The organism is Massilia sp., assembly GCF_046293535.1.
Taxonomy (GTDB): domain Bacteria; phylum Pseudomonadota; class Gammaproteobacteria; order Burkholderiales; family Burkholderiaceae_D; genus Telluria.
Genome location: NZ_JBKBOV010000006.1, coordinates 1 through 57520 on the forward strand (window position 1 = coordinate 1; position 57520 = coordinate 57520).

48 protein-coding genes and 1 pseudogene (1 of these 49 cut by a window edge) are annotated in these 57520 nt (G+C 65.6%); 40 read left to right on the top strand and 9 right to left on the bottom strand.

Annotated features, from left to right (window positions below):
* The 27 genes from ACK4S9_RS04970 to tatC all read left to right on the top strand — a co-directional run.
* Window positions 1-235: hypothetical protein (locus ACK4S9_RS04970; RefSeq protein WP_409722310.1), on the top strand; the 235-nt coding region annotated here is incomplete at its 5' end.
* A 164-nt stretch (window positions 236-399) separates the two neighbouring features.
* Entirely contained in the window at window positions 400-5121 is a 4722-nt protein-coding gene (locus tag ACK4S9_RS04975; protein WP_409722312.1) for a glutamate synthase-related protein, read from the top strand.
* Window positions 5122-5269: 148 nt separating this feature from the next.
* Complete coding sequence (locus ACK4S9_RS04980) at window positions 5270-6733, top strand: glutamate synthase subunit beta (protein ID WP_409722315.1); 1464 nt, start codon at window positions 5270-5272, stop codon at window positions 6731-6733.
* A 446-nt stretch (window positions 6734-7179) separates the two neighbouring features.
* Window positions 7180-7986, top strand: a complete 807-nt coding sequence (locus tag ACK4S9_RS04985) for an ABC transporter ATP-binding protein (protein WP_409722318.1) — start codon at window positions 7180-7182, stop codon at window positions 7984-7986.
* Complete coding sequence (mlaE, locus tag ACK4S9_RS04990) at window positions 7986-8768, top strand: lipid asymmetry maintenance ABC transporter permease subunit MlaE (protein ID WP_209589913.1); 783 nt, start codon at window positions 7986-7988, stop codon at window positions 8766-8768. The genes ACK4S9_RS04985 and mlaE overlap by 1 nt, the downstream gene beginning before the upstream one ends.
* A 37-nt stretch (window positions 8769-8805) precedes the next feature.
* A complete protein-coding gene (gene mlaD, locus ACK4S9_RS04995) occupies window positions 8806-9279 on the top strand; it encodes an outer membrane lipid asymmetry maintenance protein MlaD (protein ID WP_409722320.1) in 474 nt (157 codons plus the stop codon).
* Entirely contained in the window at window positions 9276-10067 is a 792-nt protein-coding gene (locus ACK4S9_RS05000; RefSeq protein ID WP_409722323.1) for a VacJ family lipoprotein, read from the top strand. The genes mlaD and ACK4S9_RS05000 overlap by 4 nt, the downstream gene beginning before the upstream one ends.
* A 104-nt stretch (window positions 10068-10171) precedes the next feature.
* The gene (locus tag ACK4S9_RS05005) at window positions 10172-10804 is read left to right on the top strand and encodes a phospholipid-binding protein MlaC (protein WP_409722326.1); all 633 of its coding nucleotides are present in this window, start codon (window positions 10172-10174) and stop codon (window positions 10802-10804) included.
* The gene (locus tag ACK4S9_RS05010) at window positions 10804-11073 is read left to right on the top strand and encodes a lipid asymmetry maintenance protein MlaB (protein ID WP_409722329.1); all 270 of its coding nucleotides are present in this window, start codon (window positions 10804-10806) and stop codon (window positions 11071-11073) included. The genes ACK4S9_RS05005 and ACK4S9_RS05010 overlap by 1 nt, the downstream gene beginning before the upstream one ends.
* Window positions 11074-11338: 265 nt before the next feature.
* A complete protein-coding gene (locus ACK4S9_RS05015) occupies window positions 11339-12274 on the top strand; it encodes an ABC transporter ATP-binding protein (RefSeq protein ID WP_409722332.1) in 936 nt (311 codons plus the stop codon).
* The gene (locus ACK4S9_RS05020) at window positions 12271-13038 is read left to right on the top strand and encodes an ABC transporter permease (protein ID WP_409722335.1); all 768 of its coding nucleotides are present in this window, start codon (window positions 12271-12273) and stop codon (window positions 13036-13038) included. The genes ACK4S9_RS05015 and ACK4S9_RS05020 overlap by 4 nt, the downstream gene beginning before the upstream one ends.
* A 22-nt stretch (window positions 13039-13060) precedes the next feature.
* Window positions 13061-13297: a BolA family protein gene (locus ACK4S9_RS05025; RefSeq protein WP_292043318.1), complete on the top strand. Its 237-nt coding sequence runs from the start codon at window positions 13061-13063 to the stop codon at window positions 13295-13297.
* Window positions 13298-13300: 3 nt separating this feature from the next.
* Window positions 13301-14557, top strand: a complete 1257-nt coding sequence (gene murA, locus ACK4S9_RS05030; protein ID WP_409722338.1) for a UDP-N-acetylglucosamine 1-carboxyvinyltransferase — start codon at window positions 13301-13303, stop codon at window positions 14555-14557.
* Window positions 14554-15237 carry an ATP phosphoribosyltransferase gene (hisG, locus tag ACK4S9_RS05035; protein WP_409722341.1) on the top strand — a complete coding sequence of 228 codons (684 nt, stop codon included), beginning with the start codon at window positions 14554-14556 and terminating at the stop codon, window positions 15235-15237. Before murA ends, hisG begins: the two co-directional genes overlap by 4 nt.
* Window positions 15238-15243: 6 nt before the next feature.
* Window positions 15244-16563 (top strand): histidinol dehydrogenase, encoded by a 1320-nt coding sequence (hisD, locus tag ACK4S9_RS05040; RefSeq protein WP_409722344.1) that lies wholly within the window; start codon window positions 15244-15246, stop codon window positions 16561-16563.
* Window positions 16560-17381 carry a DNA-methyltransferase gene (locus tag ACK4S9_RS05045; RefSeq protein ID WP_409722347.1) on the top strand — a complete coding sequence of 274 codons (822 nt, stop codon included), beginning with the start codon at window positions 16560-16562 and terminating at the stop codon, window positions 17379-17381. The genes hisD and ACK4S9_RS05045 overlap by 4 nt, the downstream gene beginning before the upstream one ends.
* Window positions 17378-18466, top strand: coding sequence for a histidinol-phosphate transaminase (hisC, locus tag ACK4S9_RS05050; RefSeq protein ID WP_409722350.1), 1089 nt, complete (start codon window positions 17378-17380; stop codon window positions 18464-18466). Before ACK4S9_RS05045 ends, hisC begins: the two co-directional genes overlap by 4 nt.
* 53 nt (window positions 18467-18519) lie before the next feature.
* A complete protein-coding gene (hisB, locus tag ACK4S9_RS05055) occupies window positions 18520-19110 on the top strand; it encodes an imidazoleglycerol-phosphate dehydratase HisB (protein ID WP_036253395.1) in 591 nt (196 codons plus the stop codon).
* 19 nt (window positions 19111-19129) lie between these two features.
* Window positions 19130-19771 carry an imidazole glycerol phosphate synthase subunit HisH gene (hisH, locus tag ACK4S9_RS05060; RefSeq protein WP_409722354.1) on the top strand — a complete coding sequence of 214 codons (642 nt, stop codon included), beginning with the start codon at window positions 19130-19132 and terminating at the stop codon, window positions 19769-19771.
* 40 nt (window positions 19772-19811) lie between these two features.
* On the top strand, window positions 19812-20588 hold the full coding sequence (gene hisA / locus ACK4S9_RS05065) for a 1-(5-phosphoribosyl)-5-[(5-phosphoribosylamino)methylideneamino]imidazole-4-carboxamide isomerase (protein WP_409722357.1): 777 nt from the start codon (window positions 19812-19814) through the stop codon (window positions 20586-20588).
* A 156-nt stretch (window positions 20589-20744) separates the two neighbouring features.
* Window positions 20745-21506, top strand: coding sequence for an imidazole glycerol phosphate synthase subunit HisF (hisF, locus tag ACK4S9_RS05070; RefSeq protein WP_409722359.1), 762 nt, complete (start codon window positions 20745-20747; stop codon window positions 21504-21506).
* 2 nt (window positions 21507-21508) lie between these two features.
* Window positions 21509-21919: a phosphoribosyl-AMP cyclohydrolase gene (gene hisI, locus ACK4S9_RS05075; RefSeq protein ID WP_409722362.1), complete on the top strand. Its 411-nt coding sequence runs from the start codon at window positions 21509-21511 to the stop codon at window positions 21917-21919.
* On the top strand, window positions 21916-22254 hold the full coding sequence (locus ACK4S9_RS05080; protein WP_409722365.1) for a phosphoribosyl-ATP diphosphatase: 339 nt from the start codon (window positions 21916-21918) through the stop codon (window positions 22252-22254). The genes hisI and ACK4S9_RS05080 overlap by 4 nt, the downstream gene beginning before the upstream one ends.
* 154 nt (window positions 22255-22408) lie before the next feature.
* Window positions 22409-22783 (top strand): histidine triad nucleotide-binding protein, encoded by a 375-nt coding sequence (locus ACK4S9_RS05085; RefSeq protein ID WP_409722368.1) that lies wholly within the window; start codon window positions 22409-22411, stop codon window positions 22781-22783.
* 112 nt (window positions 22784-22895) lie between these two features.
* Complete coding sequence (gene tatA / locus ACK4S9_RS05090; RefSeq protein WP_409722371.1) at window positions 22896-23135, top strand: Sec-independent protein translocase subunit TatA; 240 nt, start codon at window positions 22896-22898, stop codon at window positions 23133-23135.
* Between the two features lie 9 nt (window positions 23136-23144).
* A complete protein-coding gene (gene tatB, locus ACK4S9_RS05095; RefSeq protein ID WP_409722374.1) occupies window positions 23145-23657 on the top strand; it encodes a Sec-independent protein translocase protein TatB in 513 nt (170 codons plus the stop codon).
* Window positions 23658-24410 carry a twin-arginine translocase subunit TatC gene (tatC, locus tag ACK4S9_RS05100; protein WP_409722377.1) on the top strand — a complete coding sequence of 251 codons (753 nt, stop codon included), beginning with the start codon at window positions 23658-23660 and terminating at the stop codon, window positions 24408-24410. It abuts the gene before it with no gap.
* Between the two features lie 21 nt (window positions 24411-24431).
* On the opposite strand, the gene ACK4S9_RS05105 is transcribed toward tatC, so the two are convergent.
* The 6 genes from ACK4S9_RS05105 to ACK4S9_RS05130 all read right to left on the bottom strand — a co-directional run bounded on the left by ACK4S9_RS05105 (window position 24432) and on the right by ACK4S9_RS05130 (window position 35978).
* Entirely contained in the window at window positions 24432-25229 is a 798-nt protein-coding gene (locus ACK4S9_RS05105; RefSeq protein ID WP_409722381.1) for a CsgG/HfaB family protein, read from the bottom strand.
* Between the two features lie 140 nt (window positions 25230-25369).
* Window positions 25370-27106: a PHB depolymerase family esterase gene (locus ACK4S9_RS05110; protein WP_409722385.1), complete on the bottom strand. Its 1737-nt coding sequence runs from the start codon at window positions 27104-27106 to the stop codon at window positions 25370-25372.
* Between the two features lie 296 nt (window positions 27107-27402).
* A complete protein-coding gene (locus ACK4S9_RS05115; protein ID WP_409722388.1) occupies window positions 27403-29304 on the bottom strand; it encodes a DUF885 domain-containing protein in 1902 nt (633 codons plus the stop codon).
* A 116-nt stretch (window positions 29305-29420) separates the two neighbouring features.
* Complete coding sequence (locus ACK4S9_RS05120; protein ID WP_409722391.1) at window positions 29421-29903, bottom strand: hypothetical protein; 483 nt, start codon at window positions 29901-29903, stop codon at window positions 29421-29423.
* Between the two features lie 49 nt (window positions 29904-29952).
* Window positions 29953-34068 carry an SNF2-related protein gene (locus tag ACK4S9_RS05125; RefSeq protein WP_409722394.1) on the bottom strand — a complete coding sequence of 1372 codons (4116 nt, stop codon included), beginning with the start codon at window positions 34066-34068 and terminating at the stop codon, window positions 29953-29955.
* A complete protein-coding gene (locus ACK4S9_RS05130; RefSeq protein WP_409722397.1) occupies window positions 34065-35978 on the bottom strand; it encodes a S9 family peptidase in 1914 nt (637 codons plus the stop codon). Before ACK4S9_RS05130 ends, ACK4S9_RS05125 begins: the two co-directional genes overlap by 4 nt.
* A 100-nt stretch (window positions 35979-36078) precedes the next feature.
* Between ACK4S9_RS05130 and hemE the strand changes: the two genes are divergently transcribed.
* From hemE to ACK4S9_RS05150, 4 genes are all read left to right on the top strand, one after another.
* Window positions 36079-37158, top strand: coding sequence for a uroporphyrinogen decarboxylase (gene hemE, locus ACK4S9_RS05135; RefSeq protein WP_409722400.1), 1080 nt, complete (start codon window positions 36079-36081; stop codon window positions 37156-37158).
* Window positions 37159-37730: 572 nt separating this feature from the next.
* Window positions 37731-39737, top strand: coding sequence for a primosomal protein N' (locus ACK4S9_RS05140; RefSeq protein ID WP_409722404.1), 2007 nt, complete (start codon window positions 37731-37733; stop codon window positions 39735-39737).
* 165 nt (window positions 39738-39902) lie between these two features.
* On the top strand, window positions 39903-40595 hold the full coding sequence (locus ACK4S9_RS05145) for a hypothetical protein (RefSeq protein ID WP_409722407.1): 693 nt from the start codon (window positions 39903-39905) through the stop codon (window positions 40593-40595).
* 36 nt (window positions 40596-40631) lie between these two features.
* On the top strand, window positions 40632-41453 hold the full coding sequence (locus ACK4S9_RS05150) for a hypothetical protein (protein WP_409722410.1): 822 nt from the start codon (window positions 40632-40634) through the stop codon (window positions 41451-41453).
* Here the strand turns inward: ACK4S9_RS05150 and ACK4S9_RS05155 are convergent.
* Window positions 41422-42315 carry an oxygenase MpaB family protein gene (locus ACK4S9_RS05155; protein WP_409722413.1) on the bottom strand — a complete coding sequence of 298 codons (894 nt, stop codon included), beginning with the start codon at window positions 42313-42315 and terminating at the stop codon, window positions 41422-41424. The two genes, ACK4S9_RS05150 and ACK4S9_RS05155, sit on opposite strands and share 32 nt — an antisense overlap.
* Before the next feature lie 85 nt (window positions 42316-42400).
* Here ACK4S9_RS05155 and ACK4S9_RS05160 point away from each other — a divergent pair, with 85 nt between their 5' ends.
* Window positions 42401-43840 (top strand): dihydrolipoyl dehydrogenase, encoded by a 1440-nt coding sequence (locus tag ACK4S9_RS05160; RefSeq protein ID WP_409722416.1) that lies wholly within the window; start codon window positions 42401-42403, stop codon window positions 43838-43840.
* 41 nt (window positions 43841-43881) lie between these two features.
* On the opposite strand, the gene ACK4S9_RS05165 is transcribed toward ACK4S9_RS05160, so the two are convergent.
* Window positions 43882-44367 carry an SRPBCC family protein gene (locus ACK4S9_RS05165; RefSeq protein WP_409722419.1) on the bottom strand — a complete coding sequence of 162 codons (486 nt, stop codon included), beginning with the start codon at window positions 44365-44367 and terminating at the stop codon, window positions 43882-43884.
* Between the two features lie 155 nt (window positions 44368-44522).
* On the opposite strand from ACK4S9_RS05165, the gene modA reads away from it, so the two are divergent.
* The 6 genes from modA to ACK4S9_RS05195 all read left to right on the top strand — a co-directional run bounded on the left by modA (window position 44523) and on the right by ACK4S9_RS05195 (window position 51777).
* Complete coding sequence (gene modA / locus ACK4S9_RS05170) at window positions 44523-45269, top strand: molybdate ABC transporter substrate-binding protein (protein WP_409722422.1); 747 nt, start codon at window positions 44523-44525, stop codon at window positions 45267-45269.
* 6 nt (window positions 45270-45275) lie between these two features.
* Entirely contained in the window at window positions 45276-45956 is a 681-nt protein-coding gene (gene modB, locus ACK4S9_RS05175) for a molybdate ABC transporter permease subunit (RefSeq protein WP_409722425.1), read from the top strand.
* Window positions 45953-47029 carry a molybdenum ABC transporter ATP-binding protein gene (modC, locus tag ACK4S9_RS05180; protein ID WP_409722428.1) on the top strand — a complete coding sequence of 359 codons (1077 nt, stop codon included), beginning with the start codon at window positions 45953-45955 and terminating at the stop codon, window positions 47027-47029. The genes modB and modC overlap by 4 nt, the downstream gene beginning before the upstream one ends.
* A gap of 106 nt (window positions 47030-47135) precedes the next feature.
* On the top strand, window positions 47136-49196 hold the full coding sequence (locus ACK4S9_RS05185; RefSeq protein ID WP_409722431.1) for a UvrD-helicase domain-containing protein: 2061 nt from the start codon (window positions 47136-47138) through the stop codon (window positions 49194-49196).
* Window positions 49197-49351: 155 nt separating this feature from the next.
* Window positions 49352-51520 carry a DUF4214 domain-containing protein gene (locus tag ACK4S9_RS05190; protein ID WP_409722434.1) on the top strand — a complete coding sequence of 723 codons (2169 nt, stop codon included), beginning with the start codon at window positions 49352-49354 and terminating at the stop codon, window positions 51518-51520.
* Between the two features lie 53 nt (window positions 51521-51573).
* The gene (locus ACK4S9_RS05195; protein ID WP_027866480.1) at window positions 51574-51777 is read left to right on the top strand and encodes a SlyX family protein; all 204 of its coding nucleotides are present in this window, start codon (window positions 51574-51576) and stop codon (window positions 51775-51777) included.
* Here ACK4S9_RS05195 and ACK4S9_RS05200 read toward each other — a convergent pair.
* The gene (locus ACK4S9_RS05200; RefSeq protein WP_409722438.1) at window positions 51752-53062 is read right to left on the bottom strand and encodes an FAD-dependent oxidoreductase; all 1311 of its coding nucleotides are present in this window, start codon (window positions 53060-53062) and stop codon (window positions 51752-51754) included. The genes ACK4S9_RS05195 and ACK4S9_RS05200 overlap by 26 nt on opposite strands.
* Window positions 53063-53244: 182 nt before the next feature.
* On the opposite strand from ACK4S9_RS05200, the pseudogene ACK4S9_RS05205 reads away from it, so the two are divergent.
* A pseudogene (locus ACK4S9_RS05205) lies at window positions 53245-55365 on the top strand (M3 family metallopeptidase); the annotation flags it as partial.
* 120 nt (window positions 55366-55485) lie between these two features.
* Window positions 55486-57520: the 5' portion of a M3 family metallopeptidase gene (locus ACK4S9_RS05210; RefSeq protein WP_409722662.1), read on the top strand. Its footprint extends 62 nt past the window's final position; only the first 2035 of its 2097 coding nucleotides appear in the window; the start codon lies at window positions 55486-55488; its stop codon lies beyond the right edge, outside the window.

Consider the following 57520-nt stretch of genomic DNA (forward strand, 5'->3'; position numbering starts at 1 on the left):
GCGCAACAGTCGGGTAAAACCTGTCGAGCGCATCAGTCCTCCTGACAATCGGGGTGCAGGTTGGACATCCGCTCAGCTCAACAGTTCAATTTCTACACTTAGCGAGAACAGCGCCTTTTTTTTGTTTTTCGCAAGCCGGGATGCGCCCGGCATAGCCGATTGTCACCTTCTTCTCGCCCGCCATCTGGCCGCGCAGCTCGGCTTTTTATCCTATAAATCAGGTACTTATCGATGAGCTGGAAAGGTTTTATCAGCACCTTTTTACTCTGTCCCTAATTAATCGATGGTTCAAAAAATTGCCAAACAATTCGACTCTGACCCTAATTGTTTTTGTTTACGTTTGTGTTGCATTGCACTATTCTCGATTTTCAACCTAGATAAAGCTGTGGAGATTGCCTCATGATTGCCCAAGGTTTGTACGATCCCGCCAATGAACACGATGCCTGCGGCGTCGGTTTCATCGCCCATATCAAGGGCAACAAGAGCCACTCGATCATCGAGCAGGGCCTGCAGATCCTGAAGAACCTCGACCACCGCGGCGCGGTCGGCGCCGATCCGCTGATGGGCGACGGCGCCGGCATCCTGATCCAGATCCCGGACCAGTACTTCCGCGACGAAATGGCCAAGCAGGGCGTGGAACTGCCGCCGCCCGGCGAATACGGCGTCGGCATGGTGTTCCTGCCGAAGGAGCACGCCTCGCGCATCGCCTGCGAACAGGAAATCGAACGGGCCGTGCGCATCGAAGGGCAGGTGGTGCTCGGCTGGCGCAACGTGCCGGTCGACGAGACCATGCCGATGTCGCCCTTCGTGAAAGCGAAAGAGCCGGTGATCCGCCAGATCTTCATCGGCCGCGGTCCAGACATCATGGTGACCGATGCGCTCGAGCGCAAGCTCTACGTGATCCGCAAATCGTCCGGCCACGCGATCCAGGCCCTGAAACTCCTGCATGGCAAGGAGTTCTTCGTGCCCTCGATGTCGGCCCGTACCATCGTCTATAAAGGCCTGCTGCTGGCCGATCAGGTCGGCGTCTACTACAAGGACCTGCAGGATCCGCGCTGCATCTCGGCCCTGTCCCTGGTGCACCAGCGCTTCTCCACCAACACCTTCCCGGAATGGCCGTTGGCCCACCCCTACCGCATGATCGCGCACAACGGCGAGATCAACACCGTCAAGGGCAATTTCAACTGGACCCGCGCCCGCGAAGGCATGCTGAAATCCGCCGTGCTGGGCGAGGACCTGGGTAAACTCTTCCCGCTGATCTATGAAGGCCAATCCGACACCGCCTGCTTCGACAACGCGCTCGAACTGCTGGTGATGGCCGGCTACCCGGTGGCCCAGGCGATGATGATGATGATCCCGGAAGCCTGGGAAAACCACACGTCGATGGACGACAACCGCCGCGCCTTCTACGAATACCACGCCGCGATGATGGAACCCTGGGACGGCCCCGCCGCCATGGCCTTCACCGACGGCCGCCACATCGGCGGCACCCTGGACCGCAACGGCCTGCGCCCGGCGCGCTACGTCATCACCGAAGACGACCTGGTCGTCATGGCTTCCGAGTCCGGCGTGCTGCCGATTCCCGAATCGCGCATCGTCAAGAAATGGCGCCTCCAACCGGGCAAGATGTTCCTGATCGACCTGGAAGCCGGCCGCATCATCGACGACAAGGAGCTCAAGGACACCTACTCGAACGCCAAGCCGTATAAAGCCTGGATCAAGTCGGTGCGCATCAAGCTCAACGAAATCAAGCTGTCGGAATCGCAACTGGCCCAGCACCGCGCCAAGGATGCCCAGGGCGAAAAGGCCGCGATTCCGCTGCTGGACCGCCAGCAGGCCTTCGGCTACACCCAGGAAGACCTGAAGTTCCTGATGGCGCCGATGGCGGTGCTGGGCGAGGAAGCCACTGGCTCGATGGGCAACGACTCGCCGCTGGCGGTGATGTCGAACAAGCTCAAACCTTTGTATAACTACTTTAAACAATTGTTTGCGCAAGTGACCAACCCGCCGATCGACCCGATCCGCGAAAGCATGGTCATGTCGCTGGTCTCCTTTATTGGTCCGAAGCCGAACCTGCTGGACACCAACAACGTCAACCCGCCGATGCGCCTGGAAGTGTCGCAGCCGATCCTCGGCTTCGACGACATGGCGCGCCTGCGCGCCATCAGCCTGCACACCGGGGGCAAGTTCAAGTCGTACGAGCTGAACATCTGCTATCCGGTCGCCTGGGGCAAGGAAGGCATCGAAGCCTGCCTGGCCTCGCTGTGCGCGGAAGCCGTGGATGCGGTCAAGTCGGGCCACAACATCCTGATTATCTCGGACCGCGCCATGTCGCTTGAGCAGGTCGCGATTCCCGCGCTGCTGGCCACCTCGACCATCCACCAGCACCTGGTGGGACGCGGCCTGCGCGCCTCCACCGGCCTGGTGGTCGAAACCGGCTCGGCCCGCGAGACCCACCACTTCGCCCTGCTGGCCGGCTACGGCGCGGAAGCCGTGCACCCTTACCTGGCCCTGGAAACGCTCAGCGATCTGGCGCACAACCTGCCGCACGAGATGGACGCCGACAAGGCGATCACCAACTACACCAAGGCGGTGGGCAAAGGCCTGATGAAGGTGATGTCGAAGATGGGCATCTCCACCTACATGTCGTATTGCGGCGCGCAGATCTTCGAAGCCGTGGGCCTGAACAAGTCGCTGGTCGACAAGTACTTCCGCGGCACCTCCTCGACCGTCGAGGGCATCGGCCTGTTCGAAGTGGCGGAAGAGGCGCTGCGCCTGCATGCGCTCGCCTTCGGCAACGATCCGGTGCTGGCCAATGCGCTCGACACCGGCGGCGAATACGCCTTCCGCGTGCGCGGCGAAGACCACCTGTGGACCCCGGACGCGATCGCCAAACTGCAGCATTCGACCCGCGCCAACAATTTCAGCACCTACAAGGAATACGCGCAGATCATCAACGACCAGAGCCGCCGCCACCTGACCCTGCGCGGCCTGTTCGAGTTCAAGATCGATCCGTCGAAAGCGATCCCGCTGGAAGAAGTCGAGCCGGCCAAGGAAATCGTCAAGCGTTTCGCTACCGGCGCGATGTCGCTCGGTTCGATCAGCACCGAAGCCCACGCCACGCTGGCCATCGCCATGAACCGCATCGGCGGCAAATCGAACACCGGCGAAGGCGGCGAAGACCCGCGCCGCTACATGGGCGAGTTCAAGGGCATCCGCATCGCCAAGGGTGAATCCCTGGCCTCGATCCTGGGCGCGGACCGCGTGGTGGCCGATATCCCGCTGGAAGAGGGCGACTCGCTGCGTTCGAAGATCAAGCAGGTGGCCTCGGGCCGCTTCGGCGTCTCCGCCGAATACCTGGCATCGGCCGACCAGATCCAGATCAAGATGGCGCAAGGCGCGAAGCCGGGCGAAGGCGGCCAGCTGCCGGGCCACAAGGTGTCCGAATACATCGCGTCGCTGCGGGTCTCGGTGCCGGGCGTGGGCCTGATCTCGCCGCCGCCGCACCACGACATCTATTCGATCGAAGACCTGGCGCAGCTGATCCACGACCTGAAGAACGTGAATCCGAACGCCTCGATCTCGGTGAAGCTGGTATCGGAAGTCGGCATCGGCACCGTCGCCGCGGGCGTTTCCAAGGCCAAGGCCGACCACGTGGTGGTCGCCGGCCACGACGGCGGCACCGGCGCTTCGCCGCTGTCCTCGGTCAAGCACGCCGGCACCCCGTGGGAGCTGGGCCTGGCCGAAACCCAGCAAACCCTGGTGCTCAACGGCCTGCGCAGCCGCATTCGCGTTCAAGCAGATGGCCAGATGCGTACCGGCCGCGACGTGGTCGTGGCTGCCATGCTGGGCGCCGACGAAATCGGTTTTGCGACCGCACCGCTGGTGGTCGAAGGCTGCATCATGATGCGCAAGTGCCACCTGAATACCTGCCCAGTCGGGGTCGCGACCCAGGACCCGGTCCTGCGCGCCAAGTTCCAGGGTAAACCGGAGCACGTGGTGAACTACTTCTTCTTCGTCGCAGAAGAAGCGCGCCAGATCATGGCGCAGCTGGGCATCCGCAGCTACGACGAACTGATCGGCCGCACCGACCTGCTCGACAAGGCACGCGCCGTCCAGCACTGGAAGGCGCAGGGCCTGGACTTCTCGAACATCTTCTACCAGCCGAAGACCGATTCGCCGCGCGCGCTGTTCCACACCGACGGCCAGGACCATGGCCTGGACAAGGCCCTCGACCACAAGCTGATCGCCCAGGCCAAGGCCGCGCTGGAGAAGGGCGAGCGGGTCTCCTTCATCTCGCCGGTGCGGAACCTGAACCGCACCGTGGGCACCATGCTGTCGGGCGAGGTGGCCAAGCGCTACGGCCACGCCGGCCTGCCGGACGACACCATCCACATCCAGCTGCAGGGCACCGCGGGCCAGTCGGCCGCGGCCTTCCTGGCCGCCGGCATCACGATCGACCTGGTGGGCGAGGGCAACGACTACGTCGGCAAGGGCCTGTCGGGCGGCCGCATCATCGTGCGCCCGAACACCGAGTTCCGCGGCTGGGCGGTGGACAACATCATCGTCGGCAACACCGTGCTGTACGGCGCAATCTCCGGCGAAGCCTTCTTCAACGGCGTGGCCGGCGAGCGCTTCGCGGTGCGTAACTCGGGCGCCACCGCGGTGGTCGAGGGCTGCGGCGACCACGGTTGCGAATACATGACCGGCGGCACCGTCGTGGTGCTGGGCGAGACCGGCCGCAACTTCGCGGCGGGCATGTCGGGCGGCGTCGCCTACGTGTACGACCCGAAGGGCGAGTTCGAAGGCAAGTGCAATACCACCATGGTGAACCTGGAGCCGGTGCTTACCACCAAGCAGCAGGGCCAGGGTGGCCAGGCCGGCTGGCACAGCCAGACCCGGGGCGGCGAGCGCGAATCGGATGAGGTCATCCTGCGCCGCCTGATCGAGCGCCACTTCAAGCACACGGGGTCGACCCGCGCGCGCAACCTGCTGGACGACTGGGCCAACAGCCGCGGCAAGTTCGTGAAGGTCTTCCCGACCGACTACAAGCGCGCGCTCGAGGAGATGCACAACTCGAGCATGGAAGAGGCGAACGACAAGATCGAGCTGGCGGCTTAATCGACACACTCAAACAACGTCGTCCCGGCGAAGGCCGGGACCCAAGTTCTGCGTGCGCTGACGATACGCGAGCAAACTTGGATCCCCGCCTGCGCGGGGATGACGGCGGAGAAGTTAAAGGCGACTCCACCGACAAAAGGAAAACAACGTGGGCAAAATTACCGGCTTCATGGAATTCGAACGGCAGGAAGAGGGCCACCTCGAGCCTACCGAGCGCGTCAAGAACTACAAGGAATTCGTGCTGACCCTGACCGACGGCCAGGCCAAGGTGCAGGGCGCACGCTGCATGGATTGCGGCATCCCCTTCTGCAACACGGGCTGCCCGGTCAACAACCAGATTCCGGACTGGAACGACCTGGTCTACCACGGCAACTACCGTGCGGCCGTCGAGAACCTCCATTCGACCAACAACTTCCCCGAGTTCACAGGCCGCATCTGCCCGGCACCCTGCGAGTCGGCCTGCACGCTCGGTATCAACGACGACCCGGTCGGCATCAAGTCGATCGAGCGCAAGATCGCCGACAGCGGCTGGGAGCACGGCTGGATCGTGCCACAGCCCTCAAGCACCAAAACCGGCAGGAAGGTCGCCGTGGTCGGCTCCGGCCCCGCGGGCCTGGCCGCCGCCCAGCAGCTGGCGCGCGTCGGCCACGACGTGACCGTGTTCGAGAAGAGCGACCGCATCGGCGGCCTGCTGCGCTACGGCATCCCCGACTTCAAGATGGAGAAGGACCTGATCGACCGCCGCGTCGAGCAGATGAAGGCGGAAGGCGTGGTCTTCCGCACCAGCGTCCTGATCGGCAAGGACTTCCCGGCCACGGTCAGCAACATGGCGCGCGACACCATCTTCCCGGAAGACCTGGAGAAGGAATTCGACGCGATCGTCCTGGCCGGCGGCGCCGAGCAGCCGCGCGACCTGCCTGTCCCGGGGCGTGAGCTGAAGGGCGTGCATTTCGCGATGGACTTCCTGCCGCAGCAGAACCGGGTGAATGCCGGCGACAAGCTGAAGGACCAGATCAAGGCGACGGGCAAGCACGTGGTCGTGATCGGCGGCGGCGACACCGGTTCCGACTGCGTGGGCACCTCGAACCGTCACGGGGCCGCGTCCGTGACGCAGTTCGAACTGATGCCGATGCCGCCGGAGCAGGAAAACAAGCCGCTGGTCTGGCCCTATTGGCCAACCCGCCTGCGCACCTCGTCCTCGCATGAGGAAGGCTGCCAGCGCGACTGGGCGGTGGCGACCAAGCGCCTGGAAGGCAAGGGCGGCAAGGTCGAAAAGCTGGTGGCCTGCCGCGTCGAATGGAAGGACGGCAAGATGGTCGAGGTGCCGGATTCTGAATTCGAGATGAAGGCCGACCTGGTGTTCCTGGCGATGGGCTTCGTCTCGCCGGTGCAGAACGTGCTGGAAGCCTTCGGCGTGCAGAAGGATGCGCGCGGCAATGCCCGCGCCGCCACCGAGGGCGAGCGTTCCTACCAGACCTCGGTGCCGAAAGTCTTCGCCGCCGGCGACATGCGCCGCGGCCAGTCGCTGGTCGTGTGGGCCATCCGCGAAGGCCGCCAGTGCGCACGCGCCGTCGATGAATTCCTGATGGGCAGTTCGGTGTTGCCGCGCTAAGGGCGCGACACCGGGACAAAGGCGGCTTCGGCCGCCTTTTTTTGTCCTCTCCGGAGTACTGTGGACAAGGTCCAACAGCTATCCGGTATTTACCTCTTACCTACACACTTATGTGCGCGTCCGCACGACAAGGGGGCGGTGAGCGTCCGTACGCTAAGGCTTATTGCAGCGCATCACAGAACGTGAAGATGACATGCATATACAAAAATACATTCGCAAATGTATGCTTGGATGTCCACCCGCATTCATTGCTATAATTTGACAAGTGGTCGCTTGCTAGAGATGCATATCTCTTAAAAAACAGTGCCTTAGACGCAGAAATATCTGACCGACGAGTTATTTTTCTTGCATCGTCACCGCGAACGAGCCTCAGGGACTGGGCCAGCTCAAGCGGGGCTTAAGCTTTCTGCACTACAATAACGGATTACCCAAAAATCAAACACGCTGTGTCCAACCTAGTTGAAATCCGCGATCTGCACTTTGCGTACGGAGAGCGTTCCATCCTGTCGAACCTGCGCATGGACTTTCCGCGCGGCAAGCTCGTGGCCGTCATGGGCGGCTCGGGCTGTGGCAAGACCACGGTCCTGCGCCTGATCGGCGGCCAGATCCGCCCGCAGCGCGGCGAGGTACGCGTGGGCGGCGAAGTCGTGCATCAGCTCAATACCGAGGGCCTGTACCGCCTGCGCCGCCGCATGGGCATGCTGTTCCAGTTCGGCGCGCTGTTCACCGACCTGTCGGTGTTCGACAACGTCGCCTTCCCGCTGCGCGAGCATACCGACCTGCCCGAAGAAGTGATCCGCGACCTGGTCCTGATGAAACTCAACGCCGTGGGCCTGCGCAACGCCCACCGCCTGAAACCGGCCGAGATCTCGGGCGGCATGGCGCGCCGCGTGGCCGTCGCCCGCGCCGTCGCGCTCGACCCCGAACTGATCATGTACGACGAGCCCTTCGCCGGCCTCGACCCGATCTCGATGGGCGTTACCGCCAACCTGATCCGCAACCTGAACGACGCCCTCGGCTCGACCTCGATCCTGGTCTCGCACGACGTGCACGAGTGCTTCGCGATCGCCGACTACGTATACTTCATGTCGGCAGGCAAGATCGTTGCCGAAGGCACGCCGGCCGAGCTGCGCGTCTCGGAAGACCCGTACGTGAAGCAGTTCGTGAATGCCGCGCCGGACGGCCCGGTGCCCTTCCATTATCCGGGCAAGTCGCTGGCCGAGGACCTCGGCCTGGGAGGCGTGCGCAAATGATGATCACGCGTGTCCTGGGAAACATCGGCCGTAGCGTACGCGAAGCCATCGAAAGCGTCGGCTTCGCCACGCGCGCCTTCTTCAACCTGCTCGGCGTCTCGCCCGGCGCCTTCAGGCGCCCGGCCCTGATCTCGGAGCAGATCCACTTCATCGGCAACTATTCGCTGGTGATCATCATCGTGTCCGGCCTGTTCGTCGGCATGGTGCTCGGCCTGCAGGGCTATTACACGCTGAACCAGTACGGCGCCGAGCAGGCGCTGGGGCAGGTGGTGGCGCTGGCCCTGGTGCGCGAGCTTGGCCCGGTCGTGACCGCGCTGCTGTTCGCCGGCCGCGCCGGCACCTCGCTCACCGCGCAGATCGGCCTCATGAAAGCCGGCGAGCAGCTGTCCGCCATGGAAATGATGGCAATTAACCCGGTCCAGCGCGTGCTGGCGCCGCGCTTCTGGGGCGGCGTCATCGCCATGCCGATCCTGGCGGCCATTTTTTCGGCGGTCGGCGTGTTCGGCGGTTACCTGGTCGGCGTGCAACTGATCGGCGTGGACGAGGGCGCGTTCTGGTCGCAGATGCAGGCCGGCGTGGATGTGCGCGCCGACGTACTGAATGGTGTTCTCAAAAGCTTTATCTTTGGTATCGCGGTCACGTTCACGGCGCTGTTCCAGGGTTACCAGACCAAGCCGACCCCGGAAGACGTCTCGCGCGCGACCACGCGTACCGTCGTGATCGCGTCGCTGATGGTCTGGGGCCTGGACTTCATCATGACCGCACTGATGTTCAATAAGTAACAAGTCAACAACAAAACCGAATTACTAGGGTATTCGTATGCATCGCAAAACTATCGACGTCTGGGTTGGCCTGTTTGTCCTGCTGGGCGCGGCCTCGCTGCTGTTCCTGGCCCTGCAGGCAGGCAACATGAGCTCGTTCTCGTTCAGCAAGACCTATACCGTGAGCGCCAAGTTCGACAACATCGGCGGCCTCAAGCCGCAGGCGCCGGTCAAGAGCGCCGGCGTGGTGGTCGGCCGCGTGGGTGAAATTACCTTCGACGACAAGACCTACCAGGCGCTCGTGCGCCTCGATATGGAGCCAGGATATAAATTCCCGAAAGACAGTTCGCTGAAGATCCTGACTGCCGGCCTGCTGGGCGAGCAGTACATCGGCATCGAACCGGGTGGCGACACCCAGAACCTGGTCGAGGGCGACCGCATCAACCGTACCCAGTCGGCGACGGTGCTCGAAGACCTGATCAACCAATTTATCTATAGCAAGGCCGCTGAAGGAAAGGAAGGTAGTGAATGAAACACGCACCACACCGTACCACCGGCCGTATTCATGGGCTTGCGGCAATCGCCGCGGCCCTGCTGCTGACCGGTTGCGCCACCACGCAGAATCCGCAGGACCCGCTGGAAGGCTATAACCGAGCCGTGTTCAGCTTCAACGACGCGGTCGACCGTACCGTCCTGAAGCCGACCGCCACCGCCTACAAGAACGTGACCCCGAGCTTCGTGCAAACGGGCGTCGGCAACTTCTTCGGCAACCTGTCCGACGCCTGGAGCGCGGTGAACAATCTGCTGCAGGGCAAGGTGGAGAACGGCATGGGCGACGTCACCCGTGTCGCCCTCAACTCGACCTTCGGCATCTTCGGCCTGCTCGACATCGCCTCGGAAGCCGGCATCCAGAAGCACAACGAGGATTTCGGCCAGACCCTGGGCGTCTGGGGTGTTCCAAGCGGTCCCTTCTTGATGTTGCCGGTATTGGGCCCATCTACGGTGCGTGACACCGCTGCGCTGCCGGCCGATATCGGCGCCGACATCTGGAAGTACAAGCGCCCTGACAACTGGCGCAACATCGGTTCGGCGATCCGCGTGGTCGACAAGCGCGCCAGCCTGCTCGACGCCGGCAACCTGCTGGAAGACGCCGCCCTGGACCGCTACGAGTTCATCCGCGACGGCTACATGCAGCGCCGCCAGAGCCAGGTCTATGACGGCAACGTGCCGCGCCAGCCCAGCGAGGGCGACGAGGCGACCAGCAACGCCGAACCGGCCGCCGACCCGGCAGGCAAGGCGAGCGCGGAGCCGGCCAAGTAACAAGTCCTTACATACCGATGTCATCCGTAGGACAGCAAGAAGAGTTAACCGGGGATATGCCGCCGCTCGACGCCGGCGCCGTACCCCAACGACAAGGAAACCACATGAAGCCCATCATCCAACTGATCGCAGCAGCAAGCGCCACCATCGCCTTCGCCACCTCGGCCATCGCCGCCGAAGCGCCGGACGTCCTGGTCAAGCGCATCAGCGCCGACGTCATCGAGACCGTCAAGTCGGACAAGGACATCCAGGCCGGCAACCGCAACAAGATCATGGACCTGGTCAACTCCAAGATCCTGCCGCACGTCGACACCCAGAAGATGACCCAGCAGGCGGCCGGCCGCTTCTGGCGCCAGGCCACCCCGGCGCAGCAGCAGCAGTTGACCAAGGAATTCACCACCCTGCTGGTCTACACCTACTCCGGTGCGCTGTCGCAGATCAAGAACGAGACCGTCGAGTTCCAGCCAATGCGTGCCGAAGCGGGCGCCAACGACGTGGAAGTGCGTTCGCAGGTGAAGGTCGCCCGCGGCGAGCCGATCACCCTGAACTACCGCCTGGCCAATGGTCCGCAGGGCTGGAAGATCTATGACATCAACGTGCTGGGCGCCTGGCTGGTCCAGACCTACACCAGCACCTTCGCCAGCGAGATCAACAAGGGCGGCATCGATGGCCTGATCAAGAAGCTGGCCGAGCGTAACCAGCAGTTGGCTGCCAGGCCGCTGAAGGCGCCGAAGTAATGGCCGAAGCCAATCCGATGCTCTCGCTCGACGCCCTGACCTTCCAGAGCGCCCGTGGCGCCCTGGAGCAGGGCTGCGCGGCGATCGCCGCCGGCGAAACCGTGTTCGACCTCGGCGGCGTGGGCGCCGCCGATTCTTCCGGCGTGGCCCTGCTGCTGGCCTGGCAGCGCCGTGCCCAGAGGGCCGGCCAGCGCCTCACCTTCATCAACGTTCCCCAGAACGTGCAGAAGCTGGCTGCGCTGTATGGCGTGGACCAGCTGGTTCAGTAGGGTGGGCGGGGTAATTTCGGGCAATGCCCGGAATTACAAACGCCCACGCGGTGATTGTTGGCGGTTGAAATACCGACGCGGCACCGAAAGCCCTACCTATCACCGCGTGGGGTGTTCTGGTCCAGTGGACCAGAACACAAGCCGCCCACCCTACGAAACCCTCCGCGCAGCAAATTCCCCCACCGGCCTCTTGTATTTGCGATTTCCCCTATAATGGGCCGTTTCCCCGCACGGCCTGGCGCGTTCGCGCCGCCTCCCAACAAGAATGACAGCGATCCAGATTAACAGCGTCGAGAAGAGCTACAAGGGTTTCAAGGCCCTCAAGGGCGTCTCGATGAACATCGAGGAAGGCGAGTTCTTCGGCCTCCTCGGCCCCAACGGCGCCGGCAAGACCACCCTGATCTCCACCGTGGCCGGCCTGATCCGCCCGGACGTGGGCAGCGTCAAGATCCACGGCCACGACGTGGTGAGCGACTTCCGCGAAGCGCGCAAGCGCCTGGGCGTGGTGCCGCAGGAACTGGTGTTCGATCCCTTCTTCACCGTGCGCGAGACCCTGCGCCTGCAGTCGGGTTATTTCGGGATCAAGAACAACGATGCCTGGATCGACGAGGTGATGCACAACCTCGACCTCACCAACAAGGCCGACGTCAACATGCGCGCCCTGTCGGGCGGCATGAAGCGTCGCGTGCTGGTGGCCCAGGCGCTGGTGCACAAGCCGCCGGTCATCGTGCTCGACGAACCGACCGCCGGCGTCGACGTCGAACTGCGCCAGACCCTGTGGAAGTTCATCTCGCGCCTGAATCGCGAAGGCCATACCGTGGTCCTGACCACCCACTACCTGGAAGAAGCGCAGGCCATGTGCCAGCGCGTGGCGATGCTCAAACTGGGCGAAGTGGTGGCGCTGGACACCATGTCGGCGCTGCTGCGCCGCGTGTCGGGCTCGCAACTGGTGGTGCACCTGAAGAGCGGCGCGCTGCCGGACGGCCTGCGCCACCTGGTCTCGCACGACGAGCATGACCAGAACAACGGCAGCGGCAACCGCTACACCCTGCGCGTCAACGACGTCAACGACGTTGAGCCGATCCTGGCCGCCCTGCGCACCAATGGCGCCGTGATCGACGAGATGCAGCTGGAGCAGGCCGACCTGGAAGACATTTTCCTGCAGGTGGTGGGCGACAAGCAAGCGGGAGGCCCGCAATGAACCTGTTCTCCGTCGGTTTCCGCACCCTGTTCTACAAGGAGTCGCTGCGCTTCTGGAAAGTGGCGACCCAGACCATCGCCGCGCCGGTCGTGACGGCCATGCTCTACCTGCTGATCTTCGGCCACGTGCTGGACGGCCGCGTCGAGATGCTGGACGGCGTCAGCTACACCGCCTTCCTGATCCCGGGCCTGGTGATGATGAGCGTGCTGCAGAACGCCTTCGCCAACTCGTCCTCCTCCCTGATCCAGTCCAAGATCACCGGCAACCTGGTGTTCATCCTGCTGCCGCCGCTGTCGCATGCCGAGATCCTGTCGGCCTATGTCGCGGCGGCGGTGCTGCGCGGCGTCGTGGTGGGCTTCGGCGTGTTCGTGATCACCGCCTGGTTCGCCCACCTGTCCTTCGTGGCGCCGCTGTGGATCCTGGTGTTCGCCTTCCTGGGCGCGGCCATCCTCGGCACCATGGGCGTGATCGCCGGCATCTGGGCCGAGAAGTTCGACCAGCTGGCCGCTTTCCAGAACTTCCTGATCATGCCGGCCACCTTCCTGGCCGGGGTGTTCTATTCCATCCAAAAACTGCCGCCGTTCTGGCTCGCAGTCTCGCATTTCAACCCGTTCTTTTATATGATTGACGGGTTCCGCTATGGATTCTTCGGCAAGTCCGACGTCTCGCCCTGGACCAGCCTGGCCATCGTGTCGGTGTTCTTCGTGGTGCTGGCGGCCATTGCGGTCAACCTTCTCAAGCGCGGCTACAGGCTGCGCCACTAAAAGAATTCACTTGGAGTTATCCGTGGCGACCACACCCGAACTGATCCACAGCTACATCAGCGCCGGCCTCGAATGCACCCATTTGCACGTCGAAGGCGACGGCCAGCACTTCACGGCCGTCATCGTGTCCCCAAGCTTTGCCGGCAAGCGCCCGATCCAGCGCCACCAGCTGGTGTACGCCGCGCTCGGCGACCGCATGCGCGAAGAGATCCACGCGCTGTCGATGAAGACCCTCACCCCTGAAGAGTACCAAGGCTAAACCATGGACAAGCTCCAGATCGTTGGCGGCAAGCGCCTGAATGGCGACATCTCCGTTTCGGGCGCCAAGAACGCCGCGCTGCCCATCCTGTGCGCCGGCCTGCTCACCTCGGGCGACCTCGCACTGTCGAACGTGCCGCGCCTGCACGACGTGCGCACCATCCTCAAGCTGCTCGCCCAGACCGGCCTGAAGGTGACCCAGGACGACGAACGCGTCACCCTGAATGGTTCGAACATCACTTCGCTGGAAGCGCCGTACGAGCTGGTGAAGACCATGCGCGCCTCGATCCTGGTGCTGGGGCCCCTGCTGGCGCGCTTCGGCGAAGCCAAGGTCTCGCTGCCGGGCGGCTGCGCGATCGGCTCGCGTCCGGTCGACCAGCACATCAAGGGCCTGCGCCAGATGGGCGCCGAGATCAGCATCGAGGGCGGCTACATCCACGCCAGGACCAACGGCAAGCTCAAGGGCGCGCGCATCCACACCGACATGATCACGGTGACCGGCACCGAGAACCTCCTGATGGCCGCCACCCTGGCCGAAGGCGAAACCGTGCTGGAGAACGCCGCGCGCGAGCCGGAAGTGACCGACCTGGCCAACCTCCTGGCGTCCATGGGCGCGAAGATCGAGGGCATCGGCACCGACCGCCTGGTGATCCAGGGCGTGGAATCGCTGCACGGCGCCAGCCACGCCGTGATCTCGGACCGCATCGAAGCCGCGACTTTCCTGTGCGCGGTGGCGGCCACCGGCGGCGACATCATGCTGCGCAACACCCGCACCGACATCTTCGACGTGGCGCTCGACAAGCTGCGCGAGATCGGCCTGCAGCTCGACGTCGGTAGCGACACCATCCGCGCGCGCATGGACCGCCGTCCGCGCCCGGTTTCGTTCCGCACCACCGAATACCCGGGCTTCCCGACCGACATGCAGGCCCAGTTCATGGCCGTGAACATCCTGGCCGACGGCCCGAGCAAGGTCACCGAGACCATTTTCGAAAACCGCTTCATGCACGTGCAGGAGATGAACCGCCTCGGCGCCCAGATCTCCACCGAAGGCAACACCGCCTTCATCAAGGGTGTGGACCGCCTGGTGGGCGCGCCGGTGATGGCGACCGACCTGCGCGCCTCGGCCTCGCTGGTGATCGCCGGCATGGCGGCGCAGGGCACCACCCTGGTCGACCGCATCTATCACCTCGACCGTGGCTACGACCGCATGGAAGTCAAACTCTCGGCCGTCGGCGCCGACATCGTGCGTATCAAGGAATGACTATCATCACCCAAACCGGCCAATCCGCAGAGCCGGGCCTGATCCTGGCGCTTTCCAAGGGCCGCATTTTCGAAGACACCCTGCCGCTGCTGGCAAACGCGGGCATCACCGTCCTCGAGAATCCGGAAACCTCGCGCAAGCTGATCCTGCCGACCAACGACCCGGGCGTGCGCGTGCTGATCGTGCGCGCCAGCGACGTGCCCACTTACGTCCAGCATGGCGCCGCCGACTTCGGCGTGGCCGGCAAGGACGTGCTGCTCGAGCACGGCGGCGAAGGCCTGTACCAGCCGATCGACCTGCACATCGCCAGCTGCCGCATGTCGGTGGCGGTGAACGCCGGCTTCGACTACGAGAGCGCGGTGCGCCAGGGCGCGCGCCTGCGCGTGGCCACCAAGTTCGTCAACACCGCGCGCGAGCACTTCGCCCGCAAGGGCGTGCACGTCGACCTCATCAAGCTGTACGGCTCGATGGAGCTGGCGCCGCTGGTCGGCCTGTCGGACGCCATCGTCGACGTCGTCTCGACCGGCGGCACCCTGCGCGCCAACAACCTGGTCGAAGTCGAGAAGATCATGGACATCTCCTCGCGCCTGGTGGTCAACCAGGCCGCGCTCAAGCTCAAGCGCGAGCGCCTGCAACCCATCCTCGATGCCTTCCAGCGGGCATCCTCACAACAAGGCTAAAGCATCATGGCAGTACAGATCCGCAAGCTCGACTCCACCTCACCCGACTTCAAGCAGACGCTCGACGCCCTGCTGGCCTTTGAGGCCGACACCGACGACGCCATCGAGTCCAGCGTCGCGAAGATCCTGGCGGACGTGAAGCATCGCGGTGACGCTGCCGTGCTGGAGTACACCAACCGCTTCGACCGCATCCCGGACGGCGGCGCCACTTCGATGGCTGCCTTCGACATTGGGCAGGACGAACTGGATGCGGCCCTTGCCTCGCTGCCGGAAGCGCAACGCGCGGCATTGCGTACCGCAGCGGAGCGCATCCGCGTGTTCCACGAGCGCCAGAAGCAGGAGCTGAACGGTTTTACTTTTACCGAAGCTGACGGCACCGTGCTGGGCCAGCGCGTCACGCCGCTGGACCGCGTCGGCATCTACGTCCCGGGCGGCAAGGCAGCGTACCCGTCCTCGGTCCTGATGAACGCGATCCCGGCCCAGGTGGCGGGCGTGCAGGAAATCGTCATGGTGGTGCCGACCCCGGATGGCGTGAAGAACCAGATGGTGCTGGCGGCCGCGGCGATCGCCGGCGTGACCCGCGTGATCACCATCGGCGGCGCCCAGGCGGTCGGCGCGCTGGCCTACGGCACCGAGACCATTCCCGCCGTGGACAAGATCGTCGGCCCGGGCAACGCCTATGTGGCGGCCGCCAAGCGTCGCGTGTTCGGCACGGTCGGCATCGACATGATCGCAGGTCCCTCGGAAATCCTGGTGCTGTGCGACGGCAGCACCGACCCGGACTGGGTGGCGATGGACCTGTTCTCGCAGGCCGAGCACGACGAGCTGGCCCAGGCCATCCTGCTGTGCCCGGACGCGGACTACATCGCGCGCGTGGAGGCGAGCATCCACAAGCTGCTGCCGACCATGCCGCGCGCGGCAACCATCACCACCTCGCTCACCGACCGCGGCGCCCTGGTGAAGGTGCGCGACATGATGGAAGCCTGCGAGATCGCCAACGCCATCGCCGCCGAGCACCTCGAGATCTCCGCCGAAGAGCCGCTGCAGTGGGCGGATAAAATCCGCCACGCCGGCGCCATGTTCCTTGGCCGCTTCTCGTCCGAGTCGCTGGGCGACTATTGCTGCGGGCCGAACCACGTGCTGCCGACCTCGCGCACCGCGCGCTTCTCCTCGCCCCTGGGCGTGTACGACTTCCAGAAGCGTTCCTCGCTGATCCAGGTGAGCGAGCAGGGCGCCCGGACGCTGGGCAAGGTCGCGGCCGAGCTGGCCTACGGCGAAGGCCTGCAGGCGCACGCCCGCAGCGCCGAGCTTCGTATCGCGTCATGAGCACCTGGGTCGACCAGGTCTTCTGCGAGGATGCGCTGGCCGGCATGGCGCGCATCCCGGACGGGTCCATCGACCTGATCCTGACCGACCCGCCCTACAACCTCGGCAAGGACTACGGCAACGCTTCTGACCAGCAGGGCGCCGAGGAGTATCTTGCCTGGACCGAACGCTGGATCGACGCCGCGCTGCCCAAGCTCAAGCCCAACGGCAGCCTGTACATTTTTCTCACCTGGCGCTTCGCCCCCGAGATCTTCGTCATGCTCAAGAAACGCATGACGATGATGAACGAGATCATCTGGGACCGCCGCGTGCCCTCGATGGGCGGCAGCGTGCGCAGCTTCTCCTCGGTGCACGACACCATCGGTTTCTTCGTAAACCGCAAGGACTATTACTTCGACCTGGACGCCGTGCGCATCCCCTACGACGCCGAGACCAAGAAGGCGCGCTCGCGCTCGATCTTCATCGGCGCCAAGTGGCTGGAAGTCGGCTACAACCCGAAGGACGTGTGGAGCGTGTCGCGCCTGCACCGCGAACATCCGGAGCGCGCCGACCACCCCACCCAGAAGCCGCTCGAGATCATCGAGCGCATGGTGAAAGCATCCTGCCCACCCGGCGGCGTCGTGCTCGACCCCTTCATGGGCAGCGGCACCACGGCGATCGCCGCGCGCCAGACCGGGCGCCACTTCACCGGCTTCGAACTGAACCCCGCCTACTGCGACATCATCCGGGCGCGCCTGGCCGCGCCCGAGGTGCCGGTTGCAGGAGCCAAGAAACGCAAAAGCGCAAAGAACGCGCCCCTGAACGAGGAACCAGCATGAGCGCCATCGACAAGCTGATCGAGAACACCATCCGCCAAGACGTCCGCGACACCGCCACCTACTTCGTGCCGGATGCGAGCGGCTACATCAAGCTCGACGCGATGGAAAACCCCTACGAGCTGCCGCCGCAACTGCGCGCCGAGCTTGGCCAGCGCCTGGCCGACGCCGCGCTGAACCGTTATCCGGTCGCGTCCTACGCCACCCTCAAGCAGAAGATTTGCGCCGGCCTCGGCGTGCCGGGCGGCTACGACGTCCTGCTCGGCAATGGCTCGGACGAGCTGATCGCGATCATGGCCACGGCGATTGCCCGCCAGGATAGGAAAGCGGTCGTGATGGCGCCGACCCCGGCCTTCGTGATGTTCTCGCGCTCGGCCGGGTTCGCGGGCGCGGATTTCGTCGGCGTGCCGGTGAAAGCCGACTTCTCGCTCGACCTGCCGGCCATGCTGGCCGCCATCGAGCAGCACCAGCCGTCGCTGGTCTTCCTGGCCTACCCGAACAACCCGACCGGCAACCTGTTCGATGCCGGCGACATGGAAGCCATCATCCGCGCGCTGGGCGAGAGCGGCATCGTGGTGGTGGACGAGGCCTACCAGCCCTTCGCCAAGAAGAGCTTCATGGGCCGCCTGCCGGAATTCCCGAACCTGGTCGTGATGCGTACCCTGTCCAAGCTGGGCCTGGCCGGGATCCGCCTGGGCTACCTGTCGGGCGATCCGAAACTGTTGGAGCAGTTCGAGAAGGTGCGTCCGCCCTACAACGTCAACGTGCTGACCCAGGTCGCGGCCGAGTTCGCGCTCGACCACCTCGACGTGCTCGACAGCCAGGCCGAGATGCTGAACGCCGAGCGCGCGCGCCTGGCTGCCGAACTGGCGGCCCTGCCGGGAGTCGAAGTGTTTCCATCGGCGGCGAATTTCATCTCGCTGCGGGTGCCGGATGCGGACCGGGCCTGTGCAAAACTGCGCGACGAAAAGGTGCTCATTAAAAATTTGAGTAAAATGGACAAGGTATTGGCCAATTGCATTCGCGTCACGGTCAGTACCCCCGAAGAAAACACCGCATTTCTGAATGCCCTGAAAGCGTCCCTATAAAGTTTGATCCGCGGCAGCCCATTTCGGGAGGCCGCACTGACGAGCCCCCAGCAATGACCCGCACCGCCGAAATCACGCGCAACACCAACGAGACGCAGATCCGCGTCGCGATCAACCTCGACGGCACCGGCCGCCAGAAACTCAATACCGGCGTCCCCTTCCTCGACCATATGCTCGACCAGATCGCGCGCCACGGCATGATCGACCTCGAAGTCGAAGCCGTCGGCGACCTGCACATCGACGCGCATCACACCGTCGAGGACACCGGCATCACCCTCGGCATGGCGGTAGCCAAGGCCGTCGGCGACAAGAAGGGCATGGTGCGCTATGGCCACTCCTACGTGCCGCTGGACGAAGCGCTGTCGCGCGTGGTGATCGATTTTTCCGGCCGTCCGGGCCTGGAGATGCACATCCCCTGGACGCGCGCCATGATCGGCACCTACGACGTCGACCTGACGGGTGAATTCTTCCGCGGCTTCGTGAACCACGCCGGCGTGACCCTGCACATCGACAACCTGCGCGGGGTGAACGCGCACCACCAGTGCGAGACCGTGTTCAAGGCCTTCGGCCGCGCGCTGCGCATGGCCACCGCGCTGGACGAACGCGCCGCCGGCATCATCCCTTCGACCAAAGGCAGCCTGTAGGCTGGGGTAACTGAGCATCATGACGAACAAGATTGTGGTGGTCGACGGCCTGGGCAACCTGCGCTCGGTGGCGCAGGCGCTGCGCGCCGCGGCGCCCGAGGCCGATATCCTGGTATCGAACAATCCGGCCGACATCGACGCGGCCGACCGCATCGTGCTGCCGGGCCAGGGGGCGATGCGCGACTGCATGCGCAGCCTGCGCGAATCCGGCCTTGAAGAAGCCCTGCTGCGCGCCGTGAAGACGCGTCCCGTCATGGGCGTGTGCGTCGGCGAGCAGATGCTGTTCGACGCCAGCGAAGAGAACGAGGGCACGCCGGGCCTGGGCCTGTTGCCGGGCAAGGTGGTGCGCTTCCAGCTCGACGGCAAACGGCAAGGCGACGGCTCGCGCTTCAAGGTGCCGCAGATGGGCTGGAACCGCGTGCGCCAGACCCGCGCCCACCCGCTGTGGGAAGGCGTCGAGGACGGCGCTTATTTCTACTTCGTGCACAGCTATTATGCGGTGCCCGACAATCCGCTCGATACCATCGGCGAGGCCGACTATGGCGGCATATATACCTGTGCCGTCGCGCGCGACAACCTGGTCGCCACCCAGTTCCACCCCGAAAAGAGCGCAGCCGCCGGGCTGCGTCTGTACCGCAATTTCATTCACTGGAATCCGTGAGTTTTAACATCAATCCGCCGTCAACCAACCGACAACGACCATGCTGCTGATCCCTGCCATCGACCTGAAAGACGGTCACTGCGTTCGCCTGAAACAGGGCGACATGGACCTCGCCACCGTGTTTTCCGAAGACCCCGCCGACATGGCGCTGCACTGGCTGAAGAAGGGCGCGCGCCGGCTGCACCTGGTCGACCTGAACGGCGCCTTCGCGGGCAAGCCGAAGAACGAGGAAGCGATCAAGTCCATCCTGAAAACCGTGCAGGACTACGCCGAAGAGATGGGCATCGACGAAATCCCGGTCCAGCTGGGCGGCGGCATCCGCGACCTCGACACCATCGAGCGCTACCTGGACGACGGCATCACCTACATCATCGTCGGCACCGCCGCGGTGAAGAACCCGGGCTTCCTGCACGACGCCTGCGGCGCCTTCCCGGGCTCCATCATCGTCGGCCTGGACGCCAAGGACGGCAAGGTCGCGACCGACGGCTGGAGCAAGATGTCGGGCCACGAAGTCATCGACCTGGCCAAGAAGTTCGAAGGCTACGGCGTCGAGTCGATCGTCTACACCGACATCGGCCGCGACGGCATGATGGGCGGCGTGAACATCGAAGCGACCGTCAAGCTGGCCCAGGCCGTCAGGATCCCGATCATCGCCTCGGGCGGCGTGCACAACCTGGCCGACGTCGAAGCGCTGTGCGCGGTGCAGGACGAAGGCATCGAGGGCGTGATCTGCGGCCGTTCGATCTACGAAGGCACGCTGGACCTGACGTCGGCGCAGGAACGTGCCGATGAACTGACTGAAGGGACGCAGGCGTAAGGCTTTTTCGCACCACCGTCCTCTGAGCCGTCATCCCCGCGACGGCGGGGACCCAAGTTTGTTTGCGTTTCGACTGCTTACGCAAAAATTGGGTTCCCGCCTGCGCGGGAACGACGGTTTGTAGGCCAACGTTTTTAGGCCAAAGCCAGAATTTTTATGCTCGCAAAACGCATCATCCCCTGCCTCGACGTCACCGGCGGCCGCGTGGTCAAGGGCGTCAACTTCACCGAGTTGCGTGACGCCGGCGACCCGGTCGAGATCGCACGCCGCTATGACGGCCAGGGCGCCGACGAGATCACCTTCCTCGACATCACCGCCTCGAGCGACGGCCGCGACCTGATCCTGCCGATCATCGAAGCCGTGGCCTCGACCGTGTTCATCCCGCTCACCGTCGGTGGCGGCGTGCGCAAGGTCGAGGACGTGCGGCGCCTGCTCAATGCCGGCGCCGACAAGGTCAGCATGAATACCTCGGCGGTCACCAACCCGCAGCTGGTGCTCGAGGCCTCGCAGAAGCACGGCTCGCAGTGCATCGTGGTGGCGATCGACGCCAAGCAGGTCGCGCCCGGCAAGTGGGAAGTGTTCACCCACGGCGGGCGCAACGCGACCGGCCTGGATGCCGTCGAATGGGCGCAGAAGATGGAAAGTCTCGGCGCCGGCGAGCTGCTGCTCACTTCGATGGACCGCGACGGCACCAAGTCCGGCTTCGACCTGGGCCTGACGCGCGCCGTCTCCGATGCGGTCGGCATTTCCGTGATCGCCTCCGGCGGCGTGGGCGGCTTGCAAGACCTGGCCGACGGCATCCTCGAAGGCCATGCGGACGCGGTGCTGGCCGCCAGCATCTTCCACTACGGGCAGCACACGGTCGGCGAGGCCAAGCGCTTCATGGCCGAACGTGGTATCCCGATGCGCCTGGAGTGAACATGCCGAACAAGTGGCTGAACAAGGTGCGCTGGGACGAGAACGGCCTGGTGCCGGTCATCGCCCAGGAAGCCGCCAGCGGCGACATCCTGATGTTCGCCTGGATGAACCGCGATGCGCTCGCCAGGACGGTGGAGCTGGGCGAAGCCGTCTACTGGAGCCGCTCGCGCAAGAAGCTGTGGCACAAGGGCGAAGAGTCCGGCCACACCCAGAAGGTGCTGGAGATCCGCCTCGACTGCGACGAGGACGTCGTGCTCCTGAAAATCGAGCAGAAGGGCGGCATCGCCTGCCACACCGGGCGCCACTCCTGTTTCTTCCAGCGCTTCGACGGCGAGGAATGGCAGGCGGTCGACCCCGTGCTGCAGGACCCCGACACCATCTATTCCCAGAATAAGAAATCCGATATCCCATGAGTGAGATCCTGGCCCGCGTTGCGGCCACCATCGAGTCGCGCAAGCCGGCCGCCGGCGGCGACCCCGCAACCTCCTATGTCGCCAAGCTGTTCAGCAAGGGCGACGACGCCATCCTGAAGAAGATCGGCGAAGAAGCGACCGAGACCGTGATGGCCGCCAAGGACGCGCGCGTCTCGGGCGACGCTTCCAAGGTGCTGTACGAGACGGCCGACCTGTGGTTCCACTCGATGGTCCTGCTGGCGCAGTTCGGCTTGACGCCGCAGCAGGTGATCGACGAGCTGGCGCGCCGCGAAGGCGTATCGGGCATCGACGAGAAAGCCGCGCGCAAGGAATAAGCACAGTAAGCGCCTACTCACGCTTGTCTTGGCCGCAAGCGGTGTCATAATCAGGCTTCACGGTAGTCATGCGCGTCATGCCCATGTCATGCGCTGCCGCTAGGATGCACGGGTTTCCTGGGTGGAAACGCTGTCATCGAGATCAGGAGACAAGATGGATAACTGCATTTTTTGCAAGATCGTCGCCAAGCAGATTCCGGCCAATGTCGTCTATGAAGACGACGACGTGCTGGCCTTCAAGGACATCAACCCTGCCGCCCCGGTGCACCTCCTGGTGATCCCGAAGCAGCACGTGGACAGCTTGTCCGATTGCGGCATGGAACATGCGGCCGTGCTGGGCAAGATGCTGGCGCTGGCGCCGAAGCTTGCAGAAGAGCATGGCGTTGCCGTCAAGTCCGACGGGAACGGCGGACGCAGCGGTGGTTTCAAGACCCTGATCAACAGCGGGCCGGACGGCGGGCAGGAGGTTTATCACCTGCACCTGCACATGTACGGCGGCAAGCGCCCATGGCGCGGGCTTGGTACCTGAGTACAAAAATTTAATGCAGACAAGAAGTAGGGTAAGCGCGCCTGCATGGCGTATACTGAAATGCAGGCTTTCCCGAATTTACAGGCGCAATACGCCTTGCTAGGAGATAAACATGGGTTCGATGAGTATTTGGCACTGGGTGATCGTGCTGGTCGTCGTGATGCTGGTGTTTGGCACCAAGAAGATCAGCAATATGGGTTCCGATCTCGGTAAGGCCGTCAAGGGTTTCAAGGATGGCGTGAAGGGCGAGGAAGACAAGGCGAACCCGAACGCCTCGACCACCCAGCCGACGCAGCAGGTGGCCGACAAGTCCACCATCGACGTGGAAACCCGCGAAAAGACCCGTCATTAAGATTCGGGCATGATCGATCTCGGACTGTCGAAGCTGGCGATCATCGGCGTTGTGGCGCTGATCGTGATCGGGCCTGAAAAGTTGCCGAAGGTGGCGCGCATGGCGGGCACCCTGTACGGGCGTGCCCAGCGCTACCTGCACGACGTCAAGTCCGAGGTCAGCCGCGAGATCGAGCTCGACGAGCTGCGCAACCTGCACAAGGAAGTGCACGAGAGCGCGCAATCGTTCAAGGACGAGGTGGAGCATTCCATGTCCAGCCACGTCGACGAGGTCGAAGCGCTATGGGACGGCAGGGAGCACACGGCTTCCGCCGGTTCCTCGTCGTCCACCTACGCGTACGTCAGCACCAGCGACATCGAGCGCAAGGCGCGCGACTTCCGGCGCAAGAAGCTGGTGCGTACCTCGGCCGTGCCGGCCTGGTACAAGCACCGCCACGGCGGCAAGACCCATGTGCTCTCCGGCGCCGCGCGGGTGCGCAAGTTCCGGCCGGGTTCAAGCAAACCAAAGACTTCCTTTTTCTAGATGACCGAAGAAGCCGCAGGCGAAACCTTCATTTCCCACCTCGTCGAACTGCGTGACCGCCTGGTCAAGGCGTCGATCGGGATCGCCATCGCCTGCGCGGCCCTGTTCATCTGGCCGGGACCTTCGCAGGTCTACGACCTGCTGGCCGCGCCGATGGTCGCCGCGCTGCCGGCGGGTTCCACCATGATCGCCACCGGCGTGATCTCGCCTTTCCTGGTGCCGATGAAAGTCACGCTGCTGCTGGCCTTCATCCTGTCATTGCCCTGGGTGTTCTACCAGTTATGGGCCTTCGTCGCCCCCGGCCTGTACACGCACGAAAAGCGCCTGGTGCTGCCGCTCGTGATCTCGTCCTCGCTGCTGTTCATCGGTGGCGTGGCCTTCTGCTACTTCTTCGTGTTCGGCCGCGTGTTCCACTTTATCGGCGAGTTCGCGCCATCCTCGATCGCGGTGACGCCTGACATCGAGAACTACCTCGACTTCGTCATGTCGATGTGCCTGGCCTTCGGCTTCACCTTCGAGGTGCCGGTGGCGGTGGTGATCCTGGTGCGCATGGGGGTCGTCAGCATCGAGAAGCTGCGCGAGATCCGTTCCTACGTGATCGTCGGCGCCTTCGTCATCGCCGCGATCGTCACGCCGCCGGACGTGGTCAGCCAGCTGGCGCTGGCCATCCCGATGTGCCTGCTCTACGAACTGGGCCTGATCGTGGCGCCGATGTTCGCGCGCATGACGCGTGCTCCCGAAGAGCACGCCTAACAGACCGCTCCCGGCGCTCGCCTAGTTCGAGCGCAGCACCCCGCCGTTGCCCAGTCCACCCTCCACCGACTGGGCCTTGTAGGTGCGCACCGCCTTCACCATCTGGTTGTACGAATCCATGAAGGACGCCGCCAGTACCTTGCCTTGCGGCGAGTTGCTGAAGCCATGCGCGCCCGCCAGACCACCCCTGAAGAAGCCGGCCAGCATGCCGAAGTCCCAGTTCTGCGCGCTGCCCTCGGCCGCGGCCAGTTGCACGCCCGAGCGGTTGTCCGTGAGCAGCAGCATGGTCGAGGCCTCGTTCGACTTCATCGAGCCGCCGACCAGCGAGGCGACCACGCCGATCCTGCCGCCCACCAGGCCACTCAGGCCCCCGGTTCCCTTCTGGCTGAAGGTGATCGAGGGCGTCATGGTGTAGTCGGCCGCGGCCATCATGCCCTTGCCGATATTGCTGGTCTTGCGCAGTTCGCCGGATTCCATCAGGGCGCGCTCGCCCTGCATGCTGCGGAAAGCCTGGCCGCGCTCGACGATGACGAAGCAGTTCGACTGCTGGATGATCATGCGCAGCAGCGGCACCGTGCTTTGCATGCGGTACTCGGCGGTGAACTGGTTCAGCCATGGCTGGTTCGCCTCCTCGACGATGGCCAGCGTGCCGAGGCTCTTGTCGCAGCGCTCGAGCTTGTCGTTGGCGCCGACCGCGTTACTGCCACCGGCCGAGCCGGTGGCCACGGTCTTGGCGCCGGATGCGCCGATGCTGGGCGAGGTGGCGCAGCCGGCGAGGGACAGGGAAGCGAGGGCCAGCAAGGGCAGGATTAGTTTCATTCAGGCATCCTTATGGTAAAAAACGGAGACCCCCAATGCTACGAAGCGCTGCCCGGCACGGCTTATCCCCCATCAAGCGAGCTGTTGAGTAAGGGCGAGCCACGACAAGCTTGGAGCAAGCCCCTGTCCTTGCGCAGGCTTTACGGACAATTCCCGATGACGTAATACCCTGCCGCGGTCTGCGCCAGCGTCGTCGTATAGAAGGTATTGTTCAAGCCCATGTTCTGGTTCGAGCCCTTGGCCAGTGCATAGCCGCCGCTGGCATGGGCCCGCCCCGCCGTCACGTGCGCGTAGTTGCTGGCCGTCGTCGTGGTGCAGACGGAGCCCGAGGTGGTCGATGCCGTCACGCTGGCCGACTTCGCGCTTTCGACACCGCCATTCCCCGTGCTCGATACCTGGTAGGTATAGCTGGTGGCCGCCGTCAGGCCGGCGTCAAGGTAGCTGGTGCCGGCGAGCGGCGTACCGTTCAGCTTGGTCCCGTTGCGATAGAGGTTGTAGCCGGTAGCGCCGTTCGAGGCATTCCAGCTGAGCGCGATGCTGTTCGCCGTGCGGGCGCCGACGGCCAGGCCGGCAGGCGGCAGCAGGGCCGGCGCCGCGCCGACCAGGAATTGCGGAATGCTGCAGGCGCTCGAGGTCAGCCCGGTTGTGTTGTTGGTGGCGGTGACCGTGCCCGAGTAATAGCCGTCGGCGCGCGCCGCGTAGGCCTTGCTGAAGCTGGCGCCGCTGCCGGCGGCGCTGTCGTCGACCGGCGTCGGGCCGCTCAGCACCACACGGTAGCTGCCGATGCTGCCTGCCGGATCGGTGGCGGCGCCGTTCACGGTGATCGTCGAACCCGACACGCTGGCGCTGCACGCGCTCATGCTGGGCGCCGCCGCGCGCGCCACCCGCAGGTTGTTCCTGAACCAGAAGTCCATCACGAAGGCCGGGTAGTTGACCTTGGTCGCATCGACGTAGTTGCCGTTCTGGCCACCGGTGCCGGCGGGCCAGGCGTGACCCATTCCGGTGACGGTGAGTTCCGAGGTCCGCAGCTTGCCGTTGCCATCCGTGTAGGGCACGTTGTTGCCGCCGGTCGGCACGGCGCTCGTCGCACCCTTGGTGTAGCTGCCGCCGTAGACCTGGCGCATGGCCGCGGCGTTGAGCGGACCGTAGGCCTGGGCCACCGTGTAGTCGTTGGTGCCCCAGACGACGCCGGCGACCTGGGTGGCAAAATGACTGGCATTGCTGCCGGCCCAGGAGCTGCAGCTGCCGGCCACGCTGCTCGAGGTGGTGCCCGAGGGGACCATGGAGATCTGCGAGGTCGACACCGTCGGCGCCGGCCCCGCGTTGATGCCGATGCCGGCGAAGATGTCGGGCGCCACGCAGCCCAGCACCATGGTCTTGGCGCCGCCCGAGGACAGGCCGGTGACGTAGATCTGCTTCGGGTCGATCGCATACTGGGGGTTGCTGACGAAGCGGTTGATCAGGTCGAGCAGCACCGCGTTGTGGCCGTAGCTGCGGCTGCGGTTGGTCGCGGCCCAGTCCCAGCAGTGGGCGCCGTACAGGTTGCCGGTGGCGTTCGGCGCGAGAATGACGGCGCCATACTGGTCGGCCGCCGCCTTCCAGTTGTAGCCGGCGTCGCTGCTGCCCGCAATGACGTCGTTGGCCGCGGTCTGGGCGCAGCCGTGCAGCACCAGCACCAGTGCGCGCTTGTTGTCGAGTAGCGGCGCCGTCGCGGGCCAGTAGTAGTAACCGGTCAGGGCGCCGCCGTTGACGGTGTCGGTGGCCCAGGTCTGGTTCGCGCTCCAGGTGCCGGGTCCGGCCTGGAGTTGGGCGGACGCGGGGCTGGCCAGGGCCAGGCAGGCGGCGGCGAGCGCGGCCCGTGTGAACATGCATGCCATTGAAGTCTCCGTTCTGTTCGTTTGTCTGCACTACGGAAGCGCTTGCGGATGGACGTGACGAGGCCACGCCGGGTTCCGCATGCGGAGTCGGTGAAACGGGTGAAACGAGAGGAAAGACGGGCGGGCGCGTCGCTAGGACGCTGGCGCGGGAAGGGAAGTCATTGAAGGTCTCCGGCTGATGGGTATGGGAGCGGCATATCCATTCTAGCCTTGGAGATATTGCGCACAAGCGAAGCGCGAGCACGCCGCTTGTGCGCTTTTGCACAGGTGCTTTCCTGTGCAAAATCAAAGTGTTGCTACTGCATCAGTTCCGAAATCATCTTCACGGGCGCATTGCCATAGCTGAGGAACTGGTCGTGGAATTCCTTCAGGTTGAAGCGCTCGCCCAGCTGCTGCTTGCGGCGTTCGCGCAGCGCCATGATCTGCTCGTAGCCGCTGTAGTAACTGGTCAGCTGCACCGAGGTGAGCGTTACGCGGCGCCACTTTTCCTCGGCTTCCTGGCGGGTCTGGAAGGCCTGGCGCACCAGCAGGTCGATCGCCTCGGGCTGCTGCATGCCGAGCACGTGGACGCCGTAGTCGAGGATGGTGTTGGTGACGCTGCGCAGGTTCCACTTCGAGTACATCAGCCACATCTCGGGCGCGTTGTCGCCGTAGCCGTTCTCCAGCATCATGCGCTCGCCGTAGACGGCCCAGCCCTCGACCATCGCGCCGTTCCCGAACAGCGACTTCACCAGGGATGGCGAACGGTTCGCATACACCAGCTGGGCGTAGTGGCCGGGAATCGCCTCGTGGATGTTCAGGATCTGCAGGATCCACTCGTTGTACTCGCGCAGGCTGCTCTCGGCCTGTTCCGGCGTGAGGTTGTCGAGCGGCGTGACGTTGTAATAGGTCTTGTCCTTCGGCCGGTAGGGGCCCGGCGCGTCGATGCTGGCGCCGGCCACGCCGCGCTGGTACATCGGGGTCTCGCGCACTTCCAGCGGCTTGTCGGCGTCCAGCGTGAGCAGGTTCTTTTCAAGGACGAACTTGTGCAGGGCCGGGATCTGGCGGCGGATCTCGGGCAGGAAGTTCTCGCGCGAGACGTGGCGCTCGGAGAGCTTATCGATCATCATGCCGATCTTCTGGAAGCGGTCGCGCGGCTTGGCCCTGCCTTGCATGTAGCGCGGCCACAGTTCGTCCGAGATCGTGTCCATGCGGGCGAGCAGCTCTTCGCGCGTGGCAAGGGCCTTGCGGAAGGTCTGTTCGGCGCTACTGGACGACTGGATCTCGAGCGCGAACTTCTGCTCGTACAGCGCCTTCCCGGCGCGGAAGGGGCGCGGCTTGGCCGCGCTCCTGTCGAGCGCGTCGAGGAAGTCGACATAGGCCAGCACCGCGGTGCCGGCATTGGCGACGCGTTGCGCGAAGATCGCCTTTTCCTGCGGCGTCAGGATCGATTCCTGCGCCGCCTTGCCCAGGTCGGCCAGCACCGCGATGGTGCCCGGCGCCTGCGCGATGGCGAGCTGGGTGTGCTCGCGGGTCGGGTTGGCGATCGAGGCCTGCGCCGCGGCGTAGAAGGCCGGCACGTTGGTCAGACGCTTGAGGATGGTGCGCAGGCGCTGCGGCTTGGCCGCGTATTCGGTATTCAGGATCAGGTCGAGCGGCTGGGCGACGTTGTGCAGTGCCGGGTTCCACTCGTATTCGCGCCAGGTCGTCAGGTTCCAGCGGTCTTTTTCCAGCTTGTTCACTAACAGGGCCAGGTCGGTGCGCTGGCGGTCCGACAGCTGCCGGGTATCGAGCTTGCCGAACTTCTCCAGCCATTCGTTGGCGAAGGCCAGCTTCTTGGCGCGGGTGGCGGCATCCGGAATGGTGAGGTTGGCGGCCTGGTCGAATTTGCCGACGTAGATGCCGCCTTCCGGGTCGACGCGCCACAGGGCGGTCAGGTACTGCATGCTCATCGAATCGAAGCGGCGGTCGAGGCGCTTTTCGCTTGCGCCCGCGCGCGGACTGGCGGCCACCGCGGTGGCGGCCGTCGCTGCGGCGGCCGTGGCGACAGCGGCTTTCTTTCCGCCTTTCTTGACCGGCGCCTTGGATTTGCCCGTTTTCGCTTTGACCACCTTGGCGGCTTTGGCCTTGCCCTTGGCGGGCTTGGTGGTCTTGGCGCTGGCCGGCGCCAGCGCGAAACTCGCCAGCAGGACTGCCAGCGCGATCTTCGTTTTCATCATCCTGTTCGAACCCTGTCAATTAAAAGGTCGGCTTCCGCCGCGCGGCAAGCGCAAGGCGGAGCCCGGAAGAGTAGCACCATTCAGCCCGCTTGCGCATGGCTGAAACATTCCGACACTTAATCGACAGCGCCGGAACGGATCATCTGCTGGTGGATGGCGTTGACCGTTTCCACGGCTTCGCGTCCGCGCGCGATCTGGTGCAGGACGATGCTGCTGCCTGGGGTGAAGCGGTGGCCGACGTGTACCGTGTAGGAGCGCGTTATCCAGGCAAAGAAGCCGCCCGCGTAGCTGGCTTCCATCATGTCGCGCCACTTCACCCCGGCCACTCTTCGTGTCCACGGCAGGATGCCCGAGACCACCCAGATGCCGATGTCGTCGTAGTACAGCTGCACGCTGCGCACGAGAAGGAAGCGGTAGCCGACGAGCAGGCTTGAGCCCGCCATGACCGCGGCGGCGGTCAGTTCGTTCCAGCGGAAGGCGAACGGCACCGCGACCAGGAACAGCAGCGCGGCCAGCGCCAGCACGCCGGCGTAGGCAGTCCACGACTTGACGCCGATGACGCGGGCCTGCGCCGCCGTTGCCGCTTTGTCCAGTTTCATCCGTCTTTACTCTTCTGTAAAAAGCGGCATGATCACATGGAATGCCGCCCTACGCCAGACCCTGCTTCAGCATGGCCAGCATCTCGCCCGGCGACATGCGCGCGGCCATCTCGGTCCCTTCGAGCAGGCTGTCGGCCAGGTCGCGCTTGCGGCCGTGCAGGTCGACGATGCCTTCTTCGATGGTGCCGCGCGCCACCAGGCGGTAGATGGTGACCGGGCGCTGCTGGCCCATGCGGTGGGCGCGGTCCGAGGCCTGGTCTTCCACCGCCGGGTTCCACCACGGGTCCATGTGGATCACGTAGTCGGCCGCGGTCAGGTTGATGCCGACGCCGCCCGCCTTCAGGCTGATGAGGAACAGCTCGCCCTCGCCGGCCTGGAAGGCATCCACGCGGCGCTTGCGCTCCTGCATCGGGGTGGCGCCGTCGAGGTACTGGTAGGGGATGTGCTTGCCGTCGAGGTACTTGCGGATCAGGCTCAGGTGGTCGACGAACTGGCTGAACACCAGCACCTTGTGGCGGTTTTCCAGCAGGCCGTCCACCAGGCGCGCAAACGCGACCAGCTTGCTGCTGGCGATGCCGGCGCCGGGCGCCACCAGCTCCGGATTGCAGACCGCGCGGCGCAGCCGCATCATCTCGGCCAGGATCTCGATCGACTTCTGGCTTTCCGGCGCTTCGAGCGCGGCCAGCTTGTCGAGGGCGTCGCGGCGCAGCGATTCGTACAGCGCGCTTTCCTCCGGGGTCAGGTCAACCGGCACCACGATCTCGGTGCGCGGCGGCAGTTCGGTGAGTACCTGGGCCTTGGTGCGGCGCAGAATGAAGGGCTGGGTGAGCCGGCGCAGGCGGCTCCTGGCGCCTAGCTCGGCGCGCTTGTCCTGCGCTTTTTCGATCGGCCCGGCAAAGCGCAGCTGGAACTGGTCGGCGCTGCCCAGCAGGCCGGGGTTGATGAAGCGGAACAGGTTCCACAACTCGCCCAGGTGGTTCTCCAGCGGGGTGCCGGTGGCCGCCATGCGGAAGTTCCCCTGCAGCGCCATCACGGCCTGCGAGCGCTTGGTGTGCATGTTCTTGATGGCCTGGGCCTCGTCCAGCACGATGCTGTGCCATGGCCGTTTTGCAAACAGCGCCGCTTCCTGTTGCAGCAGGCCGTAACTGGCCACCACCACGTCGAAGGGGCCGGCTGCCTCGATCGTCGCGGCGCGATCGCCCGGCCCGAACAGTTTCAGATTCAGGGTCGGCGCGAAGCGCTGGGCTTCGGCGATCCAGTTCAGGCACACCGAGGTCGGCGCCACCACCAGCGCCGGCCCCTCGGGGGCGCGCGTGAGCAGCAGCGCCAGGGCCTGCAGCGTTTTACCAAGACCCATGTCGTCGGCCAGGCAGGCGCCCACGCCCAGATAGGCCAGGCGCCCCAGCCATTCGAAACCCTCGCGCTGGTAGTCGCGCAGTTCGGCCTGCAGGGTGGACGGCAGCGTGGGCGTAAAGGCTTCGCTGTCGGCGCTGCGCTGCAAATGCTTGCGCCAGGCCGCATCGCTGTCCACGCTGCCGGCCTCGCGCGCCAGTTCCGCCAGCGAGAAGCTGGCCAGCGGGTGCATGCGCAGCTCCTCGCCGTGGATCGTGCCGTAGTCGGCGAGCTCCATCAGGCGGCGGTGCAGCTCGTCGCTCAGGGCCAGGTATTCGTTGTCGCCCAGCGCCACGAAGCGGCTTTTCCCTTCGCGCACGCGCTCGAGCAGCGAACGCAGGTCCATCACCCGCTGCTCGTCGACCACGATGTCGCCATTGGCCGCGAACCAGTCGCGGTCGCGCCGGACCTGGATGCGCACCGACTTCGCATTCGCGCGTTTCGAGACGCGGAATTTTTCGCCTTCCGGCCAGGCCACCACCACCTTCGCCGGGTCCAGCTGGCGCAGCTCGTCCACCAGCTCCAGGCACAGCAGGGGCTGGCCCAGCAGCCATTCGCCGTGCTCGAGTTCACCATGCTCGAGCGCGTGGCAGGCGCCCACCAGCTGGCGCTCGGCCTCGCGCTCGGCATTCAGGTCGCGCCTGGCCTCGGTGCGGATCCCGTTCACGTCGGCGATCACGCTTTCCGCGCCGCTGCCGGGCGAGTAATAGGCGCCGCCATCGAGCGGACGGACCAGCACCTGCATGCTCAGGCCCTGCTGGTAGGGGCGCAGGTGCAGGTGCAGGCGCGGGTCGGCCGCCACCTGCTCGATGTCGCCCGGGCTGGCGCCGATGTCCGACTGCACCGTGACGATCGAGGAGATCGCGCTGATCGCGCGCAGCACGCGCCGTTCGGCTTCCGCCGGCACTTCCAGGCCATCGCCGACGATGGCGGCGATGCGCCGGTGCTCCTCATTGACGCGTACCAGGCGCAGGCGGGTCGGGGTCTCGCGGGTGACGATGACCTCGCCGTCCTGTTCGCCCGGCGTGGGGTGCAGCGAGATCGTCACCTTGCCGGCGCGCGCCTTCACGTGCAGCTCGGGCTCGCCCGGCAGCAGCTCGACGCGGGTGCCGGGCGAGTCCATCCAGAACAGCAGCGGATGGCCGACCAGGGCGGCGAGCGCCTTGTCGCGTTCGAACTCGAAACGGATGCCGGTGCTGCCGTAGTAGCGGCGGCCGGCAATGCTTGCCACCGCCTGCAGGTCCTGGGCGGTGAGGAAGTCCAGTGCCTGGGCGTCTTCGGCCAGGCGCTTCAGGCCGACTGCGCGGCCGCGGCTCCAGCCGCCCTGGGCGTCGCGCTTCTGCTCGCGCGGTTCCAGTTCCTGCACGCCCATGTGCTCGTCGTAGCGGATCATCCACACCAGACGCGATTCGCGCACCACTTCGGCATTCAGCGCCGGCTGCAGGTTGATCAGGGCGTTGAGCTGGCGCTCCCAGGGTTCTTCGCGCTCGAACCAGTGGGTCAGGTCGGTGAGACGGTGCGCCCTGCGCAGTTCGCTCGCACGCTGTTCGCACGTGACGGCACCCGGCCCGCCGATGTGCGCCAGCAGCGCTGCCAGCTGGGCCGACAGCAGGTCGAAGCCAGCGCGCTCGGACTGGGCCAGCATGTCCTCGATGTCCTTGCGCTTGCCCTGCAGCTGCGGCAGGCCGAGCCAGTGGTGCATCAGGGCGCGGAAGGTGAAGGGTTCGAGCGCCATCTCCCAGCCGCGCGAGGCCAGCACCTCGGCATCCACGGTGCCGCGGCGGATCTCCTGCAGCATGCTGAGCTGGAAGATGACGGCGGTGTCAGGCCGCTGCACCGCGCGGGTGGCGATCTCCAGCCAGGCGTCGGCCAGCTTCAGTTGGGCAGGCTGGTTGCCGCGCAGGAGCGCGGCCAGGTAGAGGTGGGCGCCGATGCCGTCGAACACGGCCTTGCGCTTGCCGGTCTCGCGGCGCAGCTGCTTGAGCGCCGCTTCGATGCCGGGCAGGGCGAGATCGGCCTCGTCGCGCAGCAGGGCGATCACATTGCGCAAGAACAGGCCGGCCGCGTCGTCGACCTCGAGCAGCAGCATCGACGCCTCATCGAGCCGGCCGCACAGGATCAGGTGTTCGCCGAGCGCGATGCGCAGCGCGATCGACGGGTCGCCCTGGCTTGCGTAGCTTTCCGCAGCGGCGCGAATTGCCGGCGCAAGCAGCGGTTCGCGCTGCGCATGCTGGACCAGGGTCGCCAGCACGCCGTCGCGCAGCGAGGGATCGATGCGCTCGAGCAGGGCCGGCTCGAAGGGGCGCGCGCAGACCTCGACCAACGGATGCAGGTAGGACGCTTCATGGCAGCGCAGGCAGGCGGCCAGCAGCGGCGTAACCGTCGATCCGTTCTCGCCGGCCAGCAGGGCCATACGCAGCAGGGCCAGTCCTTGGCGGTAGCTGCGCAGAACGGGCGTGCCCTGCCAGTCGCGGCGCAAAGGCGTGACGCGTTCGTAGGCGGCGCGCAGGCTGGCGAGCAAGTCTCCCGACAAGGCATGCTCGATGGCCGGCCAGACGGCGCCGGGCGCGATCGTGACGCCGCGTTCGCCGGCGTCGAGCACCAGGCCGGCGTCGCGCAGGCGCGCCAGCTCGGCTGCCCATTGCTCGGGCGGCAGCGGCAGGCCGGCGGCCATCAGGTGCTCGAGGATGCGCTGGCGGCCCATCGGCTCGCCGGCCAGCGCCAGCAGGGACAGGATCGCCGCTTCGCCGGTATCCAGTTCTTGAAAGATCATGCAGCCGGCAGGTTCTCGATCTCCACCGCCGGCAGGCCGGCAGGCACGGGAATGTGGAAGACGCGCAGGTAGAACACCAGCTCGGATTCCAGCGTGGTGATCACGCTCTCGGCCTTGCGGAAGCCGTGGCCTTCGCCCTCCAGGGTGATGTAGGCCACCGGCACCCGGCGCGCGCGCAGCGCCTCGACCATGGTTTCGGACTGCTGGGGCGGCACCACCATGTCGTCCAGGCCCTGGAAGAAGATCATCGGGCGCTGCAGCTTGTCGGTGTGGTGGATCGGCGAACGCTCGCGGTAGACCTGTTCGGCGCGCTCCGGCGGCGCGATCAGGTACTGGTTGTAGTGCGATTCGAACTTGTGCGAATCGGCATCCAGCCCGGCCAGGTCGGACACGCCGTAGTAGCAGGCGCCGGCCTTGAACAGGTCGTGGAAGGCGAGGGCGGACAAGGTCGTCAGGCCGCCGGCGCTGCTGCCGCGCACCAAGAGGCGCTCCGAATCGACCAGGCCCTGCTCGGCCAGGTAACGGGCGCCGGCCACGCAGTCCTCCACGTCGACCACGCCCCACTGGCCCTTGAGCAGGTCGCGGTAGGCGCGGCCGAAGCCGGTGCTGCCGCCGTAGTTCACGTCCAGCACGGCGAAGCCGCGGCTGGTCCAGAACTGGGTCGCCAGTTTGAGGGTGCTGGCCGCCATGCCGGTCGGGCCGCCGTGGCCGATCACGATCAGGGGCGGCAGTTCGCCATGTTGCGGAGCGAAATCGGCATTGGTCGGCGGATAGTGGAAGGCATGGGCGGTGCGGCCGTTCGCACTCGGGTAGCTGATGGATTGCGGGACCGACAGGTAGCCCACGCCAGGCAGTTGCGCTATCGAGCGGGCCAGTACCTGGTGCCGGCCGCCGTCGAGGTCGATGCGTGCCAGCTCCAGCGCGACGGTGGGCGCGCCGCCCAGCAGCGCGACCGTGTGCGCGTTCACGCGCAGCTCGCGGATTTCCTCGTAGGGCGTGGCAATCGCGGTCAGTTCGCCGCCGCGCAGGCGTCCCAGCTTGCTGACCCCGCCCTCGATGTAGGCGCAGACGATGTCGTCTTCGCCGCGGAAACCGTACAGCGAGTTCCCGAAGGTCCACAGCGGCCCGCCGAATTCCGCCTCGCGCGGGCACAGCGCCTGCACCACGCCATGTTCGAAGCGGTACAGGTTCCACCAGCCGCTGCGGTCGGACACGAAGTGCAGTACGCCGCTAGGGGACCACTCTGGCTGGCAGACCGATTCCTGCGGCCCGCCCGCCACCAGCCGGCCATTGGCCAGCGTGCCGTCTTCCATGATGTCGGCCAGCCACAGCTCGCTGCCTTCCCAGGGCATGCGCGGATGGTCCCAGCACAGCCAGGCCAGGTGGCGCCCATCCGGAGAGATGCGCGGCGCGGCATAGAAGTCGTTGCCGTCCACCAGCACGGTTTCAAGGCCGTCGAAGCCGATGGCGGCGATCGTGTTCTCGGGGGTGTGGCCGCCGGCCGCATGGTCCTCGCGCACGGCGACCAGGCGCCGGCGCTGCGCATCGACCACGAAGTCGGCGTAGCGCTGCTTGTTGTCCTGGGCCGTGACCGGCACCGGCTGCGCGCCGGCGTCGACCCGGTAGAGGCGGCTGTCGGCGTGGTTCGAGAACCAGGCGACGCCATCGGCGACCGTGACGGCGCCGCCGCCGTATTCGTGCACCTTGCTGCGCACGTTGAACGGCATCGGGGTCAGTTCGCCGCGGCTCCCCACCAGCGTCGAGCGGCCGGCCTCGCTGGCCCGGCCCTCCAGCCAGTACAGCTCGGCGCCGTCGAGCACCAGCGAAGCCAGCGGCGTGGCGCCGGCCGCGACGACGGGGGCGGTGATCGGTGAGGTCCAGGTGCCGCAAGGGGCTTGCTGTTTGGTCATGACGGGTTCTCTCAATGGCTGGCTCGGTACAAGAGCGCATTATAAATGGGGGCCCAAAGATGCGATAATGGAGGTTTTCCCTCCGCATTCATTGCCAGCCATGCCACAATTCGCCCCGCTCCAGAACGACACCTTCCTGCGTGCGCTGCTGCGCCAGCCGACCGACTACACCCCGGTGTGGCTGATGCGCCAGGCGGGCCGCTACCTGCCGGAGTACCGCGCCACGCGCAAGCAGGCGGGCTCGTTCCTGGGGCTGGCAAAGAATCCGGATTTCGCCACCGAAGTCACCCTGCAGCCGCTCGACCGCTATCCGCTGGACGCGTCGATCCTGTTCTCGGACATCCTGACGGTGCCGGATGCGATGGGCCTGGGCTTGTACTTCGCCGACGGCGAAGGCCCGAAATTCGAGCGCCCGCTGCGCACCGAGGCCGAGGTACGCGCCCTGCAGGTACCGGATATGGCGTCGCTCGACTACGTCTTCAAGGCGGTGACCCAGATCCGCACCGCCATCAACGGCCGCGTGCCCCTGATCGGTTTCTCGGGCAGCCCCTGGACCCTGGCCTGCTACATGGTCGAAGGCGGCGGTTCGCGTGAGTTCCACACCATCAAGAAGATGATGTATGCCCGCCCCGACCTGATGCACCACATCCTGGACACCAATGCGCGCGCGGTCAGCCAGTACCTGAACGCCCAGATCGACGCCGGCGCCCAGGCCGTGATGATCTTCGATTCCTGGGGCGGCGCGCTGGCCGACGGCGCCTACCAGGAGTTCTCGCTGAACTACATGCGGACGGTGGTGAGCCAGCTGCAGCGTGAGAAGGACGGCGTTCGCATCCCGGCGATCGTGTTCACCAAGGGCGGCGGCCTGTGGCTGGACGAAATGGCGGACATCGGCGCCGATGCGCTGGGCCTGGACTGGACCGTCAACCTGGGCAAGGCGCGCGCGCTGGTCGGTGACCGCGTGGCCCTGCAGGGCAACCTCGACCCGGCCATCCTGTTTGCCGAACCGGAGCAGATTCGCGCCGAGGTCGAGCGCTCCTTGACCGCCTACGGCAAGCCGTCGAACGGTCATGGCCACGTGTTCAACCTGGGCCACGGCATTTCGCAGTTCACTCCGCCGGAGTCGGTCACCGCCATGGTCGACGCCGTGCACAGCTTCAGCCGCCAGCAGCGCAGCTGAGCTCCAGGGCGAAAAGTATTGTCCCCGGCTGTGGCAAGCATTGCCACAGCAAAATCACACTTGTTCACAAGTTCGTCAAACCGCAAAATTATTCCTGTGGACATCTTTGTCAAACCTGAAAATACGTAAATCAATGATTCTTCAGCGTTTTTTTCATGGTGAACTGTAGGTATACACAGGTACCTGGATGCCTTACTGATAAATTGTCCCCGCTTCCTGTCCATTGTTCACAAAGTTATACACAGGATGACGGATGAGTTGTGAAAAGTGCTTCGTTTACGCGGACTTAGCTCAACTCTTCAAGTAAGGTGTGAAGATTCTGGTGCACCGCAGCGAGTTTTCCCAACACACATGTGCAGTTATGCACAGCAAGCCGATTCCGGCCTGGGTTGTTAACAGGGATAACTCTTGATTTGCAAGTTATTGATTTTATTCGGTATTTTTTTGTTGTTCGAGTGAATCGGGCGTTTTGAGTTGATCTAACGTAAACCTCGAACGGGGTCAAGTACAGCGCTATTCACAAAGTTTTCCACAGCTTATTGGTCCTGGTTTCCTACTCAAGAAGGTCGGATTTGGCACACTGCTTCCTACAGGTCGCGCTCGATACACCGCTCAACAGCTGCTTTGATTACCGCTGGGAATGCCAGCCGGGCGAAGAGCCGGCGGTGGGCCAACTGGTGCTGGTGCCCTTCGCGCGGCGCGAAGTGGTGGGCCTGATCGTGGCCGTCAAGGGAGACACCGAGGTCCCGCCGGACAAGCTGAAGGATGCGATCGCCGTGCGCGGCCAGCTCTCGCCGCTGTCCGAGCGCTGGCTGGCGCTGGCGCGTTTCGCCGCCGACTATTACCAGCGCCCGCTGGGCGAGGTGGCGCTGCCCGGCCTGCCCAAGAACCTGCGGGTGCCGAAGACCGTGGCGCTGGACCGCGCGCTGAAAAAACTGGCCAAGGATGGGAGTCCGCACGATCCGACGCCGTCCGGCATGCCTGTGCTGAACCCGGCGCAGCAGGAGGCGGCCGGCAGCATCGGCGCGGCGCAGGGCTTTACCCCGATCCTGCTGTACGGCGTCACCGGCAGCGGCAAGACCGAGGTCTACCTGCAGGCCTGCGCCCAGGTGCTGGCGCGCGAGCAGGACGCCCAGATCCTGATCCTGGTCCCGGAAATCAACCTGACGCCGCAGCTGGAAGGGAACATCCGCGCGCGCTTCCCCGGCGTGATGCTGGCCACCCTGCACAGCAGCCTGTCCGAGGGCGAGCGCATGCTGCACTGGCTGGCCGCCCACCAGGGCCGGGCGCGCATCGTGCTGGGCACGCGCCTGGCCATCCTGTCCTCGCTGCCGAACCTCAAGCTGATCATCATCGACGAGGAGCACGACCCCTCGTACAAGCAGCAGGAAGGCCTGCGCTATTCGGCGCGCGACCTGGCCGTGTGGCGCGCGCACCAGCTGGGCATCCCGATCGTGCTCGGCTCGGCCACGCCCTCGCTCGAGACCTGGCACCACGCCCAGTCCGGCCGCTACCGCAAGCTGGAGCTGCGCGAGCGCGCCGTGCGCGACGCCGTGCTGCCTACCGTGAAGCTGGTCGACATGGAGCGCGACCGCCCCAAGGATGGCTTGACCGGCGCCCTGATCGCCGCGCTGCGCACGCGCCTGGATCGCGGCGAACAGTCGCTGCTGTTCCTGAACCGGCGCGGCTACGCCCCGGTGATCTGCTGCGACGCCTGCGGCTGGATCAGCAACTGCACCCGCTGCACCGCCTTCATGGTGCTGCACCGGCCCGAGCACCGGCTGCGCTGCCACCACTGCAGCCTGGAACTGCGCATCCCGCGCCATTGCCCGACCTGCGGCAACGTCGACCTGCAGCCGCTCGGGCGCGGCACCCAGCGCATCGAGGAAGGCCTGGCGGCGATGTTCCCGGAAGCGCGCATCCTGCGCATCGATGCCGATTCCACCCGCCTGAAGGGCAGCGCCCAGGCGGCCTTCGACACCGTGCACCGGGGCGAGGTGGACATCCTGGTCGGCACCCAGATGGTCGCCAAGGGCCACGACTTCAAGAAGCTCACCCTGGTGGGCATCCTGAACCCGGACACCGCCCTGTTCTCGCAGGACTACCGCGCCAGCGAGCGCCTGTTCGCCCAGCTGATGCAGGTGGCGGGCCGGGCCGGGCGGGCCGGAGCCGCTTCGGAGGTGCTGGTGCAGACCCGCTACGCCAGCCACCCGCTGTATGGCGCCGTCATGCGCCACGACTACGACCGCTTCGCCGGCAGCCTGCTGGAAGAACGCCGCCAGGCCGGCCTGCCGCCCTTCATGTACCAGGCGCTGCTGCGCGCCGAGGCGCCCGAGCTGGCCAATGCGATCGCCTTCCTGGAGGCGGCGCGCGACAGCCTGGTATGGGACGCCGTGATGATCAACGACCCGATCCCGATGACGATGACGCGCGTGCACAACGTCGACCGCGCGCAGCTGCTGGTGGAATCGAGCTCGCGCCCGGCCCTGCAGGCCTTCCTGCGCGAATGGGTCGAGATCCTGCGCGGCATGAAGTCGCGCGTGCGCTGGTCGCTCGAGGTCGATCCGCTCGATATCTGAGCGCTGCAATTATTCGTGAGTTTCGCCCGGCGATTCTTTGATAGAGTCGGCGTTTCTGTCACGCGAAGAGAGCCTGTCTTGCGCACTTGCGCCGTTTTACTTGCCGTCGTGCTCGCCCTGTCGCCGGCGGCGCCGGCGCACGCCGGATCGGACGATGGATGGGACATGGTGCAAAGCGTGCGCAGCCGGATCGAAGGGCGCAACTGCGACGGCGCCGTCGGTCTTCTCAAGGAGGGCCTCAAGGCCGGCTATCCGGAAGTGGCGCTGCTGGCCGGATCGATGCATGAGCAAGGCATCTGCGTCAAGCCCGATTGGGACACTGCGATCACCTTCTACATTCAGGCTTACCAGGGCGGTTTGCCGCTGGCCGCCGAGCGTCTGGCGGCCGGTTATGCCGATCCCGCCAATGGCCCCGATGTCGCGGCGGCGCTCTGGTGGGGCCTGCGCGACCGCGGCGGCGCGCGCTACGCATCCTGTGTGGTCAGCGCGGCAGCGCAGCAGGATCCCGACCGCTTCGTTGCCGAACTAACTACCTGGGAGCGCGGCAAGCTGGCGCTGTGCAACTACATGGTCGGCGTGATCTCGACCATCTCCGCGGAAGTGAAGTATCCCAGGCGGGCGCAGAGGCTGGGCAGGGACGGCGAGGTCGTGCTGCGCTTCCTCCCGGCGGCGCCGCGGATCGACCTGGGCGAGGGGGCGGACGGCGGCGATACGCTGCCGGACAAGGCAGCCACCAGGGCGGGCTTCGAAACGACGCTGCGGGAAGCCGCCAATCGCGCCTTGCGCCGTTATCCGCAACCACCGGGCATTCCGGCCAGTACCGAGGCCTCGGTGAGATATGTGTTCGAGCTCCGGTAAATCGCTTTAACTGCTGCCTCCATGAGAAAGGCCACCATGCGCGCATTGTTCACCGCAACCCTGCTGCTCGCCACGTGCGGCACGGCGCTGCACGCCGGCGCGGGCACCCGTTCCGGCTCCCTGGCCGTCGACGCCATCCGCGGCAGCATCGCCGCGCAGAACTGCCAGCAGGCCGTGGACCGGCTCAAGAGCGGCCTGAAGAACGAGTACCCTGAAGTCTACCTGCTGGCCGGCTCGATGTACGAGAACGGCATCTGCGTGCGGCGCGACTGGGACCGTGCCGTCACGTTCTACGTCCAGGCGCATGACGCGGGCGAGAAGGATGGCGCCGCGCGGATCGCGGCCGGCTACGCCGACCCGGCCAATGGCGCCGACGTGGCGGCCGCGCTCTGGTGGGCGACGAAGACGCCCCCGTTCCGGTCGGGAGCGTGCGGCATGCCGAAGGAAGCGCTGGCGGACCCCGACCGCTTCGTCGCGGAACTGAAGACCTGGCCGCAGGCCCGGCTGTCCATCTGCAACTACTATGTCGGCGTGCTGTCCACCATTGGCGCCGAGGTGAAGTATCCGGACCAGGCGGCGGCCCATGCGATCGGCGGCGACGTCAAGCTGCGCTTCCTGCCGGGCATACCGCGCATCGACCTGCAGCGCGGCGAATCGCGCGAGTACGAGATGGTGGGCTGGGTCATGGTCGACGCGCTGCGCGACCGCAAGTCGCGCCGGATGGCGGACGGTTTCGAGACGGAGCTGAGCCGCGTGGCCAATCGCGCCCTGCAGCGCTATCCGCATCCCGGCGGCATCCCGGCCGATACCGTGGTCGAGATGAACTTCAGTTTCGGGATCGAGTACCAGATGCGCTGAGCCGCCGGGCCGCCTGCCTGGCCGGGGTGTCGCCCAGGGGCAGCAGGGCGCTGGCGCGCGCCAGGGTCCGCACCAGGGCCGCCTCGCCGGGCCGCAGGCCGCGCCCGCGCAGCTGCGGCAGCGAACGCACCGGCTCGGGCACGATCTCCACCGCGGCGCGCACCAGCAGGCGCTGCAGGGGACGGACCACGCCCGGCGCCAGCGGCGTCTCTTCCATGATGCGCAGGAACTCGGCCAGGATGCCGGAGCCCTCCAGCCCCGGCGCGGTCTCGCGCAGCAGCGCTTCCCACGCCGCCCAGGAGCGCGGCGCCCCGGTCGCCCCGTACAGCCGGGCGGCAGGCTCGCCTTCGGCAAAGGCGGCATCCTTTTCACCTGCGGACAGGGGCTGCGCGTAGCGGTGGTAGGCTTCGGTGAAGCCGAAGGTGGCGGTGGCCTGCACCCAGTCGAGCAGGCGCGGGTCGTTCGCATGATAAGGACGGCCGCCGGGCGTCGTGCCCGAGACCCGGTCGTGCATGCGCACGACGCGCGCGATCATCTGCTGCGCCGCCGAGCGCGGACCGTAGACGGTCATCATGGCCGCGAAGCCGGTGCGGCGCAGGCGCATGGCGGGGTCGCGCTGGAAGCCGCCATGGTCCCATACGCCCGAGCGCACCGAGGGCTCGCTCAGCTCGAGCAGCACCGCCGCCACACCGCCGATGAACAGCACCACCGGGTTGGCGAACACTTGCCAGGCGATGCCGTCGCTGGGAGCGAGCGCCGGCTCGCCCGCCGGCTGGCTGAAGTCGAAGGCCATGCCGGGAGGCGGGCGCAGCAGCTCCTTGAACGATTCCAGCATGGCTTCTCCCGGGTTGAACGCGAGCATGGTCGCATATCGGCGCGGGTCCGGCGGTCCGCTTGAAAATCGCGTATCGTTTCGTCATGTTCTGTAGAGAGACCCGGAGAAGACGATGAACAAACTGGACGTGGATGTCGCCATCATCGGCACCGGCACCGCCGGCATGACGGCCTATCGGGCGGCGAAGGCGCAAGGGGCCCGGGTGGTGGTCATCGAAAGCAGCCACTACGGCACCACCTGCGCGCGGGTCGGCTGCATGCCCAGCAAGCTCCTGATCGCGGCGGCGGAAAGCGCCCATGCGATGCGCCACAGCGCGCCCTTCGGCGTGCATGCGGGCGAGGTCCGCATCGACGGCCGCGCCGTGATGGAACGGGTGCGGCGCGAGCGCGACCGCTTCGTCGGCTTCGTGCTGGAAAGCGTGGAATCCTTCGACGATGAGGACAAGCTGCGCGGCCATGCGCGCTTCACCGGCCCCCATACCCTGGCGGTGGACGACCATACCGAGATCACCGCCGGCCGCATCGTCATCGCCACCGGTTCCACGCCCGTGCGCCTGCCTGAGCTGGAGAACGTCGGCCCCGGCATCGCCACCAGCGACGACGTGTTCTACTGGGACGACCTGCCACAGTCGGTAGCCGTGATCGGCACCGGCGTGATCGGCCTGGAACTGGGCCAGGCCCTGCACCGCCTGGGCGTGCGCGTGAAGCTGTTCGCGCGCGGCGGCAGTATCGCCCACCTGAGCGACCCGGAAGTGCTGCGCAGCGCCACCCGCGTGCTCGCGGAGGAGCTCGACATCCAGTTCCAGTCGAAGGTGGTGGGCGCGGTGCAGGAAGACGATGCAGTGGCGCTCACGGTCAGCGACGCCCTCGGCGCGGAACAGACCGAACGCTTCCAGGTCGTGCTGATGGCAACCGGCCGCAGGCCCAACGTGCACGACATCGGACTGGAGCATACGGGGCTGGAGCGCGGTCCGGACGGCATTCCTCTTTTTGATACCCGCACCATGCAGTGCGGGACCAGCCACATCTTCATTGCCGGCGACGCCAACAACGAGCGCCCGCTGCTGCACGACGCGGCCGACCACGGCAAGATCGCCGGCGACAACGCGGGCCGCTATCCGGACGTGCGCCCCGGCCTGCGCCGCACCCCGATCGGGGTGGCGTTCACCGAACCGAACATCGCCACCCTGGGCGCGAGCTACCGCAGCCTGTGCGAAGGGGGCAAGCGCAAGTTCGCGGTGGGTTCCGTGTCCTTCGCGAACCAGGGCCGCAGCCGGGTGATGTTGCAGAACAAGGGGATGCTGCGGGTGTATGCGGAATACGGCTCGCGCCGCTTCCTGGGCGCCGAGATGATCGCGCCGCGCGCCGAGCACCTGGCGCATCTTCTATCCTGGGCATGCCAGATGCGCATGACGGTGGACCAGATGCTGGAGATGCCCTTTTATCACCCGGTGATCGAGGAAGGCGTGCGCACGGCGCTGCGCGACCTGGCGCAAAATCTGGCGAAAGGGGAGAGCGACGTCGACGCGGCCGATACCGAGCCGGGGACGTAATTCAGCTCAGCTTAATCAGTCTCGAAAAAGATTAGCGAAACTTAATTCAAGTAACTCGCATCCAGCTTGCCCTCGCCGGCCAGCTGGCGCAGGATGCGCACGGTGTCGATGTCGGCTTCCTGGTAGGCGGAGCGCTTGAAGTCGTCGTACATCGCGTTGGCCGGGTCGGTGTGCTCGCCCTGGCCATCGTCGTAGCAGAAGCGCACCAGCAGTACGGCGTCGGTCGGCGCCTCGATGATCATCCTCAGGCTGGAGGGAGCGATCTCGCCCTGGGCCGGCACTTCGTAGCGCACTTCCTTCAGTGGGGTCAGGTACACGACGTCGTCGATCACCAGGTCGCCGTAGCGCAGGCGGCGCGCGAAGCTACCGCTGGTCCGGCTGCCGATCGTGCATTCGTCCAGGTGCGGCACGAACATGGTCGGCGACTCGGCGCGCAGCACCAGCCCGCGCCACAGCTGTTCGATCGAAATGGTGTCGATCAGCGGGTTGAGCGGATCGTTGATCTGGATGAGATGTTCAAATTTCATGGTGCAGTCCGAATAAGGCCCTGGCGCGTGGCGCCACAAGGCTGCGATGGTACCCGATTGCGCGCCCGCGCGTCGCCCTCCCCCAGCGGGGAAGCGCGCGCTTTCATTGGTAATATAACGGTAGTTCTCAACAGTCCCGGTCTCGAAAGGGTGTCATGCAGCGTTTCATCAGTCTCGCCCTCATTGCCATGGCATGCGCCGCGGGCGCCCGGGCCGGGGAAGTCCAGGTAGCGGTCGCCGCCAATTTCACCGCCCCGATGCAACGCATTGCCGCGCAATTCGGCAAGGACACCGGCCACCGGGCGAAGCTGGCCTTCGGTTCCACGGGCAAGTTCTATGCGCAGGTCAAGAACGGCGCGCCCTTCGAGGTATTGCTTGCCGCGGACGACGACACCCCGGCACGGCTGGAACGGGAAGGGCAGGCGGTGCCCGGCACCCGGTTTACCTATGCGGTCGGCAGGCTGGTCCTGTGGTCGGCGCGGGAAGGCTACGTCGATGCCGGGGGCGAAGTATTGCGCAGCAGCGATGTCAGGCACATCGCGATCGCCAATCCGAAGACCGCGCCCTATGGCACGGCGGCGGTGGCGGTCCTGAAAAAGCTGGGATTGTTCGACACGGTGCAGGGCAGGCTGGTGCAGGGCGAGAACATCGCGCAGACCCACCAGTTCGCCAGCACGGGCAATGCGCAGCTCGGCTTCGTCGCGCTGTCCCAGGTGGCCAGGGACGGTCGGATCGCCTCGGGGTCCGGCTGGATCGTGCCGGCCAGCCTGCACGATCCGATCCGCCAGGATGCGCTGCTCCTGGCCAAGGGGCGCGCCAACCCTGCCGCGGCGGCCCTGCTGGACTACCTGAAGTCGGACAAGGCGCGCGCCATCATCGCCTCCTACGGCTACGAACTGTAAGCCGGCATGGAAGGGAGCAACCTCGCAGCCGTGTGGCTGACCCTCAAGCTGGCGGCTATCGTCACGATCCTCCTGCTGATCCTCGGGACGCCGGTCGCGTGGTGGCTGGCGCGCACGCGTTCGCGTATGAAAAGCGTGGTCGGGGCGGTCGTGGCCCTGCCGCTGGTGCTTCCGCCGACCGTGCTCGGTTTCTACCTGCTGGTCGCCATGGGACCGAACGGCCCTATCGGACGCACGACCGAGGCCCTCGGCCTGGGCACCCTGGCGTTCACCTTTCCCGGACTGGTGATCGGCTCGGTCTTCTATTCCATGCCCTTCGTCGTGCAGCCCCTGCAGAATGCCTTCGAGGCGATCGGCGAACGTCCGCTGGAAGTCGCCGCGACCCTGCGGGCCGGTCCCTGGGACAGCTTCTGGTCGGTGGTGGTGCCGCTGGCGCGCCCCGGTTTCCTGTCCGGCGCGGTGCTCGGCTTCGCGCATACGATCGGTGAATTCGGCGTGATCCTGATGATCGGTGGGAACATCCCGGACAAGACCCGCGTGGTGTCCGTCCAGATCTACGACCATGTCGAGGCGATGGAGTATGCGCAGGCGCACGGGCTGGCCGGCGGCATGCTGGTGTTCAGCTTCGTGGTGCTGCTGGCGCTGTACACCTTCAATCCGCCATCGCTGAAAGGCATCCGCGGATGAGCGGCATCCGCGCCAGGTTCCGCATCGACCGCGGCGGCTTCCTGCTGGATGTCGACCTCGCCCTGCCGGGCCGCGGCGTGAGCGCCCTGTTCGGCCCCTCGGGCTCGGGCAAGACCACCTGCCTGCGCGCGCTCGCCGGCCTCGAACGGGCGCCGAACGGCTACGTCGCGCTGGACGGCGAGGTGTGGCAGGACGAGGCGCGCGGGCTGTTCGTGCCGACCCACCGGCGCGCCCTCGGCGTGGTGTTCCAGGAGGCCAGCCTGTTCCCGCACCTGACTGTGCGCGGCAACCTCGAATTCGGCTTGCGGCGCGTCGCCGGCGCCGAGCGGCGCTTCGAACTCGGGGCGGTGGCGGCGATGCTCGGCATCGCGACCCTGCTCGAGCGCAAGCCGGCCAGTCTCTCCGGCGGAGAACGCCAGCGTGTCGCGATCGCGCGGGCCTTGCTGTCCTCGCCGCGCCTGCTGCTCATGGACGAGCCGCTCGCCGCGCTCGACCTGCGGCGCAAGCAGGAAATCCTGCCTTACCTGGAGCGCATGCACGACGAGCTGTCCATCCCGATCGTCTACGTCAGCCACGCGCCGGATGAAGTGGCGCGCCTGGCCGACCACCTGGTGCTGCTCGACGCCGGACGCGTGGTGGCCAGCGGCCCGCTCACCGAGACCCTGGCCCGTGCCGACCTGCCGCCGGTATTCGCCGACGATACCGGGGTGGTGCTCGATACCGTGCTGGCCGGACATGAAGCCGATGAGCTGTCGCGCCTGTCGTTCGCGGGCGGCTCCCTGTACGTCGGACGGCGCAGCGAAGCGCTGGGCAGCCGCCTGCGCTGCCGCATCCACGCAAGGGATGTCAGCATCGCGCTGGAGCGGCCCCACCGCAGCAGCATCGTCAACCTGCTGCCGGCGGTCGTGACGGCGAGCGCCGCCACCGACACGCCGGGCCACGTGCTGGTGCAGATGCGCATGGGCGAGGTGCCGCTCCTTGCCCGCATCTCCGAACGCTCGCGGCGCGAACTGGAAATCCGTCCCGGCCTGGCGGTCTGGGCGCAGGTCAAGGCGGTCGCACTGCTGGCCTAGGATGATTGTTGCAAAACAGGCCAGGGCGCGATTTTTTCCGGGATGATTTTGGCGCGGTTTCGACCTCGGCCTTACAATACCCGGCCATTCTGCAGAAATCTTTCCCATGTCCAACGCACCAAAATTCGGCCTCAACGGGCCGCAGAGCGAAGCCGTGCTCTATCTCGATGGCCCATGCCTGGTGCTGGCCGGTGCCGGCTCGGGCAAGACGCGCGTCATCACGCAGAAGATCGCGTACATGATCGAAGACCGCGGCTACGACCCGCGCACGATCGCCGCCCTGACCTTCACCAATAAGGCCGCGCTCGAGATGCAGGAACGCATCGCCAAGCTGCTCAAGCAGCCCAAGCAGGCCAAGCAATTGACCGTCTCCACCTTCCACTCTCTCGGCGTCAAGATCCTGAGACAGGAAGCCGCCGGCGTCGGCCTGAAGGACAAGTTCTCGATCATGGACAGCGACGATTGCTATACCGTCGTCTCCGACCTGGCGCTGACCACCGACAAGCAGGAAATCCGCCGCATCCAGAACGCGATCTCGCTATGGAAGAACGGCCTGGTCGACCCGGAAGACGCGATTCAAGCAGCGAAAGACGAGGACGAGGCGATGTCCGCGCGCGTCTACCGCAGCTACCTGGCCACCCTGCAGGCCTACCAGGCGGTCGATTTCGACGACCTGATCCGCCTGCCGGTGGAGCTGTTCCGCAACAACGAATCGATCCGCGACCGCTGGCAGCGCCGCCTGCGCTACCTGCTGATGGACGAGTACCAGGACACCAACACCTGCCAGTACGAACTGGTGAAGCTCCTGGTCACGGGCCTGGGCAAGAAGCCGATGTTCACCGCCGTGGGCGACGACGACCAGGCGATCTACGCCTGGCGCGGCGCCTCGGTGGAAAACCTCAAAACCTTGCAGACCGACTTCCCCGACCTGCGCGTGATCAAGCTGGAACAGAACTACCGCTCCACCACTCGCATCCTGCAGGCGGCCAATGCCGTCATCGGCAACAACCCGAAGCTGTTCGAGAAGTCGCTCTGGTCCGAGCACGGCCTGGGCGAGCCGATCGAGGTGCTGGGCATGCAGAGCGACGAGCAGGAAGCCGAGCAGGTCGCCATCATGATCTCGGCCGATCACTTCCAGCGCAAGAACAAGTGGACCGACTACGCCATCCTGTACCGCGGCAACCACCAGGCGCGCGTGATCGAGCAGGCCCTGCGCAAAGAGCGCATCCCCTACACCATGTCGGGCGGCCAGAGCTTTTTCGACAAGGCCGAGATCAAGGACATCATCGCCTACCTGCGCCTGATCGCGAACCAGGACGACGACCCGGCCTTCATCCGCGCCGTCACCACGCCCAAGCGCGGGGTCGGCATGGCGACGCTCGAGACGCTGGGCGAATTCTCCAAGCAGTGGAACTGCTCGCTGTTCGAGGCCGCGCGCAAGGGCGGCCTGGAGGCCAAGCTGGCCGAGCGCCAGCTGGCGCCGCTGCGCGACTTCTGCCGCTTCATGCTGGAGCTGGAAGACCGCGCCACCCGGCCCGGCCCGTCCGGCAGCGGCGACAATGCTGCCGAGGTGCTGGACGACATGATGAAGGAGATGAACTACGAGCACTACCTGTACGAGAACTTCGACGACCGCGCGGCCCAGGCCAAGTGGCAGAACGTACTGGAATTCACCAACTGGCTGAAGGAACGCGGCCGGGGCGGGCGCGACCGCGATGGTGAGGAAAAGAACCTGCTGGAGCTGACCCAGATGGTGGCCCTGATGTCGATGCTGGAAGGCTCGGACGAGGAACAGGATGCGGTGCGCATGTCCACCCTGCACGCCTCCAAGGGCCTGGAATACCCGCACGTGTTCCTGGTGGGGGTGGAAGAGGGCATCCTGCCGCACAAGGGCGATCCGGATGCGCCGGTGGAGGTCATGGCCGCCCGCATCCAGGAGGAACGCCGCCTGATGTACGTCGGCATCACGCGCGCCCAGCGTACCCTGCGCCTAACCTGGTGCAAGAAGCGCAAGCGCGCCGGCGAGCTGGTGCACTGTGAACCCTCGCGTTTCATCAAGGAGATGGCGCTCGACGTCGGCGACGCGCCGCCCAAGGAAACCGAAGTGCTCAGTCCCAAGGAAAGGCTGGCCAGCCTGAAGGCCTTGCTGGCCATGCCGAAAGCATAATTGTGCGGTCGATGCGTTGCACATAAGCCTTGGTGCCTTGCTAATAGCCGCGCACGATTGAAATTCTTATTTGACTTCATTTGTGCTGCGGGAAATACTTTCCGGAAAGCGAGCTCAGTGTAGAGTCTTGCAACCACTTTCTGACTATTTCACGCATGGCAACCGTTACCGACCTGACCAAGACGCCCATGTCCGGGCTGAACCACATCGACGCGCTGCTCGACATCGGCCCCGATTGGAACTACATGATCGGCGTCACGCCGAACACGATCTACTACACCTTCGACATTTCCTCAGGAAACGAAGTGGACCAGGACACCGGCAAGGCAGTGACTGGGCAGGCGATATTCAATATCGACCAGCAAGCCGCCGCGCGCACCGCCTTCTCCTATCTGCAGCAGGTGACCGGCATCCAGTTCGTCGAAACCGCGAACGGCAGCAATGCCCAGATTCACCTGGCGAACCTCGACCTGCAAGGCAGCCAGACGACCGGCCTGTGCAGCTGGAATGGGCCGTATTCCTACATCGGCAACACCGTTGTCGACTACAAGCCGAATGCCTATGTCTATCTCGACAACGTCGAGTGGAAGGCGCAGAACAGCAAGCCGGTCCCGGGCAGCGAGGGTTACCAGACCCTGCTGCATGAGCTGGGGCACGCGCTCGGCCTCAAGCATCCCTTCCATGAGGGCGACGAGCAGGACCACATCCATTTGCCCTTCCAGCAGGACAACACCGGCAACACGATCATGTCGTACACGGATACCGGCGGACCGTACAGCACTTTCAGCCCCTACGACATCGCCGCGCTGAATTGGCTGTACGGCGGTGACGGCCTGGGCGGCGCGCTCGGCGTCGACGCCGGCGGGCGCTACATCACCGGCACCACCGGGGCCGACCGCATTACCGGTTCGGCCGGCAACGACCGCATCGTCGTCCTTGGCGGCAACGACGTCATCGACGGCGGGGCCGGCCTTGATACCGTCGTGTTCAGCCGTGGCCGCAGCGAATACAGCTTCAGCGAGAACGGCAGCGGCAGCCTGCTCGCGACCCACGCGACGCTGGGCACCGTCACGCTCACCAACATCGAACTGCTCGCCTTTACCGATGGACAGTACCAGCGTTCCCAGGTGACGGCCGATACCGTGGCGCCGCCTGCGCCGGTGCTGACAGTACGCAAGAACGCCGCCGATTACCTCCCGACCGGTTCCACGCCGGTTTTCACGGGCCAGGTGGAGCCGAACGCCGTGGTGCGCATCTACTACAATGACAAGGTCGTTGCCGAAGCCCGCACCGATGCCAGCGGAGTATTCAGCATCGTGGGCAGCGACTTCCCCGATGGACGCGGCTATTCCGTGTACGCGACCGCTACCGATAGCGCCGGCAATGTGTCCGTGCGTAGCGCCCCCCTCAGCTTCCACGTCGACGCCACCGCACCGGTGGCCCCGACGTCCAGCGTGGCGCTGCCCCAAGGAGGGAACCAGCCCGTTTTCAGCGGCGCTGCCGAAGCGGGAACGACCATCCAGCTGGTCCGTCTCAGCGACGGTGTGGAGATCGGCCGCACCGTTACCAACAACGACGGTACTTGGAAAATTGACTCGCCGGCACTTCCGAACGGGAACTACGACGTCTTGGCGGCGTCGGTCGATATTGCCGGTAACGCTTCCAGCGCGGAAACGCTCCTGCAGTTCACCATTAACAGCACGCTGAACATGAGTGGTGACGCCGCGAACAACCGCTTCACGCCGGGCGCGGGCAACAATGCCATCGACGGCATGGGCGGCATCGACACCGTCGTCTACGCCGGCGCGAGCAGCAATTTCACGATCGCACGCGGCGTCTATGGCGTGACCGTCACCGAGAAGAGTGGCGCCCTTGGCACCGATAACCTGATCAATGTCGAGCGCATCCAGTTCGCCGACGGCTGGAAGGCGATCGACATCGATGGCATCGGCGGCCAGGTCTACCGCCTGTACGAGGCGGTCTTCGGCCGCCCCTCGGACAAGACCGGCATGGGCTATTGGATCGACCGCATGGAAAAAGGCACCAGCCTGCTGCAGGTCGCCAAGGAGTTCATCACCAACCAGCCAGAGTTCGACAAACTATATGGCGCGAACCCGAGCGACGGCGAATTCCTGACCAAGTTGTACGCGAACATCCTCGACCGTGCACCGGATGCTGCCGGCTACGCGTATTGGGTGGGACGTATCGTCGATAGCAGCCGCGAGCAAATCCTGATGGAATTCAGCGAAGGTTTCGAGAACCAGGCTCAGGTGATCGGCAGCATCAGCGGCGGTATTGACTACACGCCCTGGACCGGTGCCTGACCCGGGAGCCGGCGCGAGACTGGCATAATGCCGGTTTTGCGCCGGAGCCAATCGTGAGCCAGGAAGACCGTTTTGTCGATATCGAGATCAAGCTCGCGCACCAGGAAGACCTGGTCGAGACGCTGAACGACACCATTTACCGCCAGGGCCGTCGTATCGACCAGCTCGAAGCCCTGGTCGCCTCGCTGGTGGACCACGTCCGCACCCTGCAGTCCACCCGCCAGGGACCGGTCAACGAGAAACCGCCCCACTACTGACACCGGCGCCGGCCAGCATGGCGCCCAGCCGCTTGCCCAGGCAGAGCAGGGTGAGGGTGGGCGGCAGTCCCCACGGCTGCGGGATCACCGAGGCGTCGCACACGTACAGTCCGGGCGCGGCGCGCAGGTCGCTGTCCACGCCCGCGCCGATACGCACGCTGCCGCCCGGATGGGCGGCGAAATGGCGGGTCGCAAAGACCTGCTTCGCTCCCGCTGCGTCCAGGATCCGGCGCGCCATCCCGATGCCCTGTTCGAAGCGCGCGCGGTCGCCTGGCGTCAGGCGCTTGTCCACCCAGCGCGGGCCGACCGCGCCGCCGATGTCGTCGCGGATCTTCACCATCAGGCTCAGCGTGCGCCGGTGCGCGCCGACCCGGTCGACGCGGCCGGCCTGCAGCGCGAACGCGGCGTACATCGGCGCCGGCAGCGTCAGGTCGGCCAGTGCGATGCCCTGGTCCGGGAAGCTGGCGCCGGCCGCCATCGGCACCTCGGCGCCGCCATCGACGTCGTCCACGCTGCCCATCACGGCGACGACCGGATCGCTGAAGAAGGGGGCGTGACGCGGGCCCAGGCCGGATGCATGCAACAGGCGCGGGCTGCCGATGCCGCCGCCCGCCAGTACCACCGTCGGCGCGCGTGCCGTGTGCGTGCCGCCCGCGCGCCGGAATTCCACGCCGATGGCGCGTCCGTCCTCCACCAGCACGCGCCGCACCCGGCTGCGGTCGAGCAGCACGGCGCCGTCGCGGCAGGCTTCCTCGATGAAATCGCGCGCGCTCCATTTGGCGCCATAGGGGCAGCCGTACACGCAGCGCCAGCAGCCGCTGCGGCAGGCCTGCGGGCGAATCATCTTGTCGAGCTTTTCCCATGGGAGGCCGGCGGCGCGCGCCGCCGCCATGATGCGCCCGGCCATCGGGCCGACCAGGCTGTCGGGCAGGGGCGCGAGCGGCAGTTCCGCGCGCAGGGCGGCGAGAAACGGCGCCAGCTCGATGCCGTGGGCCGCGAACATGGCGGCGGGAGGCGCGGCGGCGGTGGCGAAGTTCAGCGCCGAGCTGCCGCCCAGGCCGGTACCGGCCACCAGCAGCGAGGCGTCGCGGTGCAGCCAGGTGCCGCGGCCGGGCAGGGCCATGCTGGCCATCTGGCCCAGGGTGCCGGCCAGGGGCGCGGCGCTGCCCTGCTCGAGGATGAGCACGCGGGCGCCATCGCGCGCCAGTTCGCGCGCCGTGCTGGCGCCGCCGGGGCCGGTGCCGACGACGATGGCGTCGTAGGGGCGTTGGGTGAGGGATTCCATGGTGAAAACGATGCTAGCACGGCCAGAATTGATACATGGCCGATACATGCCGATACATGGCCGATACATGTGCCATACATACCTTTTTTATTGTGACGACGTGCGTATAAGCCTGCTATGATCGTCGCGCAACGGCTGTCGAGCACTCCCGGCAGCTCCTTCAAAAGAGTCCGAAAGATCGCATGAACCGACCACACCTGTTCATCGTTGCCGCCAGCCTCGCGCTCGCGCACACTGCAGTTGCGGCACCTGCCGCACCGGCCCTTGACGCCTCCAATCCGTTCGCCCAGCCCAGCAGCCTGCCGCTGAACTATCCGGCTTTCGACAAGATCAGGAACGAGCACTTCCTGCCTGCCTACGCCGCCGGCATGGCCGAGCACCTGCGCGAGATCGACGCCATCGCCAATAGCCGCGCGGCGCCGAGTTTCGACAACACCATCGTCGCCATGGAGCGCGCCGGCCAGATGCTGTCACGCGTGGCCGCCGTGTTCTCCAACCTGCAGACGGCGAACACCAACGAGGTGCTGGATGCGGTCGACCGCGAGATGTCGCCCAGGCTGGCCGCGCACAACGACGCGATCTACCTGAACCCGGCCCTGTTCCAGCGCGTGAAGACCCTGCACGCCAAGCGCGCCTCGCTGGGGCTGGACGCCGAATCGAAGCACCTGCTCGAGCGCGTGTACAAGGAATTCGTGCGCGCCGGCGCCAACCTGTCGAGCGCCGACAAGGACAAGCTCAAGAAATACAACGCCGAAATCGCCTCGCTGCAATCGGACTTCTCGCAGCGCGTGCTGAAGGAAGCCAATGCCTCGGCGCTGATCGTGGACACGCGCGAGGAGCTGGCCGGCTTCTCGGATGCCGAGATCCATGCCGCAGCAAGCGAGGCGGAAAAGCGTGGCCTCAAGGGCAAGTACGCGATCGCCATCGTCAACACCAGCAGCCAGCCGCCGCTGGCCAGCCTTACCAATCGCAGCACCCGCGAGCGCCTGATGGCGGCCTCCCTGAATCGCGGCAGCCGCGGCGGCGAGTTCGACACCCGCCAGCTGGTGCTGCGCCTGGTCAAGCTGCGCGCCGAGCGCGCCGCGTTGCTGGGCTACCCGAACTACGCGGCCTATTCGCAGGAACTGGAAACGGCCAAGAACCCGGCCGCCGTCAACAAGCTGCTGGCCGAACTGGCCAAGCCGGCGGTGAACAACGCACGCAAGGAAGCGGCCGAGATCCAGAAGCTCATCGACAAGGAAAAGGGGGGCTTCAAGGTCGCCAGCTACGACTGGCCGCTGTACCAGGACAAGGTGCGCGCCGCGAAGTACAACTTCGACGAGAACCAGCTGCGCCCTTACTTCGAGCTGAACCGCGTGCTGGTGGACGGCGTGTTCTTCGCCGCCACCAAGGAATTCGGCATCACCTTCAAGGAGCGCAAGGACCTGCCGGTCTACGATCCGGACGTGCGCGTGTTCGATGTGTTCGACCACGACGGCAAGCAGCTGGCGATCTTCCTGTTCGACCCTTACGCACGCGGCAACAAGCAGGGCGGCGCCTGGATGAACGAGTACGTGTCGCAGTCGCACCTGCTGGGCAAGCGCCCGGTGGTCGGCAACCACCAGAACATCCCCAAGCCCCCGGCCGGCCAGCCTACCTTGCTGACCTATGACGAAGTGCGCACCATGTTCCACGAGTTCGGCCACGCGCTGCACGGCATGTTCTCGGACGTGAAGTATCCGCACTTCTCGGGCACCAACGTGCCGCGCGACTTCGTCGAGTACCCCTCGCAGGTCAACGAGATGTGGGCGATCTGGCCCGAGGTGTTATCGAACTACGCCAGGCATTACCAGACCGGCGCGCCGATGCCGAAGGAATTGCTGGACAAGGTGGTCGCCTCGAAAAAGTTCAACCAGGGCTACATGACCACCGAGTACCTGGCCGCCTCGCTGCTCGACCAGCGCTGGCACCAGCTCAAGCCGTCCCAGATTCCGACCGACGTACTGGCCTTCGAGGCCAAGGCGCTGAAGGATGCCGGCGTCGACTTCGCCCCGGTGCCGCCGCGCTACCGCACAACGTATTTCTCGCACTCGATGAACGGCGGCTATTCGGCCGGCTACTACGCCTACCTGTGGAGCGAAAAGCTCGACGCCGACACCGTGCAATGGTTCACCGAGAGCGGCGGCCTGTCGCGCAAGAATGGCGACCACTTCCGCAAGACCCTGCTGTCGCGTGGCGGCAGCGCCGATGCGATGGACCTGTTCCGCAACTTCCGTGGCCGCGATCCGGTCATCCAACCGCGGCTGCAACGCGGGTGTCTGACGTTTAATTATTTTTTTTCCGGCGCCGCGCCTTTCGCCGCGGGCCCACACCCCGGGCGGCGAAAGGCAGGCGTGTTTCAACGTAGTTCAATCACCATTCGAGATACCATGAATCGTCCCCGTATGCTCCTGATCGCGGCAAGCGTCGCGATGGCCAACCTGGCCTATGCCGCGCCGCTCGATGCGTCCAACCCGTTCGCCAAGCCGAGCACCCTCCAGTACGGCTACCCGGCCTTCGACAAGATCAAGAACGAGCACTTCGCCCCGGCCTTCGCCGAAGCGATGCGCGAAGAGGCCGCCGAGGTCGATGCCATCGCCAACAACAAGGCCGCGCCGACGTTTGAAAACACCATCGTCGCGATGGAGCGTTCGGGCCAGTTGATGAACCGCGTGTCGGCAGTGTTCGGCACCCTGACCGGTTCCTACACCAACGACACCCTGCAGGCCCTGGCCAAGGAACTGGCGCCCAAGCTGGCCGCCCACAACGACGCGATCCGCCTGAACCCGAAACTGTTCCAGCGCATCCAGACCCTGTACGCCAAGCGCGACAAGCTGGGCCTGGACGCCGAATCGACCTACCTGATCGAGCGCTACCACAAGGACTTCGTGCGCGCCGGCGCCAAGCTGTCGAATGCCGACAAGCAGAAGCTGAAGGAGATGAACGGCAAGCTGGCCGCGCTGCAGACCCAGTTCAGCCAGAACGTGCTCAAGGAAGTGAACGCCTCGGCCTTCGTGGTCGACACCCGCGAGGAACTGGCCGGCCTGCCGGCCAAGGCCATCGACGCCGCCGCCGCCGAAGCGAAGAAGCGCGGCCTGGACGGCAAGTTCGTGATCCCGGTCGTGAACACCACCCAACAGGGCCCGCTGTCGATGCTGAGCAATCGCAGCACCCGCGAGAAGCTGTTGGCGGTGTCGCTGGCGCGCGGCTCGCGCGGCGGCGAGTTCGACAACCGCGACGCCGTGCTGCAACTGGCCAAGCTGCGCGCCGAGCGCGCCGAGCTGCTGGGCTACAGCAGCCACGCCGCGTACTCGCTGGAAGACCAGACCGCCAAGAACACCGCCGCGGTCAACAAGCTGCTGTCGGACCTGGCCGCGCCTGCCGTGCGCAACGCCAAGAAGGAAGCCGCCGAGATCCAGCAAGTGATCGACGCCGAGAAGGGCGGCTTCAAGGTCGCCGCCTACGACTGGAACTACTACAGCGACAAGGTGCGCGCCGCCAAGTATGCGTTCGACGCGAACCAGCTCAAGCCTTACTTCGAACTCGACCGCGTCCTGCACGACGGCGCTTTCTTCGCCGCCAACAAGCTGTGGGGCATCACCTTCAAGCAGCGCAAGGACCTGCCGGTGTATGACCCTGACGTGCGCGTGTACGACGTGTTCGAGGACAACGGCGAGCACCTGGCGATCTTCGTGCTCGACCCGTACGCGCGCCCGAACAAGCGCGGCGGCGCATGGATGGGCGCCCTGGTCAGCCAGAGCACCCTGCTGGGCAACAAGCCGGTCATCACCAACAACCTGAACCTGGCCAAGCCGGCGCCGGGCGAGCCGACCCTGCTCACCTGGGACGAAGTGCGCACCACCTTCCACGAACTCGGCCACGGCACCCACGGCTGGTTCTCGAAGGTGAAGTACCCGCGTTTCTCGGGCACCAGCGTGCCGCGCGACTACGTCGAACTGCCGTCGCAGGTCTACGAGATGTGGATGGCCTGGCCGGAAGTGCTGGCCAACTACGCCAAGCACTACCAGACCGGCGAGCCGATGCCGAAGGAACTGCTCGACAAGCTGAGCGCCTCGCAGAAGTTCAACGAAGGCTACCGCACCACCGAGTACCTGGCCGCCGCGGTGATCGACCAGCGCTGGCACCAGCTCGGCTCGAAAGCCGTCCCGTCCGACGTGAAGTCCTTCGAAGAGCAGGCGCTGAAGGATGCCGGCCTCGACTTCGCGCCGGTCCCGCCGCGCTACAGCTCGACCTACTTCTCGCACTCCTTCGCGGGCGGCTACTCGGCCGGCTACTACAGCTACCTGTGGGCCGAGCGCCTGGATGCCGACGCCGGCGAATGGTTCAAGGAGAACGGTGGCCTGAACCGCAAGAACGGCGACCGCTTCCGCAACATGGTGCTGTCGAAAGGCGGCACCATGGACGCGGTCCAGATGTACC

Excerpts from the sequence above, each read along its gene's own strand:
- ACK4S9_RS04975 (WP_409722312.1), top strand. The coding sequence starts at position 400 with ATGATTGCCCAAGGTTTGTACGATCCCGCCAATGAACACGATGCCTGC.
- mlaE (WP_209589913.1), top strand. The coding sequence starts at position 7,986 with ATGATCACGCGTGTCCTGGGAAACATCGGCCGTAGCGTACGCGAAGCC.
- mlaD (WP_409722320.1), top strand. The coding sequence starts at position 8,806 with ATGCATCGCAAAACTATCGACGTCTGGGTTGGCCTGTTTGTCCTGCTG.
- ACK4S9_RS05000 (WP_409722323.1), top strand. The coding sequence starts at position 9,276 with ATGAAACACGCACCACACCGTACCACCGGCCGTATTCATGGGCTTGCG.
- ACK4S9_RS05005 (WP_409722326.1), top strand. The coding sequence starts at position 10,172 with ATGAAGCCCATCATCCAACTGATCGCAGCAGCAAGCGCCACCATCGCC.
- ACK4S9_RS05010 (WP_409722329.1), top strand. The coding sequence starts at position 10,804 with ATGGCCGAAGCCAATCCGATGCTCTCGCTCGACGCCCTGACCTTCCAG.
- ACK4S9_RS05015 (WP_409722332.1), top strand. The coding sequence starts at position 11,339 with ATGACAGCGATCCAGATTAACAGCGTCGAGAAGAGCTACAAGGGTTTC.
- ACK4S9_RS05020 (WP_409722335.1), top strand. The coding sequence starts at position 12,271 with ATGAACCTGTTCTCCGTCGGTTTCCGCACCCTGTTCTACAAGGAGTCG.
- murA (WP_409722338.1), top strand. The coding sequence starts at position 13,301 with ATGGACAAGCTCCAGATCGTTGGCGGCAAGCGCCTGAATGGCGACATC.
- hisG (WP_409722341.1), top strand. The coding sequence starts at position 14,554 with ATGACTATCATCACCCAAACCGGCCAATCCGCAGAGCCGGGCCTGATC.
- hisD (WP_409722344.1), top strand. The coding sequence starts at position 15,244 with ATGGCAGTACAGATCCGCAAGCTCGACTCCACCTCACCCGACTTCAAG.
- ACK4S9_RS05045 (WP_409722347.1), top strand. The coding sequence starts at position 16,560 with ATGAGCACCTGGGTCGACCAGGTCTTCTGCGAGGATGCGCTGGCCGGC.
- hisC (WP_409722350.1), top strand. The coding sequence starts at position 17,378 with ATGAGCGCCATCGACAAGCTGATCGAGAACACCATCCGCCAAGACGTC.
- hisB (WP_036253395.1), top strand. The coding sequence starts at position 18,520 with ATGACCCGCACCGCCGAAATCACGCGCAACACCAACGAGACGCAGATC.
- hisH (WP_409722354.1), top strand. The coding sequence starts at position 19,130 with ATGACGAACAAGATTGTGGTGGTCGACGGCCTGGGCAACCTGCGCTCG.
- hisA (WP_409722357.1), top strand. The coding sequence starts at position 19,812 with ATGCTGCTGATCCCTGCCATCGACCTGAAAGACGGTCACTGCGTTCGC.
- hisF (WP_409722359.1), top strand. The coding sequence starts at position 20,745 with ATGCTCGCAAAACGCATCATCCCCTGCCTCGACGTCACCGGCGGCCGC.
- hisI (WP_409722362.1), top strand. The coding sequence starts at position 21,509 with ATGCCGAACAAGTGGCTGAACAAGGTGCGCTGGGACGAGAACGGCCTG.
- ACK4S9_RS05080 (WP_409722365.1), top strand. The coding sequence starts at position 21,916 with ATGAGTGAGATCCTGGCCCGCGTTGCGGCCACCATCGAGTCGCGCAAG.
- ACK4S9_RS05085 (WP_409722368.1), top strand. The coding sequence starts at position 22,409 with ATGGATAACTGCATTTTTTGCAAGATCGTCGCCAAGCAGATTCCGGCC.
- tatA (WP_409722371.1), top strand. The coding sequence starts at position 22,896 with ATGGGTTCGATGAGTATTTGGCACTGGGTGATCGTGCTGGTCGTCGTG.
- tatB (WP_409722374.1), top strand. The coding sequence starts at position 23,145 with ATGATCGATCTCGGACTGTCGAAGCTGGCGATCATCGGCGTTGTGGCG.
- tatC (WP_409722377.1), top strand. The coding sequence starts at position 23,658 with ATGACCGAAGAAGCCGCAGGCGAAACCTTCATTTCCCACCTCGTCGAA.
- ACK4S9_RS05105 (WP_409722381.1), bottom strand. The coding sequence starts at position 25,229 with ATGAAACTAATCCTGCCCTTGCTGGCCCTCGCTTCCCTGTCCCTCGCC.
- ACK4S9_RS05110 (WP_409722385.1), bottom strand. The coding sequence starts at position 27,106 with ATGGCATGCATGTTCACACGGGCCGCGCTCGCCGCCGCCTGCCTGGCC.
- ACK4S9_RS05115 (WP_409722388.1), bottom strand. The coding sequence starts at position 29,304 with ATGATGAAAACGAAGATCGCGCTGGCAGTCCTGCTGGCGAGTTTCGCG.
- ACK4S9_RS05120 (WP_409722391.1), bottom strand. The coding sequence starts at position 29,903 with ATGAAACTGGACAAAGCGGCAACGGCGGCGCAGGCCCGCGTCATCGGC.
- ACK4S9_RS05125 (WP_409722394.1), bottom strand. The coding sequence starts at position 34,068 with ATGATCTTTCAAGAACTGGATACCGGCGAAGCGGCGATCCTGTCCCTG.
- ACK4S9_RS05130 (WP_409722397.1), bottom strand. The coding sequence starts at position 35,978 with ATGACCAAACAGCAAGCCCCTTGCGGCACCTGGACCTCACCGATCACC.
- hemE (WP_409722400.1), top strand. The coding sequence starts at position 36,079 with ATGCCACAATTCGCCCCGCTCCAGAACGACACCTTCCTGCGTGCGCTG.
- ACK4S9_RS05145 (WP_409722407.1), top strand. The coding sequence starts at position 39,903 with ATGGTGCAAAGCGTGCGCAGCCGGATCGAAGGGCGCAACTGCGACGGC.
- ACK4S9_RS05150 (WP_409722410.1), top strand. The coding sequence starts at position 40,632 with ATGCGCGCATTGTTCACCGCAACCCTGCTGCTCGCCACGTGCGGCACG.
- ACK4S9_RS05155 (WP_409722413.1), bottom strand. The coding sequence starts at position 42,315 with ATGCTCGCGTTCAACCCGGGAGAAGCCATGCTGGAATCGTTCAAGGAG.
- ACK4S9_RS05160 (WP_409722416.1), top strand. The coding sequence starts at position 42,401 with ATGAACAAACTGGACGTGGATGTCGCCATCATCGGCACCGGCACCGCC.
- ACK4S9_RS05165 (WP_409722419.1), bottom strand. The coding sequence starts at position 44,367 with ATGAAATTTGAACATCTCATCCAGATCAACGATCCGCTCAACCCGCTG.
- modA (WP_409722422.1), top strand. The coding sequence starts at position 44,523 with ATGCAGCGTTTCATCAGTCTCGCCCTCATTGCCATGGCATGCGCCGCG.
- modB (WP_409722425.1), top strand. The coding sequence starts at position 45,276 with ATGGAAGGGAGCAACCTCGCAGCCGTGTGGCTGACCCTCAAGCTGGCG.
- modC (WP_409722428.1), top strand. The coding sequence starts at position 45,953 with ATGAGCGGCATCCGCGCCAGGTTCCGCATCGACCGCGGCGGCTTCCTG.
- ACK4S9_RS05185 (WP_409722431.1), top strand. The coding sequence starts at position 47,136 with ATGTCCAACGCACCAAAATTCGGCCTCAACGGGCCGCAGAGCGAAGCC.
- ACK4S9_RS05190 (WP_409722434.1), top strand. The coding sequence starts at position 49,352 with ATGGCAACCGTTACCGACCTGACCAAGACGCCCATGTCCGGGCTGAAC.
- ACK4S9_RS05200 (WP_409722438.1), bottom strand. The coding sequence starts at position 53,062 with ATGGAATCCCTCACCCAACGCCCCTACGACGCCATCGTCGTCGGCACC.